The sequence below is a fragment of the Amycolatopsis viridis genome (genome assembly GCF_011758765.1).
GTDB lineage: Bacteria > Actinomycetota > Actinomycetes > Mycobacteriales > Pseudonocardiaceae > Amycolatopsis_E > Amycolatopsis_E viridis.
Window position 1 is genome coordinate 5,280,648 of the sequence record NZ_JAANOU010000001.1, and the last position, 56,282, is coordinate 5,336,929.

At 70.2% G+C, this 56,282-nt stretch carries 53 protein-coding genes, 3 tRNA genes and 2 pseudogenes (2 of these 58 cut by a window edge); 20 read left to right on the top strand and 38 right to left on the bottom strand.

The features are described from left to right. Positions 1-1,151, top strand: partial view of a WXG100 family type VII secretion target gene (locus FHX46_RS26145; RefSeq protein ID WP_167120164.1) — the 3' portion only. The gene continues 160 nt to the left of window position 1, outside the view; 1,151 of the gene's 1,311 nt are visible here — the last part of the coding sequence; the start codon falls outside the window, past its left edge; its stop codon occupies positions 1,149-1,151. Between the two features lie 55 nt (positions 1,152-1,206). Here the strand turns inward: FHX46_RS26145 and FHX46_RS26150 are convergent, their stop codons facing one another. The 17 genes from FHX46_RS26150 to FHX46_RS28670 all read right to left on the bottom strand — a co-directional run bounded on the left by FHX46_RS26150 (position 1,207) and on the right by FHX46_RS28670 (position 22,882). Continuing rightward, the gene (locus FHX46_RS26150; protein WP_167120167.1) at positions 1,207-1,353 is read right to left on the bottom strand and encodes a hypothetical protein; all 147 of its coding nucleotides are present in this window, start codon (positions 1,351-1,353) and stop codon (positions 1,207-1,209) included. Positions 1,354-1,467: 114 nt separating this feature from the next. Continuing rightward, positions 1,468-5,379: a DNA-directed RNA polymerase subunit beta' gene (locus tag FHX46_RS26155; protein WP_167120170.1), complete on the bottom strand. Its 3,912-nt coding sequence runs from the start codon at positions 5,377-5,379 to the stop codon at positions 1,468-1,470. Between the two features lie 84 nt (positions 5,380-5,463). Next, entirely contained in the window at positions 5,464-8,964 is a 3,501-nt protein-coding gene (rpoB, locus tag FHX46_RS26160) for a DNA-directed RNA polymerase subunit beta (protein WP_167120172.1), read from the bottom strand. A gap of 606 nt (positions 8,965-9,570) precedes the next feature. Next, complete coding sequence (locus FHX46_RS26165) at positions 9,571-10,569, bottom strand: hypothetical protein (RefSeq protein ID WP_167120175.1); 999 nt, start codon at positions 10,567-10,569, stop codon at positions 9,571-9,573. A 17-nt stretch (positions 10,570-10,586) separates the two neighbouring features. Further along, entirely contained in the window at positions 10,587-11,180 is a 594-nt protein-coding gene (locus FHX46_RS26170) for a hypothetical protein (RefSeq protein ID WP_167120177.1), read from the bottom strand. 36 nt (positions 11,181-11,216) lie between these two features. Beyond that, on the bottom strand, positions 11,217-12,476 hold the full coding sequence (locus FHX46_RS26175) for an MCE family protein (RefSeq protein ID WP_167120180.1): 1,260 nt from the start codon (positions 12,474-12,476) through the stop codon (positions 11,217-11,219). Next, on the bottom strand, positions 12,476-13,702 hold the full coding sequence (locus tag FHX46_RS26180) for an MCE family protein (RefSeq protein ID WP_167120183.1): 1,227 nt from the start codon (positions 13,700-13,702) through the stop codon (positions 12,476-12,478). Before FHX46_RS26180 ends, FHX46_RS26175 begins: the two co-directional genes overlap by 1 nt. Further along, complete coding sequence (locus FHX46_RS26185; protein WP_167120186.1) at positions 13,699-14,883, bottom strand: MCE family protein; 1,185 nt, start codon at positions 14,881-14,883, stop codon at positions 13,699-13,701. The genes FHX46_RS26180 and FHX46_RS26185 overlap by 4 nt, the downstream gene beginning before the upstream one ends. Beyond that, the gene (locus tag FHX46_RS26190; RefSeq protein WP_167120189.1) at positions 14,880-15,866 is read right to left on the bottom strand and encodes an MCE family protein; all 987 of its coding nucleotides are present in this window, start codon (positions 15,864-15,866) and stop codon (positions 14,880-14,882) included. Before FHX46_RS26190 ends, FHX46_RS26185 begins: the two co-directional genes overlap by 4 nt. Beyond that, the gene (locus FHX46_RS26195) at positions 15,863-16,894 is read right to left on the bottom strand and encodes an MCE family protein (protein ID WP_167120192.1); all 1,032 of its coding nucleotides are present in this window, start codon (positions 16,892-16,894) and stop codon (positions 15,863-15,865) included. Before FHX46_RS26195 ends, FHX46_RS26190 begins: the two co-directional genes overlap by 4 nt. After that, on the bottom strand, positions 16,891-18,225 hold the full coding sequence (locus tag FHX46_RS26200) for an MCE family protein (RefSeq protein WP_167120195.1): 1,335 nt from the start codon (positions 18,223-18,225) through the stop codon (positions 16,891-16,893). Before FHX46_RS26200 ends, FHX46_RS26195 begins: the two co-directional genes overlap by 4 nt. Positions 18,226-18,232: 7 nt before the next feature. Then, the gene (locus tag FHX46_RS26205) at positions 18,233-19,072 is read right to left on the bottom strand and encodes an MlaE family ABC transporter permease (protein ID WP_167120198.1); all 840 of its coding nucleotides are present in this window, start codon (positions 19,070-19,072) and stop codon (positions 18,233-18,235) included. A 2-nt stretch (positions 19,073-19,074) separates the two neighbouring features. Then, positions 19,075-19,869 (bottom strand): MlaE family ABC transporter permease, encoded by a 795-nt coding sequence (locus FHX46_RS26210; protein WP_167120202.1) that lies wholly within the window; start codon positions 19,867-19,869, stop codon positions 19,075-19,077. Further along, a complete protein-coding gene (locus tag FHX46_RS26215) occupies positions 19,866-21,044 on the bottom strand; it encodes an ABC transporter ATP-binding protein (protein ID WP_167120206.1) in 1,179 nt (392 codons plus the stop codon). Before FHX46_RS26215 ends, FHX46_RS26210 begins: the two co-directional genes overlap by 4 nt. 187 nt (positions 21,045-21,231) lie before the next feature. Then, entirely contained in the window at positions 21,232-21,624 is a 393-nt protein-coding gene (gene rplL / locus FHX46_RS26220) for a 50S ribosomal protein L7/L12 (RefSeq protein ID WP_167100567.1), read from the bottom strand. Between the two features lie 45 nt (positions 21,625-21,669). Next, positions 21,670-22,206 (bottom strand): 50S ribosomal protein L10, encoded by a 537-nt coding sequence (gene rplJ / locus FHX46_RS26225; protein WP_094003879.1) that lies wholly within the window; start codon positions 22,204-22,206, stop codon positions 21,670-21,672. Between the two features lie 439 nt (positions 22,207-22,645). Next, complete coding sequence (locus FHX46_RS28670; protein WP_243871341.1) at positions 22,646-22,882, bottom strand: hypothetical protein; 237 nt, start codon at positions 22,880-22,882, stop codon at positions 22,646-22,648. 192 nt (positions 22,883-23,074) lie between these two features. On the opposite strand from FHX46_RS28670, the gene FHX46_RS28675 reads away from it, so the two are divergent. Continuing rightward, on the top strand, positions 23,075-23,599 hold the full coding sequence (locus FHX46_RS28675) for a hypothetical protein (RefSeq protein ID WP_243871342.1): 525 nt from the start codon (positions 23,075-23,077) through the stop codon (positions 23,597-23,599). A 54-nt stretch (positions 23,600-23,653) separates the two neighbouring features. Here FHX46_RS28675 and rplA read toward each other — a convergent pair whose 3' ends face one another. The 6 genes and pseudogenes from rplA to FHX46_RS26255 all read right to left on the bottom strand — a co-directional run bounded on the left by rplA (position 23,654) and on the right by FHX46_RS26255 (position 26,497). Further along, complete coding sequence (gene rplA, locus FHX46_RS26235; RefSeq protein WP_167120209.1) at positions 23,654-24,373, bottom strand: 50S ribosomal protein L1; 720 nt, start codon at positions 24,371-24,373, stop codon at positions 23,654-23,656. Between the two features lie 77 nt (positions 24,374-24,450). Continuing rightward, positions 24,451-24,513: pseudogene (locus FHX46_RS29170) on the bottom strand (hypothetical protein); the annotation flags it as partial. A gap of 39 nt (positions 24,514-24,552) precedes the next feature. After that, complete coding sequence (gene rplK / locus FHX46_RS26240) at positions 24,553-24,984, bottom strand: 50S ribosomal protein L11 (RefSeq protein WP_167100578.1); 432 nt, start codon at positions 24,982-24,984, stop codon at positions 24,553-24,555. A gap of 77 nt (positions 24,985-25,061) precedes the next feature. After that, complete coding sequence (nusG, locus tag FHX46_RS26245; protein WP_167120212.1) at positions 25,062-25,889, bottom strand: transcription termination/antitermination protein NusG; 828 nt, start codon at positions 25,887-25,889, stop codon at positions 25,062-25,064. A 55-nt stretch (positions 25,890-25,944) separates the two neighbouring features. Beyond that, positions 25,945-26,397, bottom strand: a complete 453-nt coding sequence (gene secE, locus FHX46_RS26250) for a preprotein translocase subunit SecE (protein ID WP_167120215.1) — start codon at positions 26,395-26,397, stop codon at positions 25,945-25,947. Between the two features lie 27 nt (positions 26,398-26,424). Further along, positions 26,425-26,497, bottom strand: a tRNA-Trp gene (locus tag FHX46_RS26255). Positions 26,498-26,676: 179 nt separating this feature from the next. On the opposite strand from FHX46_RS26255, the gene FHX46_RS26260 reads away from it, so the two are divergent. After that, positions 26,677-27,903: a pyridoxal phosphate-dependent aminotransferase gene (locus tag FHX46_RS26260; protein WP_167120218.1), complete on the top strand. Its 1,227-nt coding sequence runs from the start codon at positions 26,677-26,679 to the stop codon at positions 27,901-27,903. A gap of 76 nt (positions 27,904-27,979) precedes the next feature. Beyond that, on the top strand, positions 27,980-28,891 hold the full coding sequence (locus FHX46_RS26265; protein WP_167120221.1) for an SGNH/GDSL hydrolase family protein: 912 nt from the start codon (positions 27,980-27,982) through the stop codon (positions 28,889-28,891). A gap of 22 nt (positions 28,892-28,913) precedes the next feature. Here FHX46_RS26265 and FHX46_RS26270 read toward each other — a convergent pair whose 3' ends face one another. Genes FHX46_RS26270 through FHX46_RS26280 form a run of 3 tightly spaced genes read right to left on the bottom strand, consistent with a single transcriptional unit; the run spans position 28,914 to position 29,957 of the window. Then, the gene (locus FHX46_RS26270; protein ID WP_167120224.1) at positions 28,914-29,309 is read right to left on the bottom strand and encodes a MaoC family dehydratase; all 396 of its coding nucleotides are present in this window, start codon (positions 29,307-29,309) and stop codon (positions 28,914-28,916) included. Beyond that, positions 29,309-29,758, bottom strand: coding sequence for a MaoC family dehydratase N-terminal domain-containing protein (locus FHX46_RS26275; RefSeq protein WP_167120227.1), 450 nt, complete (start codon positions 29,756-29,758; stop codon positions 29,309-29,311). The genes FHX46_RS26270 and FHX46_RS26275 overlap by 1 nt, the downstream gene beginning before the upstream one ends. 13 nt (positions 29,759-29,771) lie before the next feature. Continuing rightward, positions 29,772-29,957: a hypothetical protein gene (locus FHX46_RS26280; protein ID WP_243871343.1), complete on the bottom strand. Its 186-nt coding sequence runs from the start codon at positions 29,955-29,957 to the stop codon at positions 29,772-29,774. A gap of 80 nt (positions 29,958-30,037) precedes the next feature. On the opposite strand from FHX46_RS26280, the gene FHX46_RS26285 reads away from it, so the two are divergent. Beyond that, positions 30,038-30,322 (top strand): hypothetical protein, encoded by a 285-nt coding sequence (locus FHX46_RS26285; RefSeq protein WP_167120230.1) that lies wholly within the window; start codon positions 30,038-30,040, stop codon positions 30,320-30,322. A 12-nt stretch (positions 30,323-30,334) separates the two neighbouring features. Here FHX46_RS26285 and rpmG read toward each other — a convergent pair whose 3' ends face one another. The 4 genes from rpmG to FHX46_RS26305 form a co-directional block, all read right to left on the bottom strand. Beyond that, positions 30,335-30,499, bottom strand: a complete 165-nt coding sequence (rpmG, locus tag FHX46_RS26290; RefSeq protein WP_005453176.1) for a 50S ribosomal protein L33 — start codon at positions 30,497-30,499, stop codon at positions 30,335-30,337. Positions 30,500-30,675: 176 nt separating this feature from the next. Beyond that, positions 30,676-30,748 (bottom strand) — tRNA-Met (locus tag FHX46_RS26295). Between the two features lie 54 nt (positions 30,749-30,802). Next, positions 30,803-30,875, bottom strand: a tRNA-Thr gene (locus FHX46_RS26300). A gap of 76 nt (positions 30,876-30,951) precedes the next feature. Further along, positions 30,952-33,576 (bottom strand): putative bifunctional diguanylate cyclase/phosphodiesterase, encoded by a 2,625-nt coding sequence (locus tag FHX46_RS26305; protein WP_167120233.1) that lies wholly within the window; start codon positions 33,574-33,576, stop codon positions 30,952-30,954. A 448-nt stretch (positions 33,577-34,024) separates the two neighbouring features. Here FHX46_RS26305 and lon point away from each other — a divergent pair, with 448 nt between their 5' ends. Beyond that, a complete protein-coding gene (gene lon / locus FHX46_RS26310; RefSeq protein WP_167120236.1) occupies positions 34,025-36,436 on the top strand; it encodes an endopeptidase La in 2,412 nt (803 codons plus the stop codon). A gap of 48 nt (positions 36,437-36,484) precedes the next feature. Here the strand turns inward: lon and FHX46_RS26315 are convergent, their stop codons facing one another. Then, the gene (locus FHX46_RS26315) at positions 36,485-37,051 is read right to left on the bottom strand and encodes a DedA family protein (RefSeq protein ID WP_167120239.1); all 567 of its coding nucleotides are present in this window, start codon (positions 37,049-37,051) and stop codon (positions 36,485-36,487) included. A gap of 108 nt (positions 37,052-37,159) precedes the next feature. Between FHX46_RS26315 and FHX46_RS26320 the strand changes: the two genes are divergently transcribed. The 3 genes and pseudogenes from FHX46_RS26320 (at position 37,160) to FHX46_RS26330 (ending at position 40,031) form a co-directional block, all read left to right on the top strand. Further along, a complete protein-coding gene (locus FHX46_RS26320) occupies positions 37,160-38,308 on the top strand; it encodes a sensor histidine kinase (protein ID WP_167120242.1) in 1,149 nt (382 codons plus the stop codon). After that, positions 38,299-38,942 (top strand): annotated as a pseudogene (locus tag FHX46_RS26325) (response regulator transcription factor). Before FHX46_RS26320 ends, FHX46_RS26325 begins: the two are co-directional and overlap by 10 nt. A gap of 129 nt (positions 38,943-39,071) precedes the next feature. After that, positions 39,072-40,031 (top strand): sporulation protein, encoded by a 960-nt coding sequence (locus tag FHX46_RS26330; protein WP_167120245.1) that lies wholly within the window; start codon positions 39,072-39,074, stop codon positions 40,029-40,031. A gap of 361 nt (positions 40,032-40,392) precedes the next feature. Here FHX46_RS26330 and FHX46_RS26335 read toward each other — a convergent pair whose 3' ends face one another. Continuing rightward, on the bottom strand, positions 40,393-41,031 hold the full coding sequence (locus tag FHX46_RS26335; RefSeq protein ID WP_167120248.1) for a TetR/AcrR family transcriptional regulator: 639 nt from the start codon (positions 41,029-41,031) through the stop codon (positions 40,393-40,395). Positions 41,032-41,084: 53 nt separating this feature from the next. On the opposite strand from FHX46_RS26335, the gene FHX46_RS26340 reads away from it, so the two are divergent. The 4 genes from FHX46_RS26340 (at position 41,085) to FHX46_RS26355 (ending at position 46,643) form a co-directional block, all read left to right on the top strand. Beyond that, the gene (locus tag FHX46_RS26340; RefSeq protein ID WP_167120251.1) at positions 41,085-42,425 is read left to right on the top strand and encodes an MFS transporter; all 1,341 of its coding nucleotides are present in this window, start codon (positions 41,085-41,087) and stop codon (positions 42,423-42,425) included. Positions 42,426-42,586: 161 nt separating this feature from the next. After that, positions 42,587-43,750 (top strand): glycosyltransferase family 4 protein, encoded by a 1,164-nt coding sequence (locus FHX46_RS26345; RefSeq protein WP_167120254.1) that lies wholly within the window; start codon positions 42,587-42,589, stop codon positions 43,748-43,750. Continuing rightward, the gene (locus tag FHX46_RS26350; RefSeq protein ID WP_167120257.1) at positions 43,747-45,867 is read left to right on the top strand and encodes an amylo-alpha-1,6-glucosidase; all 2,121 of its coding nucleotides are present in this window, start codon (positions 43,747-43,749) and stop codon (positions 45,865-45,867) included. Before FHX46_RS26345 ends, FHX46_RS26350 begins: the two co-directional genes overlap by 4 nt. Before the next feature lie 212 nt (positions 45,868-46,079). Beyond that, the gene (locus tag FHX46_RS26355) at positions 46,080-46,643 is read left to right on the top strand and encodes a GNAT family N-acetyltransferase (RefSeq protein WP_243871344.1); all 564 of its coding nucleotides are present in this window, start codon (positions 46,080-46,082) and stop codon (positions 46,641-46,643) included. Positions 46,644-46,650: 7 nt separating this feature from the next. Here the strand turns inward: FHX46_RS26355 and FHX46_RS26360 are convergent, their stop codons facing one another. From FHX46_RS26360 to FHX46_RS26370, 3 genes are all read right to left on the bottom strand, one after another. Next, positions 46,651-46,836, bottom strand: coding sequence for a hypothetical protein (locus tag FHX46_RS26360; protein WP_167120262.1), 186 nt, complete (start codon positions 46,834-46,836; stop codon positions 46,651-46,653). 189 nt (positions 46,837-47,025) lie between these two features. Beyond that, positions 47,026-48,021, bottom strand: coding sequence for a non-homologous end-joining DNA ligase (ligD, locus tag FHX46_RS26365; protein ID WP_167120265.1), 996 nt, complete (start codon positions 48,019-48,021; stop codon positions 47,026-47,028). After that, a complete protein-coding gene (locus FHX46_RS26370) occupies positions 48,018-49,091 on the bottom strand; it encodes an ATP-dependent DNA ligase (protein WP_313886252.1) in 1,074 nt (357 codons plus the stop codon). The genes ligD and FHX46_RS26370 overlap by 4 nt, the downstream gene beginning before the upstream one ends. A 105-nt stretch (positions 49,092-49,196) precedes the next feature. On the opposite strand from FHX46_RS26370, the gene FHX46_RS26375 reads away from it, so the two are divergent. From FHX46_RS26375 to FHX46_RS26385, 3 genes are read left to right on the top strand one after another with little or no spacing between them, the layout of a single operon-like run. Then, on the top strand, positions 49,197-49,547 hold the full coding sequence (locus FHX46_RS26375) for a YciI family protein (protein WP_167120268.1): 351 nt from the start codon (positions 49,197-49,199) through the stop codon (positions 49,545-49,547). Continuing rightward, positions 49,544-50,764 carry an RNA polymerase sigma factor gene (locus FHX46_RS26380; RefSeq protein WP_167120270.1) on the top strand — a complete coding sequence of 407 codons (1,221 nt, stop codon included), beginning with the start codon at positions 49,544-49,546 and terminating at the stop codon, positions 50,762-50,764. The genes FHX46_RS26375 and FHX46_RS26380 overlap by 4 nt, the downstream gene beginning before the upstream one ends. A gap of 29 nt (positions 50,765-50,793) precedes the next feature. Continuing rightward, the gene (locus FHX46_RS26385) at positions 50,794-51,735 is read left to right on the top strand and encodes a pyridoxal-phosphate dependent enzyme (RefSeq protein ID WP_167120273.1); all 942 of its coding nucleotides are present in this window, start codon (positions 50,794-50,796) and stop codon (positions 51,733-51,735) included. A gap of 9 nt (positions 51,736-51,744) precedes the next feature. On the opposite strand, the gene FHX46_RS26390 is transcribed toward FHX46_RS26385, so the two are convergent. The 3 genes from FHX46_RS26390 to FHX46_RS28680 all read right to left on the bottom strand — a co-directional run bounded on the left by FHX46_RS26390 (position 51,745) and on the right by FHX46_RS28680 (position 54,005). Beyond that, entirely contained in the window at positions 51,745-52,884 is a 1,140-nt protein-coding gene (locus FHX46_RS26390; protein ID WP_167120276.1) for an MFS transporter, read from the bottom strand. Positions 52,885-52,968: 84 nt separating this feature from the next. Continuing rightward, entirely contained in the window at positions 52,969-53,532 is a 564-nt protein-coding gene (locus FHX46_RS26395) for a hypothetical protein (protein WP_167120279.1), read from the bottom strand. Between the two features lie 116 nt (positions 53,533-53,648). After that, entirely contained in the window at positions 53,649-54,005 is a 357-nt protein-coding gene (locus tag FHX46_RS28680; RefSeq protein WP_243871345.1) for a hypothetical protein, read from the bottom strand. A gap of 24 nt (positions 54,006-54,029) precedes the next feature. Between FHX46_RS28680 and FHX46_RS28685 the strand changes: the two genes are divergently transcribed. The 4 genes from FHX46_RS28685 to FHX46_RS26415 form a co-directional block, all read left to right on the top strand. Further along, positions 54,030-54,458, top strand: coding sequence for a hypothetical protein (locus FHX46_RS28685; RefSeq protein WP_243871346.1), 429 nt, complete (start codon positions 54,030-54,032; stop codon positions 54,456-54,458). Continuing rightward, on the top strand, positions 54,455-54,868 hold the full coding sequence (locus FHX46_RS26405) for a phage holin family protein (protein ID WP_167120282.1): 414 nt from the start codon (positions 54,455-54,457) through the stop codon (positions 54,866-54,868). The genes FHX46_RS28685 and FHX46_RS26405 overlap by 4 nt, the downstream gene beginning before the upstream one ends. Next, positions 54,865-55,443 carry a DUF3618 domain-containing protein gene (locus FHX46_RS26410; RefSeq protein ID WP_167120285.1) on the top strand — a complete coding sequence of 193 codons (579 nt, stop codon included), beginning with the start codon at positions 54,865-54,867 and terminating at the stop codon, positions 55,441-55,443. The genes FHX46_RS26405 and FHX46_RS26410 overlap by 4 nt, the downstream gene beginning before the upstream one ends. A 302-nt stretch (positions 55,444-55,745) precedes the next feature. Continuing rightward, positions 55,746-56,282: the 5' portion of a TetR/AcrR family transcriptional regulator gene (locus FHX46_RS26415; RefSeq protein WP_167120288.1), read on the top strand. Its footprint extends 90 nt past the window's final position; the window shows 537 of its 627 coding nt (coding positions 1-537); it begins with the start codon at positions 55,746-55,748; the stop codon falls past the right edge of the window.

The window sequence follows — 56,282 nt, forward strand, 5'->3', positions numbered from 1 at the left end:
GCGACGTCCAGGCGCTGGTCTCGGACGCCGGGGACGCGTTCAGCACGGCCACCTCCTTCGTCGACGAGGCCACCGACACCATCGGCGGCATCGTGTCCGACCCGCTGGGCTGGCTCATCTCCAACGGCGTCGGCTTCCTGGTCAGCTGGATCAAACCGCTCGAGGACGCGCTCGAACTCGTCACCGGCGACCCCGACGCCCTGGAGGCCGGTGCGACCGCGTTCAACGAGCTCGGCGCGCAGATCGAGGCGCTGCGCCAGGAGACCGAAGAGCTGCTCACCACCGGTCTCGCCGACTGGCAGGGCGACGGCGCCGACACCGCGAGCAAGCGGCTGAGCGACTTCCGGGACGGTCTGTCCGGCACCGCCGGCGCGACGACGGAACTGGCGACGCTGCTGGCGGTGAGCTCGGCGGTGATGAGCATCGCGAAGGACGTCGTCCTGAGCATCATCAGTGACTTCGTCGAATGGCTGATCGTCACCTGGCTCGCCGCGCTGGCCGCCACGTTCATCACCTTCGGCGGCTCCGAAGCGGCGGCCGCCGCGGCCACCGCCGTCCGCGCCGGGACGGAAACCACGAAGGTGAGCCGCTGGGTGCAGAGGCTCACCACGGTTCTCGACAAGATCAAGAGCCTGATCGACAAGATCAAGGCGTTCCTCGACAGGATCCCGGGGTTCAGAAAGATCGTCGATTCGGTGGGCAAGGCCGCGGACGGGCTGGACACCAAGAAACTCACCGACAAGGTCGGCCGGCAACTGACCGACGGCGTGCTGGCGGACAACCTCGGCGAGGAGGCGGCGACCGCGATCCGGGACCGCGCGAAGGACGCGGCCGGCCACGCGATCGGCCGCGGGCACACGCCCAGTCTGACCAGGGACCTCCGCCAGGCGATCAGCGACACCATCGGCGACCAGGCCGGTGGCAAGCTCACGGACTTCGCCGTCGACGCGGTGAAGGACAAGGTCTACTCGACGAGGGAAACCGGCAGCGACGAGCTCCCGGGCGGCAAGCGAGAGATCCCGGACGTCTCCGGCACGATCGAGAAGACCCAGGACACCGTGGACGAGTTCACCGAAGCCATCGAGCAGGTCGAGTCCCACGGCGACAGCGAGATGCCGGATCGCGACATCAGCGGCAAGCTCGGCTTCTGACCGGAACGCGAACGGGGCCCCAGGCGCATGCCTGGGGCCCCGTCACGTGTGCGAGCTATTCGTCCTCGTCCGGCTTCGCGTGGTCCGGCTTGCCCGGATTGGGGTCGCGGGACAGGTCGATCGCCGGGTGGCGCGGGGCGCCCTCCGGTGCCGCGTGGCGGCCGGTGGCCGGCGCCTCCTGCGGCGTGTGCTCAGCGTTCACAACGCCCTCCTCGTGTCGCTTCGGTGTGAACCCGGGCTCACGCTACCGCTGCGCCCCGGCCCGGACACGACGAAGCCCCCGGCTCCGGTAGCGGAGCCGGGGGCTTCCCGGTTGTCAGCGGAAGTCGCGACCGAAGTCGTAGTCGTCCAGCGGAACGGCCGCACCCGTGCCGGTGCCGAAGACATCCGGGGTGTAGTAGCCGTCGTCGTAGGACGGGATGGCGTACGCCGCCACCCGCGCCTCCTCGGTCGGCTGCACCTGGATGTTGCGGTACCGGTTGATGCCGGTGCCGGCCGGGATCAGCTTACCGATGATCACGTTCTCCTTGAGGCCCACGAGCTTGTCGCTACGGCCGTTGATCGCCGCATCGGTCAGGACCCGCGTGGTCTCCTGGAACGATGCCGCCGACAGCCACGAGTCCGTGGTCAGCGACGCCTTCGTGATACCCATCAGCACCGGACGGCCCGAGGCCGGCTCGCCGCCCTCGGCCACGACCGACCGGTTCGTGCTCTCGAACTTGGTCCGCTCGGGCAGCTCACCCGGCAGGAAGTCCGTCGAACCGGAGTCGATGATCGTCACCCGGCGCAGCATCTGCCGGACGATGACCTCGATGTGCTTGTCGTGGATCGACACACCCTGGGCCCGGTACACCTTCTGGACCTCTTCGACGAGGTGCATCTGCGCCTCGCGCGGGCCCATGACCCGCAGCACCTCGTGCGGGTCCGGGGTGCCCTCGAGCAGCAGCTGGCCGACCGACACGTGGTCACCGTCGTGCAGCGGCCCGGTCGGCGTGTTGGCCAGACGCTGGCGCTTCGACAGCTTGTCGAAGACGATCTCCTCGCCACCGTCGTCCGGGATGAGCGTGATCTTCCAGAACCGCTCGCTCTCCTCGATGCGCACCCGGCCGTCGACGTCCGCGATCGGCGCCTTGCCCTTCGGGACCCGGGCCTCGAACAGCTCGGTGACACGGGGCAGACCGGTCGTGATGTCGTCACCGGCGACACCACCCTGGTGGAAGGTACGCATCGTCAGCTGGGTACCGGGCTCACCGATCGACTGGGCGGCGACGATACCGACGGCCTCACCCACATCGACCAGCTTGCCGGTCGCCATCGAGCGGCCGTAGCACATCGCGCAGACCCCGACGGCCGACTCGCAGGTCAGCACCGAGCGGACCTTGACCTTGGTGATGCCGAACGAGATCAGCTTCTCCATGGCCGGGTCGGACAGGTCGTCGCCCGCGTTGAGCACGACGTTGCCCTGCTCGTCGGTGACGTCCGAGGCGAGCGTCCGGGCGTACACGCTGGTCTCCACGTGCGCGCCGCGCAGCACGGTGCCGTCCGGCTGCTTCTCGCCGATCACCCGGGTCACGCCGCGGCTGGTGCCGCAGTCGGTCTCCCGGACGATGACGTCCTGCGACACGTCCACCAGACGACGGGTCAGGTAACCCGAGTCGGCGGTCCGCAGCGCGGTGTCGGCCAGACCCTTCCGCGCACCGTGGGTGGCGATGAAGTACTCCGCCACCGACAGGCCCTCGCGGAAGTTCGACTTGATCGGGCGCGGGATGTACTCACCCTTCGGGTTCGACACCAGACCACGCATGCCGGCCAGCGACCGCACCTGGGTCATGTTGCCCGCCGCCCCGGACTTCACGATCATCGAGATCGGGTTGTCCTCGGGGAAGGCGTCCTCCATGATCTCCGCGACCTCGTCGGTCGCCTGGGTCCACACCTTGACGAGCTCGTTGTTGCGCTCGGCGTGCGAGAGCTGACCACGCTGGTAGCGCTTCTCCACCTGCGCGGCCTTGGCCTCGTACCGGTCGAGGATCTCCTTCTTCTCCGGCGGCACGATGACGTCGAACATCGACACCGTGACGCCCGAGCGGGTGGCCCAGTAGAAGCCGGCGTCCTTGAGCCGGTCCAGGACCTGCGCGACCTGCGTCATCGAGTACCGCTCGGCGAGATCGTTCACGATCGCCGCCTGGCGCTTCTTCGGCAGCGGCTCGTTGATGAACGGGTAGTCCGCCGGCAGCAGGTCGTTGAACAGCACCCGGCCGAGGGTGGTCTCGGCCAGCCACGGCTGACCGGGCTCCCAGCCCTTCTCCGACAGCTGCGCGAGCTGCTCCTTGTTGGGCTGACGGTCCTTGATGCGGATCTTGATCGGCGCGTGCAGGCCCAGCGTCTTGCGGTCGAAGGCCATGATGGCCTCGGCCGGCGAGCTGAACGCCTGGCCGGCCCCGACCGCGCTCTCGTCGAGACGGGTCAGGTGGAACAGACCGGTGACCATGTCCAGACGCGGCATGGCCAGCGGGCGGCCGGACGCCGGCGACAGGATGTTGTTCGCCGACAGCATCAGGATCCGGGCCTCGGCCTGCGCCTCGGCCGACAGCGGCAGGTGCACCGCCATCTGGTCACCGTCGAAGTCCGCGTTGAACGCCTCGCAGACCAGCGGGTGCAGCTGGATGGCCTTGCCCTCGACCAGCTGCGGCTCGAACGCCTGGATGCCGAGCCGGTGCAGGGTCGGCGCCCGGTTGAGCAGCACCGGGTGACCGGTGATGACCTCTTCCAGCACGTCCCACACCTGCGGACGGGCCCGCTCCACCATCCGCTTCGCGGACTTGATGTTCTGCGCGTGGTTCAGATCGACCAGCCGCTTCATGACGAACGGCTTGAACAGCTCCAGCGCCATGTCCTTGGGCAGACCGCACTGGTGCAGCTTCAGCTGCGGACCGACGATGATGACCGACCGGCCGGAGTAGTCGACGCGCTTGCCGAGCAGGTTCTGGCGGAACCGGCCCTGCTTGCCCTTGAGCAGGTCGGACAGCGACTTCAGCGGGCGGTTGCCCGGGCCGGTGACCGGACGGCCACGGCGGCCGTTGTCGAACAGCGCGTCGACGGCCTCCTGCAGCATCCGCTTCTCGTTGTTGACGATGATCTCGGGCGCGCCGAGGTCGATCAGCCGCTTGAGGCGGTTGTTCCGGTTGATGACCCGGCGGTACAGGTCGTTGAGGTCCGAGGTGGCGAAACGGCCACCGTCGAGCTGCACCATCGGGCGCAGGTCCGGCGGGATCACCGGGACCGCGTCGAGGACCATGCCGCGCGGGTCGTTGCCGGTGGCCTGGAAGGCCGCGACGACCTTGAGCCGCTTCAGCGCGCGGAGCTTCTTCTGCCCCTTGCCGTTGCGGATGGTGTCGCGCAGCTTGTCGGCCTCGGCGTTCACGTCGAACTCGGTGGCCAGCTTCTGGATGGCCTCCGCGCCCATGCCGCCGGTGAAGTACTCGCCGTAGCGGTCGTACAGCTCGCGGTACAGCGTCTCGTCCGCGATCAGCTGCCGCGGCTCGAGCTTGGTGAAGGTCGTCCAGACCTCCTCGAGCCGGTCCAGCTCACGCTGGGCGCGGTCGCGGAGCTGCTTCATCTCGCGCTCGCCGCCCTCCTTGACCTTCCGGCGCACGTCGGACTTGGCGCCTTCGGCCTCAAGCTGGGCGAGGTCGGTCTCGAGCTTCTGCGCGCGCGCCTCGATGTCGGCGTCGCGCTTGGCCTCGATGTTCTTCCGCTCGACGCTGATCTCGTTCTCCAGCGTCGGCAGGTCGTTGTGCCGCAGCTCCGTGTTCACGCCGGTGATCACGTAGGCCGCGAAGTAGATGATCTTCTCGAGGTCCTTGGGCGCCAGGTCGAGCAGGTAGCCCAGGCGCGACGGGACACCCTTGAAGTACCAGATGTGCGTGACCGGGGCGGCCAGCTCGATGTGGCCCATCCGCTCACGGCGCACCTTGGCGCGAGTCACCTCGACACCACAGCGCTCGCAGATGATGCCCTTGAAGCGGACCCGCTTGTACTTGCCGCAGTAGCACTCCCAGTCGCGGGTGGGACCGAAGATCTTCTCGCAGAAGAGCCCGTCCTTCTCCGGCTTCAGGGTGCGGTAGTTGATGGTCTCCGGCTTCTTGACCTCGCCGAAGGACCACTGGCGAATGTCGTCGGCGGTCGCCAGGCCGATCCGGAGCTCATCGAAGAAGTTGACGTCCAGCACGTGGGTGCATCCCCTTTGGGGTTGATTCGGCTAGAGGAAGCGGGGACCCGGGCGGGGCGGTGCGGCCCCGCCCGGGTTCCTACGTCATTGCACGACGTCGTCCACCGAGGGCGACTCGTTGCGGGACAGGTTGATGCCGAGGTTGGCGGCGGCGCGCTCCAGGTCCTCGTCGTCGGAGTCGCGCATCTCGATCGCGGCACCGTCACTGGAGAGGACCTCCACGTTCAGGCACAGCGACTGCAGCTCCTTGAGGAGAACCTTGAACGACTCGGGGATGCCCGGGTCGGGGATGTTCTCGCCCTTGACGATCGCCTCGTACACCTTCACGCGTCCGACCACGTCGTCCGACTTGATCGTCAGCAGCTCCTGCAGCGTGTAGGCCGCGCCGTAGGCCTGCATCGCCCAGCACTCCATCTCACCGAAGCGCTGGCCACCGAACTGCGCCTTACCACCCAGCGGCTGCTGGGTGATCATCGAGTACGGGCCGGTGGAGCGGGCGTGGATCTTGTCGTCCACCAGGTGGTGCAGCTTGAGGATGTACATGTAGCCGACCGCCACCGGGTACGGGAACGGCTCACCGGAGCGGCCGTCGAGCAGCGTCGCCTTGCCGTTCTCCTTGACCATGCGCTCGCCGTCCCGGTTGGGCCGGGTCGACGCGAGCAAGCCGGTGAGCTCCTCTTCCTTGGCGCCGTCGAACACCGGGGTGGCGGTGTTCGTCCCGGGCTCGACGTCGTAGAGCTCCTCGGAGAGGTTGCGCGCCCACTCCGGGTTGCCCTCGATCTTCCAGCCCTGCGAGGCGAGCCAGCCCAGGTGCAGCTCGAGGATCTGGCCGATGTTCATCCGTCGCGGCACACCGTGCGTGTTCAGGATGATGTCGACCGGGGTGCCGTCCTCCATGAACGGCATGTCCTCGACCGGCAGGATCTTGCCGATGACACCCTTGTTGCCGTGCCGGCCGGCGAGCTTGTCGCCCGGCTGGATCTTCCGCTTCTGCGCCACGTACACGCGAACCAGCTCGTTCACGCCCGGGGGCAGCTCGTCGTCCTCCTCGCGGGAGAACACGCGGACACCGATGACCTTGCCGGTCTCGCCGTGCGGCACCTTCAGGGAGGTGTCGCGGACCTCGCGGGCCTTCTCGCCGAAGATCGCGCGGAGCAGGCGCTCCTCCGGGGTCAGCTCGGTCTCGCCCTTCGGCGTGACCTTGCCGACCAGGATGTCGCCGTCGCGGACCTCGGCACCGATGCGCACGATGCCGCGCTCGTCGAGGTCGGCCAGGACCTCCTCGGAGACGTTCGGGATGTCCCGGGTGATCTCCTCGGCGCCGAGCTTGGTGTCGCGGGCGTCGATCTCGTGCTCCTCGATGTGGATCGAGGTGAGCACGTCGTCCTGCACCAGGCGCTCGGAGAGGATGATCGCGTCCTCGTAGTTGTGGCCCTCCCACGGCATGACCGCCACGAGCAGGTTCTTGCCGAGCGCCATCTCGCCCTCGTCCGTGGACGGGCCGTCGGCGATGACCTGACCGGCCTCGACGCGGTCGCCCTCGGACACGATCGGACGGTGGTTGAAGCAGGTGCCGGCGTTGGTGCGGCGGAACTTGTGCAGCCCGTAGCTCTTCCGGGTGCCGTCGTCGTGCATGATCGTCACGAGGTCGGCGGAGAGCTCCTCGACCACACCGGCCTGCTCGGCGACGAGCACGTCACCGGCGTCGACCGCGGCACGCAGCTCCATGCCGGTGCCGACCAGCGGCGACTCGGCGCGCAGCAGCGGCACCGCCTGGCGCTGCATGTTGGCACCCATCAGCGCGCGGTTGGCGTCGTCGTGCTCGAGGAACGGGATCATCGCGGTGGCGACCGACACCATCTGACGCGGCGACACGTCCATGTAGTCGATCTCCAGCGGGTCGAGCAGCTCGACCTCGCCACCCTTCCGGCGGCCCAGCACCTTGTCCTCGGCGAAGTGACCGTCGTCGGTCAGCGGCGCGTTGGCCTGCGCCTTGACGTACCGGTCCTCCTCGTCCGCGGTCAGGTAGTCGACCTGGTCGGTGACCCGGCCCTCGACGACCTTCCGGTACGGGGTCTCGATGAAGCCGAACGGGTTGACCCGCGCGTAGGAGCACAGCGACCCGATCAGGCCGATGTTCGGGCCTTCCGGCGTCTCGATCGGGCACATGCGGCCGTAGTGCGACGGGTGGACGTCACGGACCTCCATGCCGGCGCGCTCACGGGACAGACCGCCCGGGCCCAGCGCGTTCAGGCGGCGCTTGTGGGTCAGGCCCGACAGCGGGTTGTTCTGGTCCATGAACTGCGACAGCTGCGAGGTGCCGAAGAACTCCTTGATCGCCGCCACGACCGGGCGGATGTTGATCAGGGTCTGCGGCGTGATCGCCTCGACGTCCTGCGTGGTCATCCGCTCGCGGACGACGCGCTCCATCCGGGACAGGCCGACCCGGATCTGGTTCTGGATCAGCTCACCGACCGTGCGGATGCGGCGGTTGCCGAAGTGGTCGATGTCGTCGACCTCGACCGGGACCTCGTTCTCACCCTCGCCCATGGTGGTCTCACCCGCGTGCAGGCGGACCAGGTACTCGATGGTGGAGACGATGTCCTCTTCGGTCAGCGTGCCGGTCTCGTACGGCAGGTTCAGGCCCAGCTTCTTGTTGAGCTTGTAGCGGCCCACCTTGGCCAGGTCGTAGCGCTTCTCCTTGAAGAACAGGTTCTCCAGGAGCGTCTGGGCGCTCTCCTTGGTCGGCGGCTCGCCCGGGCGCAGCTTGCGGTAGATGTCGAGCAGCGCCTCGTCGGTGCCGGCGGTGTGGTCCTTCTCGAGCGTGGCGAGCAGGGTCTCCGAGAAGTGGAACCGCTCGCGGATCTGCTCGGTGGTCCACCCGAGGGCCTTCAGCAGCACCGTGACGGGCTGGCGGCGCTTGCGGTCGATGCGGACGCCGACGGTGTCGCGCTTGTCCACGTCGAACTCGAGCCACGCGCCGCGGCTCGGGATGATCTTGACGCTGTAGACGTCCTTGTCGGTCGTCTTGTCGACGCTGGTGTCGAAGTACACGCCGGGCGACCGGACCAGCTGGGACACCACGACACGCTCGGTGCCGTTGATGATGAAGGTGCCCTTTTCGGTCATCACGGGGAAGTCGCCCATGAAGACCGTCTGGCTCTTGATCTCGCCGGTCTCGTTGTTGATGAACTCCGCGGTCACGAAGAGCGGGGCCGCGTAGGTCATGTCCTTGTCCTTGCACTCCTCGACCGAGGCCTTGACCTCGTCGAAGCGCGGGTCGGAGAAGGACAGCGACAACTTGCCGGCGTAGTCCTCGATCGGGGAGATCTCGTTGAGGACCTCTTCGAGGCCGCCGACGGGGTTCTCCTCCCCCTCGTTCACGCGGCGTTCGAACCACTTCTCGTCACCGGTGAACCACTGGAAGGACTGGATCTGCACGTCCAGCAGATTGGGGGTGGGGAGGGGCTCGCGAATCTTCGCGAACGAGACCCGCTTGGGGGCTCCGGGAATTCCCGTCGGGTTCGGCTCCGTGACAGCCGAGGTGGTCGCAGCAGTGGCCTGGTTCGCGGGAGAGACTGCCAAGATGCGTCCTTCCGGGGACAATGAGCGGTGCGCAGCCGCGATAGCAACAGCTATAGCGACTGTCAAGGGTGCCGTGTGCCCACTATCCTAGCTTCCGTCTTCGGGCAGCCTGAAAGAGGGCAGCGCAAAGAAGCAGTCTAGCCCGAACGACGCGTTCTGTCGAGGGGGCCGCTCGATGGGGCCCGCACCTCGATCACGACGTCCTCAGGCATCGCCTCCCGGCAGTCCCTCCCGCAGGGTGCTGCCGTTGGCGATAAGCGTGAACCCCCGACGCCGAAGAGTCAAGATGCCACGCGGCGAACCCGCCGGTTGGCGCAACGGGACAGCCCCCCGGCGACTGCCTCGACCTGCGGTTTTCCTCCGTCCGGACCGCACGGCGAGGGATCCGATCACGACGGGTTGCGGCCGGGGTCACGGCGGTTCAAGATCGTTCCGGGCGCCGGTTGCCGGGCCCCGCGGAGCGGTGCGCGGGGCGTCGCGAGCCGGCCGTGGATCACGGCGTGGAGTGGTGCGCTTCACCGGCCGGCGAGGGGCGGGAACGACCCGGGTACGACGACGGCCCGCCGGGCGGGCCCGGCGGGCCGTCGGTGCGCGGTACCGGCGTCCTCAGCGGGACGGCGCCGGGGACGCCGGCGGCGCGGGGCTGGACGGCGCCGGGGTCGCGGCGGCGGGCGGCTGCTCGGCCTGGTAGGTGTTCAGCGCCGAGACCTTCCACTTGCCGTCCACGTACTGCATGTTCAGCCACAGCTGGGCGCTGCCGCTGGCGGTCTGGTTCTGGTCGGTCCGCGTCGAGGTCTGGTCGACGAACACCATCACCTTCGCGCGGTCGTCCTGCAGCGTCACCACCGCGTTGCGGGTGGCCTTCACCGTGACCACGATCTTCTGCTGCGGGGCCAGCCGCTCGACGTCACCGAAGATCGCGTTGTACGTGTTGCGGACGTCGTCGTTGAGCAGCAGGTCCTTGGCCGCGTTCTGCGTCTTGGCGATGTTGTTGTAGTCGTAGGAGAACAACGACTCGACGGCACCGGACGCGGCCTTGCCCACCTCGACCGTGCGGGCGGTGTCCAGCAGGGCGGTGTTCGAGGTCAGGGCCTCGACGCGGTTGTCCTCGATCTTGAACCACACCGCGAACCCGGCCAGCACGAGCGCCAGGCCGAACAACGCGCCGGCCAGGACGTACGGGCTCGGCTTCCGCCGGGGCGCGGCCTCATCCGGCTCGCCGGCCTCCGCGGGCTCCGCCGCGGCGGCTTCGGCCTCGGCGTAGCTGTCGGGCCTCGGCTCGCCCGCGTCGCGTGTTTTCGGCCGGGGGCTCGGTCGGCGCGGCGCGGCCTCCTGCAGAGCATCGGCCTCCTCCGGCGCCTCGGCGGCCGCCGGGGCATCGGCAGGCGCAGCCGCGGGTGCGGCGTTCCCGTCGGGGGCCTCCCCGGCGACGGCAGTATCAACGGTGTCGGCGCTGTCGGTGATGTCGGTGGTGTCAGCGATATCGGCGGTGTTCGGATGGTCCTCGTCGCGGGGCCGCGGGCTCGGCGAGGGCCGCCGGATCCCGGCACCGGCGATCTTGGGACGGCGGCGCACCGGCGGCGTCTGCCGGCGAGACGGTGGCATGACTGGTCCTCTCCTCGTTACTGCCCGCTCACGAGCGGCACCGACCCGATCCCGGACACCTTCCAGTCGTCACCGACCCGGGTCATCTGGACCTCGAGCCGCAGCGACTTGGCGGCGGGCTGCGCGCCCTCCTTGGTGATCGTCGTGCTGATCGCGGCCAGCACGCTCGCCTTGCCCTCGTGCAGGTTCAGCTCCTCCACGCCGACGTCCTGCACTGTGGTGGTCACCTTGGTCCTGGCGTCGGCCATCGCCTGGCGGTAGTTCTGCTCGGTGGCGCTGATCTGGTCGGCCAGCTCCTGCGTGGACACCGCCTTCTGCTGGGCGAAGTAGGCGTCCGGGTTGGTGTAGTCCAGCTCGGTGTACGCCTTGACCGCCGTGGTGCCGGCCTTGGTCACGTCGTCGCGGGCCTGGGCCAGCGCCAGGTTGTCGTCGGCGGAGGCGACCCACCACTGGATGCCGAAGATCGCCGCGACGACCAGGGCCGCGGCGGCCAGCGCGGCGCTGCCCAGCACCAGGTAGCGGCTCCGAGTCGCCTCGGCTGCGGGGTCCTCGGCCGGCGGGCCCGGGACGCCGGTCTCGCCGGTTTCCTCGCGCGGCTCGTCGGAACTCATAATTCTCCAGACTAGGTCGGCCGGGTGCGGGCGGCGTCAGCCGGGCAGGCCCAGCAGTGCGGTCAGGCTGGTGATCGTGACGCCGGGCGAGCCGACGACGCCGGGGGTGCCCCGCATGTACGCCAGCTGCTGCTCGTCGCGGTCGGCATTCTGCTGCACGTCGTGCGGCGTCGGCGCGACCGGCACCCCGTTGTACGGCGCGTTCTGCGCACCGCGCACGTCGATCGGGCTGCCCTTGGGCTCGGCGCAGTAGGAGTTGAAGTTCGGGTCCCGCGGCGTGGTCTCGTTGCCGGGCCGGTACTGCTCGGGGCTCATGTAGCCCTTCGTGCACACCGGCGGGTCGAACAGGTTGAGCGCCAGCCCGAGGTGCGCCGTGCCGTCCCCGGACACCACGCTGCGCGCGCCCACCGCCAGCACCGGGTAGCTGACCAGGACCTGCTGCACGCCGTCCTGCCGGGTCAGCAGCAAGTTGGAGGTCGTCAGCAGGTTCGCGGTGAGCTCGCCGAGACCGGGCCCGAGGTCGGTGACGAACTGGTTGAGCGTCTGCGCGGCACCGGGAGCGACCTCGATCAGCCGCCGGATGTCGGCGTCGGAACCCTTCAGCGTCGCCGACAGCTGGTTGAGGTTGCGGCTGAACTCGGTCAGGTTGCCCGCCTCGGCGTTCTGCGTGGCGAGCACCTTCTTGCCCGAGTCGAGCAGCTGCACGGTCTGCGGCAGGTACTGCTGGGCCGTGGCGGTGAAGTCGCGCGCGGTGTCCAGCAGCTGCTGCAAGCCCGGGCCGGTGCCGTTGAACGCGTCGTAGGACTCGTCGACGACGGTTCGCAGCGCGTCCTTCGGCACCGACGCGGCCAGGTTGTCCAGGTCGCTGATGATCTGGTCGGTGCCGATCGGAGTCTTCGTCTTCGCGGCGGGAATGACCTCGCCACCCCGCAGGTACGGCCCGCCGTCGGCGACCGGCCGCAGGTCCACGAACTGCTCGCCGACCGCCGACCGGTTGGCGATCACGGCCTGCAGGTTCGCCGGCACCTGCGGCGTGCCGGGCGAGATCTGCAGCTCGGCCTCCAGGCCCTGCGCGGTGAGCCGCAGCTGGCCGACCTTGCCGATGTTGAAGCCGCGGTAGGTCACCTCGGCGCCGGTGAAGATGCCGCCGGACTGGGTCAGCTCCAGCTTCACGCTGTAGCCGTGCTGGCCGAACACCTGGCCGAGCCCGGCGAACCGGATCAGCGCGTACACCACGGCGACCACGGAGATGACCAGGAAGGCCACCAGTTGGATCTTCGTCCTGCGAACCAGCATCACGCACCTCCCGCGAGCAGCCCGAAGATGCCCGCCACCCCGGTCTGTTGCGGTTGCGCCCCGGTCCCGCCCGCGGCACCGCTGGTGGCCGCGCTCTTGGCCGCGGCGCCCAGCGGCAGCGGTAGCGGTAGCGGGGGCGGCTGGTTGGCCTGCTCGCCGACGACCCCGCCGGTCAGCCCGTCCAGCGCGGGCGGCAGCAGCCCGCCCAGCGGGTTCTGCCTGCTGCGGCTGAGGTTCTGCAGCACGTTCTGCAGGTTCAGGTCGACCTTGGCGTAGAGGTTGAAGTAGTCGCCCTTCACGCCGTCGACCGCCGCGTCGGTGAACGGGTAGGTCAGCAGGATCTCCAGCGACTTGGGCAGGTCGGCGCCGGCCTCGCCGAGCTTCTGCAGCGTCGGCAGCAGCGCCCGCAGGTCGGCGACCAGGTTCTCCTGGCTCCGGTGCAGCGTGTCGACGGTGACACCGGACAGGTTCCGCAGCGCCTGGAGCATGGTGACCAGCTGCGAACGCTGCTGCTCCAGCACGCCCAAGCCCGGCCCGAGGTGGTCGATCGCGTTCACGATCTGGTCCTTCTGCCCGGCCAGCGTGCTGGACAGCCGGTTGAGGCCGTCCAGGGCGCGGGTGATGTCCGCCGACTGGGCGTCCAAGGTGGACACCAGCTGGTCGGCGTTGTCCAGCAACCGGCGGATGTCCGGTTCACGGCCCTCGGTGGCGGCGTTGAGCTCCTTCGTGATGGTGTTCAGCTGCTCCACCCCGCCGCCGTTGAGCAGCATGGACAGGGCCCCGAGCACCTCCTCCACCTCGACGCTGCGGTTGGTGCGGGCCAGCGGGATCTCCGCGCCGTCGCTCAGCGTGCCCTGCGCCAGGTCCGCACCCGGCGAGGTCAGCTCGACGTACTTCTCGCCGAGCAGGCTGGACTGGCGGATGTTGGCCAGCGCGTTGGCCGGCAGCTTCACACCGCCGTTGAGCCGGACGGTGACCTCGGCGTGCCACCCGTCCGGGGTCAGCCCGATCTCCTCGACCCGGCCCACCGGCACCTCGTCGACCTTGACACCGGCCTGCGGCACGAGGTCCAGCACGTCGGCGAACTGGACCTTCACCGTGTACGGGTGGTCACCGAGGTCGGCGCCGCCGGGCAGCGGCACGTCGTAGATGCCGCCGAACGCGCAGCCGGACAACGTGAGCGCCCCGGCCACGCCGGCGGCGACGAACGCGAGCGCCTTCCTCACCGGCCCGCCCCCGTTCCGTAGACGGTCTGGGCCAGCGGGAGCGGCAGCGGAGGCAGCTCGCCCTTCTGCAACGCGTGCACGGTCTGCGCGACCGACGGCAGCGGCACCGCGCCGTCCAGCAGGGGCGCGACCGAGCTGCACAGGTTGCCCAGGGCGTCCAGCGCCTTCGGGGTCTGCTTGAGCAGGTTGCAGATCATCACGATCGGCGGCTGGGTGAGCTCGTTGAGGTTGGGCCGGGCATCCAGCGTGCCCGACGAGCCGTTGTAGGCGTTGATCACGTTGTTCAGCCCGACCGGGGCGACGTCGAGGATCTCGGCGAGCGCGCTGCGCTGGTCCACCAGCACCCTGGTCACGCTGGCCAGCCTGTCCACATTGGACTTGAGCCGGTCGCGGTGGTTGTCGATGAACTGCTGCACCGTGGCGAGCGTGGTGCCCAGCTGCCGCACGGTGGCGGCCAGGTTGTCCTTCTCGCCCGCCAGGTACCCGGACACGTCGGCCAGCCGCTGCTCGAACTGCCGGACCTGGCCGTCGCTCTGCGCCAGCGTGGTGGTGAAGTCGGCCAGGTTGCTGATCGTGGCGAACAGGTCGTCCTTGTTGCCGGCGAGCGTCCGCGACGCCTGGCTCAGCTTGGTGATCGTGTCGTGCAGCGCCTCGCCGTTGCCGTCCAGGTTCTGCGCCAGCGTGGTGAGCAGGTCCGACAGCGAGCCGTTGGAGTTGACCCCGTTCGGGCCGAGCGACTGGCTGATCTTGTCCAGGCTCGCGTAGAGCTGGTCGACCTCGATCGGCACCGCCGTCTTCTCCAACGGGATGACCGCGCCCTCGCTGATCACCCGGCCACCGGTGTAGGCCGGCGCGAGCTGCACGTACCGGTCGCTGACCAGCGACGGCGCGACGATCGCGGCCTGCGCGTCGGCCGGCACCCGGACCGCCCGGTCGTACTCCATCTCGACCTTGACCCGGTCACCCATCGGCTGCACCGCGGTCACCTTGCCCATGTCCACGCCGAGCACGCGCACGCTGTTGCCGACGTAGAGGCCGGTCGCGTTGGTGAAGTACGCGGTCACGTGCTTGCGGTCGGCGTCCTTGAGCGTCCACCACAGCACGCCGGCCACGACGAGACCGAGCACGCACGCGGCGGCGACGCCCCGCGCGAGGGACCGTCCGAAGCGGGTTTCCGTCATTTCTGATTGCACCCCTCTTCGTTCAAGGGGCCGACCGACGGCAGGATCAGGCCGCAGATGTAGTTGTCGAACCAGTGCCCGTTGCCGACGGTGTTGGTGAACACCCGGATGTAAGGCGCGAAACGGGCGATGCCCTGGGCCAGGTTGTCCTGGTTGCGCTGGAGCATCGAGGTGAGCTGGTCCAGCGACGTCAGCACGGGGCCGAGCTGGGCGTCGTTGTCGCTGATCAGCCCCTGCAACTGCCGGGACAGCTCCTGCGAACCGGTCAGCAGCGTGGAGATCGCCTGCTCACGGGCCGCGACCTCCTGCAGCACCAGGTTGCCGTCGGACAGCAACCGGGTCAGCTGCTGGTCCCGGTCGGCCAGCGTCCGCGAGATCTGGTTGGTGTTCTGCAACAGCTCCGACAGCTGGGTGTCCCGCTTGGCGATCGTGTCCGACAGCTGCGACAGGCCGTTGAGCGCGCCGCGGACGTTCTGCGGAGTGCCGGACAACGTCTGCGACAGCACGTCGAACGAGCGCGCCAGCTGGTTGGTGTCGATGTCGTTCACCGTGGTGGACAGGTCCCGGAACGCGTCCAGCACGTCGTAGGGCGCGAGCGTCCGTTCCCGCGGGATCGGGCTGCCCGGGTCCAGGGTCTTGTCGCCGACCGGGTCCAGCGCCAGGTACTTCTGGCCGAGCAAGGTCTTGATCTTGATCGCGGCCGCGGTCTTGTCGCCGAGCCAGGCGTCCTTGACCTTGAACGTGACCTTCACCGAGGCGCCGTCCAGGGCCACGTCGGTGACCTTGCCGACCTTCACACCGGCGACCCGCACCTCGTCGTCGGGCTTGAGCCCGGCCGCCTCGCTGAACTCCGCCTGGTAGCTGGTCCCGGCGCCGATGATCGGCAGGTTGTCGGCGTTCAGCGCCGCGACGAGGCCCAGCACCATCAGCACGAGGCCGACGACCGCGATGGGCACCGGGTTGCGTGACTGGAAGCTCCTCATGATCCGCACCGGTCCCTGGTCTGCGGCAGGATCGGGATGTTGATCTCCTGGTTGATCAGTGGCGGCAGCGACACGCTCCCGGAGGCCGAGCAGAGGTAGAAGTTGAACCAGGAACCGTAGTCGGCCGTGCGCGTGAGCGTGGTGACCTTCTGCGGCAGGAACTGGATGAAGTGCTCCACCAGCGGCTCGCTGTCGTCGAGGTTCTGGGCGAGCCCGCCCAGCGCCGAGATGTCGTTCTTCAGCGGGTCCCGCGCCTGCTGCACGAAGCCCGACGTGGTGTTCGCCAGCCCGCCCAGCGCGTCGATCGCGTCACCGATCGCACCGCGGTCCTGCGCCAGACCGGTGGTCAGCCGCTGCAGCTTGTCGATCAGGTCGGTCAGCTGCGGCGTGTGCGCGTTGACCGCGTCGAGCACCGTGTTCAGGTTGGTCACCACCTGGCCGATCACCTGGTCCTTCTGGGCGATCGTGGTGGTCAGCGACGCGGTGTGGGCGAGCAGGCTGTCGATCGTGCCGCCCTCGCCCTGCAGGACCTGGATGAGCTCGTAGGACAGCTTGTTGACGTCCTCCGGGTTCAGTGCGCGGAAGAGCGGCTTGAACCCGTTGAACAGCTCGTCGAGGTCCAGCGCCGGGCGGGTGTGCTCGAGCGGGATGGTGCTGCCCGGCTTGAGCGTGCCCTTGTCGGTACCGGTGCCCTGCGCGAGCGAGAGGTACCGCTGGCCCACCAGGTTGCGGTACTTGATCTGCACGGTGACCCCGGCGGGCAGGGTGCGGCCCGAGTCGACCTGGAAGTCGATCTGAGCCTGCCGGCGGTCGACGATCTTGACGTCGGTGACCTGGCCGACCTTCACCCCGGCGATGCGCACGTCGTCGCCGGGCAGCACGAGGGTCGCGTCGGTGAAACGCGCGCTGTAGCCGGTGGTGTTCTGGGTGTTGATGTTGGCGATGCTGATGCCGAGGATCGCCGTGAACAACACCGTGATCACGATGAAGATCGTCAGCTTGATCAGCGGCGCGAGCAGTCCCCTCACTTGACCGTCACCTCCGCGCCCCGGTAGAGCGGCCCGACGAGCAGGCTGGACCACCCGGGCATGTCCGCGGGGTCGACGCCGACCTGCGGGCCGACGAGCTGGGACAGGAAGTCCAGTTCCGCGCGGCTGTTGGCCGGGTTGCCGCCCGCCGCGCCGCCACCGTTGTAGCCACCGGCGTTCGCGATCGTGTTGGCCGGCACGAGACCGTCACTGGCGGCGCGCGAGCCGGGCGTCGGCTGGGCCCCGTCCTTGATCGGCCCCTCCGGCGGGTACTGCGGGAACGGCTGCGGGAAATCCTTGACGTCGTAGCAGCGCGGACCGCGCTTGTCCGCGAAGCGCGGCTCGTCGCGGCCCGGCTGGTACGGCCCGCGGTTGGTGACGATCTCGATGGTCGCGTGCAGGCCGGGCTGGCTGGTGCCCTTGCCGAGCGCCTGGTCCACCAGCGGCACCAGCTGGGCCATCGACCCGAACAGGCACGGGTACTCCGGCGCGTACCGGGCCAGCAGCTCGGCGGTCGGGCGCGAGTTCTCGGCCAGGCTGATCAGGTTGCTCGCGTTGGCGCGCACGAACGATTCCAGGGTCTGCGACGCGGCCGTCACGTTGCCGTAGAGGGCCTGCAGGTTCTGCTGCTCGTCGAACACCGTCCGGGTCGTGGTGGACAGGTTGTCCAGCGTCTGCACCAGGTCCGGGGCGGCGGTGCTGAGGTTGTCGGAGAACTTCGCCAGCTCGCGCAGGTTCTGCTGCAACTGCGGCAGGTGCGGGTTCAGGTCACCCAGGTAGGTGCCCAGCTCCGACAGGGTCTGCCCGAGCGTCTCGCCGCGGCCCTGCAGCGCGGTGGAGATCGCGGTCAGGGTGGTGGACAGCTTCTCCGGCTGCACGGCCTGCAGGACCGGCAGCAGGTCGTCCAGCGCCTTCGCCAGCTGGACCGCGTCCTGGGTGCGGTCCTCCGGGATCACGTCGCCGGGAGCCAGCGTCCTGGCCGACGGCCGGTCCGGGATCTCCAGCGACACGTACCGCTCGCCGAACAGCGTCTTCGGCAGGAAGCGGGCGCTGACGTTCTCCGGGATCAGCTTCGCCGACTCCGGGTCCAGCGCGAGAGTCAGCGTGGCGCCCTCGGTGCCCGCCTCGATCGACTTCACCGAGCCCACGATGAGCCCGCGCACCTTGACGTCGGACTGCGGCAGCAGCTGGTTACCGACCTCGCCGGCCTGCAGCTTCACCTCGACCGTCGGCGTGAAGGCGTTGTCGTACATCGCGATGGACAGGGTCACCCCGCCCACCAGCACGGCGATCAGGAGCAGGCCCAGCAGCCTGCGGCGCAAGGTCACCATGGTGTCCTCACCCTGCGATCCGGACCGTCACCGAGGTCCCCCAGAGGGCGAACCCGATGAAGAAGTTGATGATGGCGACCGTGACGATGCTCAGCCGCACCGCGCGGCCCACCGCCACACCCACGCCGGCCGGGCCGCCCGAGGCGCGGTACCCGAAGTAGCAGTGGGTCAGGATGATCACGACGCTGAATATCAGCACCTTGACGAACGAGTAGAAGACGTCCTGCGGTGGCAGGAACAGGTTGAAGTAGTGGTCGTAGGTCCCGGCCGACTGCCCGTAGATGTAGACGACCACCAGCCGCGACGCCAGGTACGACGACAGCAGCCCGATCACGTACAGCGGGATGACCGCGACGAACCCGGCGATGATCCGCGTGGTCACCAGGTAGGGCAGGCTCGGCACGCCCATCACCTCGAGCGCGTCGATCTCCTCGGAGATCCGCATCGCGCCCAGCTGGGCGGTGAACCCGGCACCGACGGTCGCCGACAGCGCGAGCCCCGCGACCAGCGGCGCGATCTCCCGGGTGTTGAAGAAGGCGGTGAGGAACCCGGTGAACGCCGAGGTGCCGATCGAGTTCAGGGCCGAGTAGCCCTGCAGGCCGACCAGCACACCGGTGAACAGGGTCAGGCCGATCATCACGCCGACCGTGCCGCCGATGACCGCCAGCGAACCGGAGCCGAAGCTCACCTCCGCCAGCAGCCGCAGCACCTCCTTGGTGTAGCGGCGGATCGTGCGTGGTGTCCACGCCAACGCCCGGATGTAGAACGACATCTGGTCGCCCAGGGTGTCCAGGAACTCCAGCGGACGGTGGACGATCCGCTTCGCCGTCTGACCGATGCTCGCCATGATCAGCTCAGCTTTCCGGGGACGATCTGCAGGTAGATGAGCGTGATCACGAAGTTCACGACGAACAGCATGAGGAACGTGATGACGACGGACTGGTTCACCGCGTCACCCACGCCCTTCGGGCCGCCGGCGGGGTTCAGCCCGCGGTAGGCGGCGACCACGGCGGCGATGAAGCCGAAGATCAGTGCCTTGATCTCGCCGACCCACAGGTCGGGCAGCTGCGCCAGCGCTGAGAAGCTCGCCAGGTAGGCACCCGGAGTGCCGCCCTGGAGCACGACGTTGAAGAAGTAGCCGCCGAGCACGCCGATGACGCTGACCATGCCGTTGAGCAGCAGCGCGACGAGCATCGAGGCGAGCACGCGCGGCACGATCAGCCGCTGCACCGCGGAGACGCCGAGCACCTCCATCGCGTCGATCTCCTCGCGGATCGTGCGCGCGCCGATGTCCGCGCAGATCGCGCTGCCGCCGGCGCCCGCGACGAGCAGCGCCGTCACCAGCGGCGCAGCCTGCTGCACGGTGGCGAGCACGCTGCCGGCGCCGGTGTAGGACTGCGCGCCGAGCTGGCGCGCGAGCGAACCGAACTGCAGCGAGATGACCGCGCCGAACGGGATCGCGACCAAGGCCGTCGGCAGGATCGTGACGCTCGCGATGAACCACGACTGCTGGATGAACTCCCGCACCTGGAACGGCCGCTGGAAGAACCCGCGGATGATGTCCAGCCCGAGGGCGAACAGCTTCCCGGTTTCACGCAGCATCCCGAGCCCGGGAACCTTGGCCGAGTTGGCCGTCGAGCTCATGCCTCACCGGCCCCCGGGCCGCGCGACCCGTCGGTGCTCTCGGATCTGCCGGGCCACGCCGACTGCGGCAGGCGGGCGATGTCGTCCTCCGGCAGCTGCCCCTGGTGGTGCGCCGGCATCGGCTGGGTGACCGCCGCCGCGTGCCGGCTGCCGGTGGGCACCGCGCGGCGCGGGCTGACGCCGTAGTGGCGCTGCTCTTCGGGCGTGAGGGACTCGATGATGCCCTCCTGCGCGGCGGGCGGCAGCGTGTGCAGGATCTTCATGACCCGGTCCTTGCGGCGGATCGCGCCCTGCCGGGTCGGCACGCCCGGGGTGGGCTGCATCTGGGCCGGGATACCGGTGACGTCCTCGACGCCGCCGGCGTGGTGACCGGCCTCGAACATGGCGCGCTCGGCGGCCATCTGGGCGGTGTCCTTCTCCTCGGACATGCCGATCGGCCCGTCCATGCGGCCGTTGAGGAACTGCTTGACGACCGGCTCCTCGCTGGTCAGCAGCACCTCGCGGGGCCCGAACATGACCAGCTCCTTGCGGAACAGCATCCCCAGGTTGTCCGGCACCGTGCGGGCCAGGTTGATGTTGTGCGTGACGATCAGGAACGTCGCGTCGATCTGGGCGTTGACGTCGATGAACAGCTGGGAGATGTAGGTGGTGCGGACCGGGTCCAGGCCGGAGTCCGGCTCGTCGACCAGGATGATCTCCGGATCCAGGACGAGCGCGCGGGCCAGCCCGGCGCGCTTGCGCATACCGCCGGAGATCTCGCCCGGCAGCTTCTTCTCGGCACCGGCCAGACCGGTCATCTCGAGCTTTTCCAGCACGATCCGGCGGATCTCGGTCTCGGATTTCCTGGTGTGCTCGCGCAGCGGGAAGGCGACGTTGTCGTAGAGGTTCATCGAACCGAACAGCGCGCCGTCCTGGAACAGCACCCCGAAAAGTTTTCGCGTCTCGTAGAGCTTGTGCTCGCTGCACCGCACGATGTCGACGCCGTTGATGACGCACTTGCCCCGGTCGGGCTTGAGCAGCCCGATCATGGACTTGAGGAACACCGACTTGCCGGTGCCCGACGGGCCCAGCATCACCGACACCTCGCCCGGGGGCAGCGTCAGGGTCACGTCCCGCCAAATGGTCTGTCGCCCGAAGGACTTTGTCAGACCTTCGATGACCACCTCGGCACCCATCGAACCTCCCGCAGCTCCGACGCCGTGGATCAACACCCTGGCACACGCCTGCCCGGCGTCAACAGGGTGCAACGAGTCAAGTCCCGAGCAGGTTACTCACCGGTTTTTCAAGCCACAATCCAGGTGAACGGAAAAAGCGAACCATCCGCTCGGGATGGTCCGCTTTTTCGAGATGCGAAATGCGTGACTACTTGACGCTGACCTTGGCGCCGGCAGCCTCGAGCTTCTCCTTGGCCGCGTTGGCGGCGTCCTTGTCGACCTTCTCCAGGAGCGGCTTCGGGGCGCCCTCGACGAGCTCCTTGGCCTCCTTCAGGCCCAGACCGGAGACGACCTCGCGGACGACCTTGATGACCTGGATCTTCTTGTCGCCGGCACCCTCGAGGATGACGTCGAACTCGTCCTTCTCCTCCTCGGCCGGGGCGCCCGCGGCACCCGCACCCGGGGCGGCCGCGACGGCGGCGACGGGGGCGGCAGCGGTGACGTCGAAGGTCTCCTCGAACTTCTTCACGAAGTCCGAGAGCTCCAGCAGGGTCAGCTCCTTGAACGCGTCGAGCAGTTCGTCGGTGCTCAGCTTCGCCATGATGGCGTTCCTTTCCTAGCGGGTGGTACGGGGTGGGTGGGTACTTCAGCTCTCGGCGGGTGCCTCGTCGCCCTGCTGCTTGTCGGCCAGGGCCTGCGCGAGGCGGGCGACCTGGGACGCCGGGGCCTGGAACAGCGCCGCGGCCTGGGACAGCTTGGCCTTGAACGCGCCGGCCGCCTTAGCGAGGAGAACCTCGCGGCTGTCGAGGTCGGCGATCTGGTTGACCTCGTCGACGGACAGCGGGCGGCCGTCCATGTAGCCACCCTTGATGACCAGGGCGGCGTTGTCCTTGGCGAAGTTCTTCAGGGCCTTGGCGGCGTCGACCGGCTCACCCTGCACGAAGGCGATCGCGGTCGGGCCGACGAAGAGGTCCTGAAGACCCTCGATGCCGGCCTCTTCCGCGGCCCGCTGCACGAGGGTGTTCTTCGCGACCCGGTACTTGGCACTGGTGCCGAGAGCGCGGCGCAGCTGGGACAGCTGGGACACGGAGAGGCCGTTGTACTGCGTGACGACGGTGGCCGAGCTGTTGCGGAAGTGGTCCGCGATCTCGGCGACGGCCGCCACCTTGTCCGGCTTCGCCATGGGTCGCCTCCTCTCTTTGGCTGGGTCGACCGCCTGTGAGGAGTCCCTGGGAAGAAGAAAACGCCCACGCGCAGCAAGCACGGGGCGTCATGGGCACACCAGTGGTGCGCCTGCCTCGTTCCTCCTGCGCGGGCCGCCCCTCTTCGTTCGGGGCACTTCGCTTCACGCCTGAGCGGCGCGAAGAACCAGCGGTCTTCGGTAGAACCGTCGTCCATCGTACCTGCCGGTTTCGGCAGCGTGCCGGTACCCCCGCTTTTCGCGGTCCGTGCTGACCCGGGCACGCGGGGGCAGGCATCATGGGCGCGTGGTGGAGCAGCGACCAGCCCGACGACCCGACGAGCCCTCCCCCGACGACGGCGACCAGCCGGCTCCAGCCGATGGGGGGCCGGCGGCGACCGGCGGCGGACCGAACCCCGGCGGCCAACCGGGCGCGAGCGGCTCAGCGGTGGATCCCGCTCAGCCGCAGCTGGATCCGGAACAGCTTCGCCAGTTCCAGCAGTTCCAGCAGTTCCAGGACTTCCTCCGCTACACCGAGGCCCAGCGTCAGGTCGGCAGCCGGCCTGCCGCTGGGCAGGACGCGCCGATCCAGAGCGCCCCCGGGTACGGCCCGCAGCCGGGCGGTGACACCCCGGGCCAACTCGGCCCAGCTCAGCCCGGCCACCTGACGCCATGGCAACCCGGCACCGCTCAGCCCAGCCACCTGGCGCCGACCCAGAGCGGCCACCTGACGCCGGCTCACCACGGCGGCCCCCCAGCCCCACCACCACCGCACGGTCAGCTCCAGCCGGCCCCGCTCCCCCAGCCGGGACCGAAGATCAAAGCCCCCCGATGGGCGAAGCGCCTCGCCGGCAAACTGCTGTCCGCCCTGTTGTTCCTGCTGGTCCTGATCATCGCCGGCAAGCTGGCCTACGACCACTTCTTCCCCAGCGACGACCCCGACCTCCCCGCCTCCCAAACCGGGGGCGGCACCTACCACACGAACAAGATCTTCTCGACGTCACCCTACGAATCGGTCCGGATGGTCTACGCGCAGATCGCGCAGAACCGGCCGGACCTCGCCTGCGGTTCGTTCGACATCCCCGTACAGCAGAAGTTCGCGGAAGACCTCGGCTACCCCGACTGCCGTCACGCAGTTTTGGCGGTGAAGGCACAAGTCACTGACGTCAACGGCTATGCCGAGTCGATTCCAAGCTCGGTCTCGGAGCCGCCGGCGAGTGACACCGTAACGATCGATTCCTGCCGTTTCGTGGTGCGCGGCGGACCGGCGCTGGGAGTGTTCACGGCACAGCGCGTGGAGAAGGGCCAGTGGCTCATCACTGCGCACCAGCCAGGCCCCCGCACCTGTCCACTTCCGAGTACCCCGGCCAGCCCGACCACGTCGAGCAGCCGGTAGAACGGCAGAAGGGCCCCGGCGCGGTCAGCGCCGGGGCCCTTCTCAACGGTCAGCTCAGACGGTCGCGTCCTCGGCGAGGAGGTTGCGCGTCCGGGACGGGTCGACCGGGATGCCGCGCCCCATGGTGGTCGAGACGACGACCTTCTTGAGGTAGCGGCCCTTCGCGGCGGACGGCTTCGCCCGGAGGATCTCGTCCAGGGCGGCCGCGTAGTTCTCCACCAGCTTCTCGGCGTCGAACGAGGCCTTGCCGATCACCAGGTGCAGGTTGGCCTGCTTGTCGACCCGGAAGTCGATCTTGCCGCCCTTGATCTCGGTGACCGCCTTCGCCACGTCGGGCGTCACGGTGCCGCTCTTCGGGTTCGGCATCAGGCCACGCGGGCCCAGGATGCGGGCGATGCGCCCGACCTTCGCCATCTGGTCCGGCGTCGCGACAGCGGCGTCGAAGTCGAGCCAGCCACCCTGGATTCGCTCGATCAGGTCGTCGCTGCCGACGGCGTCCGCACCGGCGGCCTCGGCCTGCGCGGCCTTGTCGCCGACCGCGAACGCGATGACGCGGACAGTCTTACCGGTACCGTGCGGCAGGTTCACGGTGCCGCGGACCATCTGGTCGGCCTTGCGGGGGTCGACGCCGAGCCGCATCGCGACCTCGACCGTCTCGTCCATCTTGGACTTGGAGAGCTCCTTCGCCAGCTTGACGGCCTCCAGCGGCCCGTACAGCCGCGTGCGGTCGACCTGGTCAGCGGTCTGGCGGTAAGCCTTGCTGCGCTTTGCCATGTCTGTCCTTAACTAGAGAGTGGATCAGTTGTGGTGACGAGCCAGCGCCTGGCTCTCCCACGCCCGGAGACCGGGACTTACTCGACCGTGATGCCCATCGACCGGGCGGTGCCGGCGATCATGCTTGTGATCGGCACTGTGCGGCCTGCTCGATGTCGTTGGCGTTCACGGCCTGCTACCTACTCGACCGTGATACCCATCGACCGGGCGGTGCCGGCGATGATCTTGGCTGCCTGGTCGATGTCGTTGGCGTTGAGGTCCGACTTCTTGGTCTCGGCGATCTCCCGCACCTGGTCCCAGGTCACCTTCGCGACCTTGGTCTTGTGCGGCTCCGCCGAGCCCTTGTCGATGCCCGCGGCCTTCAGCAGCAGCCTCGCGGCCGGCGGCGTCTTCAGCTTGAAGTCGAACGACCGGTCTTCGTACACGGAGATCTCGACGGGCACCACGTTGCCGCGCTGCGACTCGGTCGCGGCGTTGTAGGCCTTGCAGAACTCCATGATGTTGACGCCGTGCTGACCCAGCGCGGGGCCGACCGGCGGAGCCGGGTTCGCGGCACCCGCCTGAATCTGCAGCTTGATGATCGCTGCAAGCTTCTTCTTCTTGGGTGGCATTCCTAGTTCCTATTCAGTACCGAGTACCCCGCGCACCTGCCTGCGCGCGAGGGCCAACGATCCAGTGTACTGGGTCGTCAGATCTTGGAGACCTGGTTGAACGACAGCTCGACCGGCGTCTCGCGGCCGAAGATCGACACCAGGACCTTCAACTTCTGCGCGTCCGCGTTGACCTCGCTGATCGTCGCGGGCAACGTCTCGAACGGGCCGTCCATGACGGTGACCGACTCGCCGACCTCGAAGTCGACCTCGACCGCGGGCGCGCCCAGAGCGGCCGCGTCCGACGCGGCTTCACCCTTGGCCTTCGCCGGGGCGGGCTTCTCGACCTCGGGGGCGAGGAACTTCACCACTTCTTCGACGGTCAGCGGCGAGGGCTTCGAGGTCGCACCCACGAAACCGGTGACACCGGGCGTGTTGCGGACCGCGCTCCAGGAGGCGTCGTTGAGCTCCATCCGGACCAGGATGTAACCCGGCAGCACCTTCTCCTGGACGATCTTGCGCTGACCGTTCTTGATCTGGGTGACCTCTTTGGTGGGCACCTCGATCTGGAAGATGTAGTCCTCGACGTCCAGCGTCTGGGTGCGGGTCTCGAGGTTGTTCTTGACCTTGTTCTCGTACCCGGCGTAGGAGTGCACGACGTACCAGTCGCCCGGCAGCGAGCGCAGCTCCTTGCGGAGCTTCTCGACCGGGTCCAGGTCGTCGTCCTCGGCCGGAGCGGCCTCGGCGGCGGACTCGTCCTCACCGGCGGCCTCGGCCGGCTCGGCGTCGAGTTCGGCGACCGCGCCGTCGGCGTCCTGGTCGGACCGCGCGACGTCAGACTGGGCGGCCTCGTCCTCGGCCACGGTGGCCGCCTCGACCGGCTCGTCGTACTCGTCGCCGGCTGCGACGCCGTTCTCGGAGGTCACGTTCCGTCCTCTCGTTTGATCGCTTGTCGTGTCGGTGCCGGCCCCGCAGACGCGCTCAGCCGAACAGCCAGAACACGCCCTTGCGGAACACGAAGTCCAGCAACGAGACCAGCGCGACCATGAAGGCCACGAAGACCAGCACCACGGTGGTGTAGGTGATCATCTGCTTGCGCGTCGGCCAGATGACCTTGCGCAGCTCGGCCCACACCTCGCGGATGAACCGCACCAGCCTGGCGAACAGGGACGGCTTCTTCTCCGTGCGGGTCCGCTTCGGGGTCGCCCGGCCCTTCTTGGCCTCGCCGGCCTTGGCCGCGCCGTCGGCGGGCGCGGCGGCGCTGACCGAGGCCTTGCCCGACGGGCGCGCCTTCTCGCCGTCCTTGGCGGCCTTGCCGGCAGGGCGCGCGGAGGCACGGCGTTCGCGCCGCGCCGCGGCCGTGACCGGACGCGCAGCCCGCTTGGGCTCCTGCTCCTGGCCCTTGCCGCCGGCGTCGTTGTCGCTCACGACCACTCCTCCGCTAAGGCACCTACATCGACGCAGGGGTGACAGGACTTGAACCTGCAACCTGCGGTTTTGGAGACCGCTGCTCTGCCAATTGAGCTACACCCCTTCGAGCAATCCAGCCGCTCGCTGGACGCCCTTGACCCTCCCCGCATGCGCTGCGGGGTCAGGCGCCGGACGTTCCAAGTTCGGAAGTCTACGGCAAGCCCCGGACAGCCCCGCAACCGAGGGGCGCGGAACGGGCTCCCGCATGCTTCTCGACACACGCGACGTGCGAACATGAAGGCCATGAGCGCACCAGCAACCGTCACTGCCAGCTCCCGCATCTCCGCCCGCATCGCCGGCATCACGCCGTCGGCCACCCTCGCCGTGGACGCGAAGGCGAAGGAGCTGAAGGCGCAGGGCCGGCCGGTGATCGGCTTCGGTGCGGGGCAGCCGGACTTCCCCACCCCCGACTACGTCGTCGAGGCGGCCGCGAAGGCCGTCCACGACCGGTCCAACCACGGTTACACCGCGGCCGGCGGCCTGCCGGAGCTCAAGGAGGCCATCGCGGCGAAGACCCTGCGTGACTCCGGCTTCGCGATCGAGCCGAGCCAGGTCCTGGTCACCAACGGTGGCAAGCAGGCCGTCTATTCCGCGTTCGCGACGCTGTGCGACCCCGGCGACGAGGTTCTGCTGCTCGCGCCGTACTGGACGACCTACCCGGAGTCGATCAAGCTCGCGGGCGGGGTGCCGGTGCAGGTCACGGCCGACGAGTCGACCGGCTACCGGGTCACCGTCGAGCAGCTCGAGGCGGCGCGCACCGACCGCACGAAGGTGCTGCTGTTCAACTCGCCGTCCAACCCGACCGGCGCGGTCTACACCCGGGAGCAGATCGAGGCCATCGGCAAGTGGGCCTACGAGCACGGCATCTGGGTGATCACCGACGAGATCTACGAGCACCTGGTCTACGACGGTGCCGAGAACCACTCGATGCCGGTCGTGGTGCCCGAGCTGGCCGACCAGACGCTGATCCTCAACGGGGTCGCCAAGACCTACTCGATGACCGGCTGGCGGGTCGGCTGGATCGCCGGCCCGAAGGACGTGATCAAGGCGGCGACGAGCTACCAGTCGCACCTGTGCGGCAACGTCTCGAACGTCGCGCAGCGGGCCGCGCTGGCCGCCGTCGCGGGACCGCTGGACGTGGTCGCCGAGATGCGCGCCGCGTTCGACGCGCGCCGCAAGAAGATCGTCTCGCTGCTGTCCGCCATCCCCGGCGTGACCTGCCCGACGCCGGAGGGCGCGTTCTACGCGTACCCGTCGTTCAAGGACCTCCTGGGCAAGGAGATCCGCGGTGAGAAGCCGTCCGACACGCTGGAGCTGGCCGACCTGATCTTGCGGGAGGCGGACGTGGCCGCGGTGCCCGGCGAGGCGTTCGGGACCCCGGGCTACTTCCGGTTCTCCTACGCGCTGGCCGAGTCCGACCTCGTCGAGGGCGTGCAGCGGCTCGGTGCCCTGCTGTCCGAGGTCAACTAACCCGATCCGGGTGTTCGAAGCGCCACTTCCACTCCGCGGAAGTGGCGCTTCGGCGTTTTCGGGGTAGCCCCGGTGCGTGGGGAAGACCAAGGTGCTGATCGGGGTAGTGGTGGTGGCCGCGCTGGTGGGTGCGGCCACCGCCGGTGTCATCTACTGGCGCGGCGACCGCGGCGAGTCGGCCGCGCCGCCCAAGCCGGCCGGCTCGGAGATCGGCCCGGGCACGGGCCGGTACGTCGCGCTCGGTGACTCGTACACATCGGCGCCGCGGACCGGTGCGCCCGCGGGGGACCCACCTGGGTGCGCGCGATCGGACAACAATTACCCGCACCTGGTCGCGGCGGAGCTGCGACCGGCGTCGTTCGCCGACGTGAGCTGCGGTGGGGCGACGACCCAGCAGCTCACCGAGCCGCAGACCACGCCGAACGGCACCAACCCGCCGCAGCTGGATGTGGTTACCCCGGACACGACACTGGTCACGCTCGGCATCGGCGGTAACGACGTGGGGCTGGTTGGCCTGGCGCGGGAATGCCTGAGCACGAACCGCGCGGTGTCGCTGTGCCGGCCGCGGCTGACGGCCGGTGGGCGGGACCTGCTGGCGGAGCGGATCGCGGAGACGGCACCGAAGATCAGGGACGCGCTCACCCAGATCCACCAGCGTGCGCCCCGGGCGCAGGTGATCGTCGTGGGCTACCCGACCGCACTGCCGGACGGCACCGGATGCTGGCCGTTCCTCCCGATCGGACCGGACGACGTGGCGTACCTGCGGTCGTCGCTGGCGAAGCTGAACACGATGCTCGCCACCGAGGCGAAGGCCAACCAGGCCGGGTACGCGGACACGGCGACGCCGAGCAAGGGGAAGGACATGTGCGCCAAGGCGAAGGTCAAGTGGGTCGAAGACGTGGTGCCCTCCTCACCGGCGATGGAGCTGCATCCCAATGCCGTCGGCGAGCGCGGGATGGCGGACGTGGTGCTGCGGCTGGTGGAATGACCCCTCGGCGAGCCGTCCGGCGTCAGCGGACGACGGCCTGCGCCTTCCCCAGCACGGTTTTCCCCTCGAACTTCGCCGTGATGTCCACGCGCGCCGTGCCGTCCTCGCGGATCTCCGCGACCTTGCCGGTGAACTCGACGTCCGCACCGTCGGGTGAGACCACCACGGGACGGGTGAACCGCACGCTGTACTCGACCAGCTTCCCCGGGTCGCCCAGCCACTCGGTGACCAGCCGGCCGCCGAGGGCCATGGTCAGCATGCCGTGCGCGATCACGTCCGGGAGGCCGACCTCCTTGGCGAACCGCTCGTTCCAGTGAATCGGGTTGAAGTCGAGCGACGCGCCCGCGTAGCGGACCAGCTGGTCGCGCGTGACGTGCACCGTCAGCGGGGGCAGTTCGGTGCCCTTCTCGTACGCCATCAGGCTCCCTCTCCCCGCACCACGAGCTGCGCCCGCGTCGTGCACACCAGTTGACCGTCGGCGTCGACGACCTCGCCGCGCACGGTCAGGAAGTCGTTGCCGGCGCGGGCCATGATGTCCTCGACCGTCGTCGTGATGCGCAGCTGGTCGCCCGCGTGCACCGGACGCGTGTAGCGGAAGCTCTGGTCGCCGTGCACCATCCGGCTGTAGTCCAGGCCCAGCTCCGGGTCCTCGGCGATGGCGTTGATCGCGTCGAGGTTGATCACCGTGAGGAAGGTGGGCGGCGCGATCACGTCCGGGTAGCCGGCGGCGCGGGCCGCCTCCGGGTCCGTGTAGAGCGGGCTGGCGTCACCGATCGCCGCGGCGAATTCGCGGATCTTCTCGCGGCCGACTTCGTACGTGGCGTCCGGCGGATACGTCCGCCCGACGAACGAGGGGTCCAAAGGCACCCGAGCAGCCTACCTAGCGGGCGAGCGCGCACAGCGCCTGTCCGGTGGCTTGGTCAAGCGGGTGGCACAGCTCGATCGCGAGCTCGGACAGCGTGACGTCCGCGGGGGCTCCGAACGTCGCCATCGTGCTGAACAACGCGAGCTCGCCGTGCGAGGTCCGGATCCGCAGCGGCACCTCGATCGGGCTCCGGAGGGTCACCGGTTCCTCCGCATCCCCCTCGGGTGGGGCTCGCCGTCGCCGGTGACCTGCACCTCGCGGCGGCGAGGCGGAGCCCTGCGTTGCCCCGCACGGTTCTCCGAACCGACGGCTGGGGCACCGCCGTCTTCGGTGTCCTCATGCTGACCGGCGGGGCGTGGCTGGCGAAACCGCTCGGTCTGCCGTCGTCGTGGTTCGCGCCGATCGGCGTCGTGATGGTCGCGGGTGGCGCGGCGCTCGGCTCCCTCGCGGAACGACCCGTGATCCGGGCGTGGGTGACCGCCTTCGCGGTGCTGGAGCACCGCGGCTCGCGCCGGGAACGCACGAAGGCCGCTCCGGCGATCCGGAACGGCCTTCGTGAAAACTGAGGGATGCTGGCGTCAGCGGGTTTCCTTGTGGACCCGGTGCGTACCGCAGTTCGGGCAGAACTTCTTCATCTCCAGGCGATCCGGGTCGTTGCGCCGGTTCTTCTTGGTGATGTAGTTGCGGTGCTTGCAGACCTCGCACGCCAGCGTGATCTTCGGTCGCACGTCGGTGGCAGCCACAGCAAAGCCTTTCTCTACACAACGAACCCCCCACAGACGACTGTAACCTCATCAGCCGCCCCGCGTGGGGGTCCAGGGGGCTCGCCCCCTGGCGGGGGCCCGGGGGTCCGGCCCCCGAGGAAATGGCGAAGCGGATCAGGCTCACGCAGTCCGTGAGCATAGTCCGCTCATCCGCGTAGCGGTGGCCGGACTTGAACCGGCGACACAGCGATTATGAGCCGCTTGCTCTACCGACTGAGCTACACCGCCTTGACCCGGCCGTCAGGCTCTCCCACCGGAGCGGAAGCGTCCTGCTGACCACCGAGCCCCAATACGGAATCGAACCGTAGACCTTCTCCTTACCATGGAGACGCTCTGCCGACTGAGCTATTGGGGCGAGTCCAACGCCTGAACGTTGAAGCCTCGAAAAGATTACATGGCCCGGTCGGAGGCTCCCGCAGGGGGGTCCCCTTTCACGTGAGCAGGGTCAGGACGGTCTCCATCTTCCGTCCCACTGACCGGGCCGTCCGGGCCTGCAGCCAGGCTTCCAGCCGGTCCTCGGCCAGTGGGCGGGAGATGAGGTAGCCCTGGGCCACGTCACACCCCATCGCCTCCAGCTGGTCCCGCGCGACGTCCTCCTCGACGCCCTCCGCGACCACCGCGAGGCCCAGCGAGTGACCCAGCTCGACGATCGAGCGCACGACCGCCAGGTCGCCCAGATCCGTGCCCATGCCGAGGACGAAGCTCTTGTCGATCTTGACCTCGTCCACCGGCAGCTGCCGCAGGTACGCCAGCGACGAATAGCCGGTGCCGAAGTCGTCGACCGCGAGCACGATGCCGAGGCCGTGCAGCTCACGCAGGATCGGCAGCGCCTTCTGCGGATCGGCCATGACACCGGACTCGGTCAGCTCGAACGTGAGCAGCTCCGGCGGCACGTCGAACCTGCGCAGCGCCTGCACGACCTTGGCCGGGAACTCCTCGTCGGCCAGGTTGCGCACGGACAGGTTGACCGCCACCGAGATCCGCAGCCCCTCGTCCATCCATTTGCGCACCCGGATCAGCGACTGCTCCAAGACGAAACCGGTCAGCACGCCGACCAGCCCGGCCGCCTCGACGGCGGGCACGAACTCGTCCGGGTCGAGCCGGCCGAACTCGGGGTGCTGCCAGCGCACCAGCGCCTCCACGCCGAGGACCTGCTTGCTCGGCAGCGACACCTTCGGCTGGTAGTGGACGCTGACCTGACCCTCCTCGATGGCCTGCCGGAACTGGGTGACCATCTGGAACCGGCGCAGGAAGATCTGTCCCATGCTGGGCACGTACCCGCGGACCTCCTCGCCGCCGCGGGTGGCGCGGACGGCGACGTCGGCCCGCTGGAGCAGGGCGTCCACGTCGCCAGGATCGACGGTGTCGTCGTCCGCGATGGCCGCGTAGCCGACCATCGCGTTCGCCTCGACGGTGAGCCGGTCGACCGGGTAGGGCACGGACAGCTGGGCGCGCAGCCGGCCGGCCGCGTCGTGCACGGCCTGCCCGCGCACGCCGGTGAGCAGCGCGGCGAAGGACGCGCCCTCCAGCCGGGCCAGCGGCACGTCCGGGCCGAGGGCGCCCCGCAGGCGGCGTCCGGCGGCCATCACCATGCGGTCGGCCCAGGCGTAGCCGAGGGCGTCGCTGACCGCGGAGAACACGTCCAGGTCGATGCGCAGCACCGCGGCGTCGGCGGAGCCGGCGTGCTCGGCCAGCGGTTCGCGGGCGACCTGCCGGAAACCGGGCCGGTTGAGCAGCCCGGTGAGCGGGTCGTGGTAGGCGTCGTGGCGCAGGGTGGCGAGCAGGCGGCGGTTGTCCAGCGCGGTCGCCAGGTGGCTGGCCATGGTGCCGAGCAGCTGGATGTCGTACTTGCCGAAGCCCCGCCAGCGGGACAGGCGGTCGTGCGCCTCGACCACGCCGAGCAGCTGGTTCGCGGTGCGCAGGGGCACCACCAGCGCTTCCTGCGCACCGCGGGCGATCAGCCCGCCGGCGATGTCGCCGTTCGCCTCGGTGACGCGGAAGTGCCGCACGTGCGACCCGGGCAACCGCAGCATCGGGTCGTCGGCGGGTGGCTCAACCGAGGGCATCGGCTCCCCCGCGACGACGGTCCGCATGTCCGCGGTCGGTTCGAGCCGCAACCGCAGCACCACGCGGCCGGCGGAGAGCTGGTCCTTGATGCGTTCGGCGATGGTCTGCCACTCGCTGACGTTGACGCCCGCCGCTAGGTCGTCGGCGCCGCTGGCCGGGCGGGCGGCGGCCTGCTGGCCGGACCGGGCGACCATCAGGCTCACGTCGGAGAGCGCTTCCATGTCCCGCTGCTCGCGAAGCAGGTCGGAGTAGGCCCAGTAGAGCGCGGACAGCCCCGCGAACACGGCGAGCACCAGCGGCCAGGCGTTGGCGGTGCCTTCGATCACCAGGTAGCCGCTCAGGCCGACCGAGGCGTTGACGAACCCGACGACCAGGATGCGGCCGGTGAGCCGCAGCGCCGTACCGATCCGCATGCGGCGGCGCAGCACCCGGACGGCGGCCAGCGCCAGCAGGGTGCTGGTCAGCGGCGCGGTCAGGGTGCCGGCGAGCGCCGCCGGCCAGCTCATCCCGGTGGTGCCCGCGATCAGCTGGACCAGGCCGGCCACGGCGAACGCGCTGGTGATCTCCAGCAGGAACGCGCCGGCGTTGTAGAGCACGCGCCCGGAGACCCGGCGGACCACGAGCGTGCTGATGCCCGCCACCAGGTGCGCGGCGAGCACGACCTCGAACGGCGCCACGAAGAAGCCGATGACCAGCGGGATCTCGGTGAAGGAAATGGTCCAGGAGATGCCCGACCGGACGTCGACGTTGATGCCCAGTTGCTCGGCGAGCAGGAAGGACAGGGCCAGCACCGGACCGATCCACCACAGTTCTGCCGAGCCGTGGAACGGCAGCCACAGTGCGACGGCCGCCGCGGCGAGCACACCGACGGAGAAGACGGTCAACGTGTAAATCCGGAAGCGGCGCTCGTCCGCCCGCGCCTCGGCACCACCAGAATTGGCGGCTGCCGCCGGGATGGGGCCGTCCGGCCTGCCATCGGAGTCCGGCATGCAACCTCCTTCCACCCACTCGCCCCAGTGCGCCCGCCGGTACCCATCGCACCCGGGACCGGGATCCCGGTGCGAATGAGGGGATCACTGTACCCCGGAGGGCTTACTCGAGCCTCTTTCCGGCCACGATGAGATCAGCTCATGGTTAACAGCGTGCCAACGGCGGTGACCAGCGGAGACTTCCGGGTGACGGCAGCATTTCGCCGGTCGCTCCGGGTAGCCACCGGGCCGCTCTATTCGCCCTCATGATGACGGTGCGTAATTGCCCGAGCCGCATCGAGAAAACGTTCGCGCAATGCGACGAGACTCTCACCCATCGGAACCAGGACGGCCACCACCGCCCCGGTTTATTCCCGATTGCCGTCCGCTGCAAGCGAACTACCTGCGGAAACAAACCAGCCCCCGAAAAAGTTGAGCTAGTCAGACTCAACCAGGTAGGGAGCAAACGATGACCGAAACCAGGCTCCTCCCCGTGCTGCCCCTCGACGGCGACGTGGTGCTGCCCGGCATGATCGTCCCGCTCGAGCTGGACGGCGACTCCGGCGCCGAGACCCGCGCGGCGGTCGACTCCGCACAGGCGAAGACACCGGGCACATCGTCGTTCCCGGGCATCCGCTCGCTCCCGGCCGCGCAGGCCGAGGTCCTGATCGTCCCGCGGGTCGACGGGGAGTACGCCGAGCTGGGCGCCGTCGCGACCATCGAGCGCGTCGGCCGCGTCCCCGGCGGCAAGGCCGCCGTCCTGCTGCGCGCCACGCGGCGTGCCCAGGTCGGCGAGACCGGCGACGGCCCCGGTGCCGCGCGCTGGGTGTACGCCGAGCCGGTGACCGAGCTCGCCGGCGAGCGCGCCCACGCACTGGCGGCCGAGTACAAGACCGTCGTGATCTCGATCCTCCAGCAACGCGGCGGCTGGCAGATGATCGACGCCGTGCAGCAGCTCGAGGACCCGTCGGCGATCGCCGACCTCGCCGGGAACTCGCCGTTCCTGAGCACCGGGCAGAAGCTGGAGCTGCTGAGCACGCTGGACGTCGCGGCGCGGCTGGCGAAAGCACTGGAGTGGAGCCGGGAGTACCTGGCCGAGCTCGAGGTCACCGACACCATCCGCAAGGACGTCGCCGAAGGCATGGAGAAGCAGCAGAAGGAGTTCCTGCTGCGCCGTCAGCTGGAAGCGATCCGCAAGGAACTGGGCGAGCTGGACGGCACCGCCGACTCCGACGACTACCGCGCCCGCGTGGAGAAGGCCGACCTGCCGGAGCACGTCCGCACGGCCGCGCTCGCCGAGGTGGACAAGCTGGAGCGCACCTCCGACGCCTCGCCGGAAGGCGGCTGGATCCGCACCTGGCTCGACACGGTGCTCGAACTGCCGTGGCAGACCCGCACCGCCGACGTGCACGACATCGCGGCGGCACGGGCCGTGCTCGACGCCGACCACGCCGGCCTGGACGATGTGAAGGAACGCATCATCGAATACCTGGCCGTGCGGGCCCGCCGCGCGGACGCGGGCAAGGGCCAGGTCGGCGGACGCCACTCCGGCGCGGTGCTGGCGCTGGTCGGCCCGCCGGGTGTGGGCAAGACCTCGCTCGGCGAATCGGTCGCGAAGGCGATGGGGCGCAGGTTCGTCCGCGTCGCGCTCGGCGGTGTCCGGGACGAGGCGGAGATCCGCGGTCACCGGCGCACCTACGTCGGCGCCCTGCCCGGCCGCATCGTCCGGGCGATCAAGGAGGCCGGCTCGATGAACCCGGTGGTCCTGCTCGACGAGGTGGACAAGGTGGGCGCCGACTACCGCGGCGACCCGACCGCGGCGCTGCTGGAGGTGCTCGACCCCGAGCAGAACCACACGTTCCGCGACCACTACCTCGAGGTCGAGCTGGACCTGTCCGACGTGGTGTTCCTCGCCACCGCCAACGCCCTGGAGACCATCCCCGGCCCGCTGCTGGACCGGATGGAACTGGTCACGCTGGACGGCTACACCGAGCACGAGAAGGTCGTCATCGGCCGCGACCACCTGCTGCCGCGGGAGCTGGAGCGGGCCGGGCTGGGCCGCGACGACGTGCGGTTCACCGACGCGGCACTGGGCCGGATCGCCGCCGAGTACACCCGCGAAGCCGGCGTGCGTGACGCGAACCGGACGATCGCGAAGGTACTGCGCAAGATCGCCACCCGCGTCGCGCTCGACGAGGCGGCGCTGCCGGTGACGGTCGACGCGACGGACCTGGAGAGCTACCTCGGCCGCCCGCGGCACCTGCCGGAGTCGGCGCTGCCCGCGTCGACCCAGCGGACCGCGATCCCCGGCGTCGCCACCGGCCTGGCCGTGACCGGTGCAGGCGGTGACGTCCTCTACATCGAGGCGTCGCTGGCCGATCCCGAATCGGGCAGCTCCGGGCTCACCCTCACCGGTCAGCTGGGTGAGGTGATGAAGGAGTCGGTGCAGATCGCGCTGTCCTACCTGCGCTCGCACGGCGCCGAGCTGGAACTGCCGGTCGCCGATCTGAAGGACCGGGGCGTGCACGTCCACGTCCCGGCGGGCGCGGTGCCCAAGGACGGCCCGTCCGCCGGCATCACGATGACCACCGCGCTGGCGTCGCTGCTGTCCGGCCGGGTAGTGCGGGCCGACGTGGCGATGACCGGTGAGGTGTCGCTGACCGGCCGCGTGCTGCCGATCGGCGGGGTCAAGCAGAAGCTGCTCGCCGCCCACCGGGCCGGGATGAAGACGGTGATCATCCCGCAGCGCAACGAGCCGGACCTGGACGACGTCCCCGCGGACGTGCTGGCCCAGCTCGACGTGCACCCGGTGTCCAACGTCCGCGAGGTGCTCGACCTGGCGCTGGCGCCGGCCACCACCCCGGTGGCCCAGGCCGCCTGACGCCCTGCGAAGGGGCCGCCCTCCATCCCCCGGGAGGGCGGCCTCTGGTCACGCGCGGGCGCGTTCGCGCAGGCGCGTGATGACGAACACCGCGAGCGCGATCGCGACAGCGCCGAGCACCAGGTACTGGAAGATCTCCGCGTAGTCGTTGACGACCTGCCATTTCACGCCGAGCAGGTAACCGGCGGCGACGAAGACCGTGTTCCAGATCAGGCTGCTGAAGATCGGCACGATCCGGCCGAAGAACACGGCCTTGGTGCCGTGCCGGGCGAACCACGCCTCGGTCCGGTCGAAGTCGGCCGCCTTGACCAGCGGGATGCGCACCATCAGCGCGCGCGTGCGGTCCCGGCCGAGCAGGGCACCGACCCAGTACACGATGACGGCACCGGCGACGGAGCCGAGCGTGGTCCAGGCCAGCGCCGCCGGCAGGCTGAAGGTGCCCTGGCTCGCGGAGAACCCGGCGAGCGGCAGCACGAGCTCGCTGGGAATGGGCGGGAACAGGTTGTCCAGGCCGACGATGACGGCGGCTCCGGGGCCGCCGAGGGAGTCCATGAGACCGACGGCCCAGCCGGCGAGTCCCCCGAGCGGTTCGGTCTGTGCGAGGGTGAGATCCATGCCGCCGACGCTAGGAATCCGCGGCCGTGGGGACCATGCGGTGCAGCGCCCGATCATCCTGTGGAAAACCGCAGTTCCCCCGCCGCGGACCGCCGCTAGCCTCGACTCATGACCACAGTGGACCTGCGTCGCCCGCTGCGCGTCACCGCGGGACTGGCGCTCGGCGGGCTGAGCGCGTTCGCCGAGGTGGTCTTCGTCGTGGCCGCCACACTCGCGCTCGCGATACCCCCGGCACGTCCGGCGGTGTTCGCCGCCGCGCGGTGGTTCGCCGAGCGGGAGCGGTCCCGGCTGTGGCGTCACCTGGGCCAGGCGACCCCGGACGACTACCGGGCCGGCCGGGCGCTGCGGTACCTGGCGGCCCGCAGTGTCGTCGGCGGGCTCGGCGCGGGCATCTTCGTGCTGATCGCGCTGGGGCTGGTGACCGCCGCGATCATGGGATGGCAGCAGGTCACCGGGCAGCCGCTGGGTGGCGGCGACCCGATTGGCCGGGACCGCGACTGGTACGACGCCCCCGGCCTGCTGCTCATCGGCGTGCTACTGCTGTTCCTCGCCGTGCAGGGACTCATCGGCGTCGCCGCGCTGGAGCGCAGGCTGGCACGCCACTTTTTCGGCCCCACCAAACAGGAACGGCTGCAGCGCCGCGTCGACGCGCTGACGCACAGCCGGGCCGAAGTCGTTGAAGCGGTCAACGACGAGCGGCGCCGGATCGAACGCGACCTGCACGACGGGGTGCAGCAACGCATCGTGTCGCTGGGCGTGCTGCTCGGTCGCGCGCGGCGGGCGAGCTCGCCGGAACAGGCGGCGGCGTTGTTGCGGCAGGCGCACGAGGAAACCCAGCTCACCCTGCAGGAACTGCGGGACGTCGCGTGGCGGGTGTACCCGGTCGCGCTCGACGACGGCGGTCTGGGTGCTGCGCTGGAAGCACTGGCGGAGCGGTCGAGCGTGCCGGTCGGACTGTCGTACGCGCTGGAGGAGCGGGTGGATCCGGCGACCGAGACGGTCGCCTACTTCGTGGCCTCGGAGGCGGTGACGAACGCTATCAAGCATTCGGCCGCGAGCCGGATCGAGATCGCGGTGGCTCGGTCGGGCAGGATGCTGACGATGACCATCACCGACGACGGCGTGGGTGGCGCCCGCGCGGCCGGGAACGGCCTGTCCGGTTTGGCCCGGCGGGTCGGCGCGGCCGACGGCGCGTTTACAGTGGACAGTCCGCCGGGCGGGCCGACCGTGGTGCGCGCGGAGCTGCCATGCGGGTGATCCTGGCCGAGGACTCGACCCTGCTGCGCGAGGGACTGATCCGCCTGCTCGCCGAGGAGGGGCACGAGGTGCTCGCCGCGGTCGGCGACGCGGCGGCGTTGCTGGCGGAAGTTTCCCGGGTTCGGCCGGACGTGGTGGTGACCGACGTCCGGATGCCGCCGAACCACACGGACGAGGGCCTGCGGGCGGCGCTGGAGATCCGGCGGCGGTGGCCCGGAGTGGGTGTGCTGGTGCTGTCCCAGTACGTCGAGAAGCGGTTCGCGACCGAACTGATCACGGGCGACGGCGGCCGGGTGGGCTACCTGCTCAAGGACCGGGTCATGCAGGTCGGCGAGTTCCTCGACGCGTTGGAGCGGGTCGGATCGGGCGGGGCCGCGTTCGACCCGGAGGTCGTCCGCCGGCTGCTGGCCCGCACCACGCACGCCGACCCGCTCGCCACGCTGACCCCGCGGGAGGGCGAGGTGCTCGCGAAGATGGCCGAGGGGCACACGAACGCCGGCATCGCGGCCAAGTTGTACGTGTCGCAGTCCGCGGTGGAGAAGCACGTGAACGCGATCTTCGACAAGCTGGGTTGAGCCACACGACCGGCTACAGCCGGCGCGTGCTGGCGGTGCTGCGTTACCTGGGCTCCTGACCTGACCGGGTTTCCGCCACGCCGCGAGTTCCCCATCCAGGTCCGGCGCGCGGGGGCGGTGGGGGCTTCGTGAGCGGTAGTCTTGATCTTGAGTCTGATATGTCCGGATCCCCCAGGAGGACCCTGCCCATGTTCAAGCGGATGCTCAGCGCGTTCGGCGTCGGTGGACCGTCCGTCGACACGGTGCTCGACGAACCGCACGCGGTGCCCGGCCAACGGCTCACCGGCCAGGTCCGCATCCAGGGCGGGAGCGCCGACGCAACCATCGACCAGGTCGTCCTGTCCCTGGTCACGCGCGTCGAGATCGAGCACGGCGGGCGGGAGTCCGCGGCCACCGGGGAGTTCCACCGCCAGCTCGTCCAGCAGGGCGTGGGCGTCCCGGCGAACCAGCTGGTCACCGTCCCGTTCGAGCTGCGCCTGCCGTGGGAGACCCCGATCACCGCGGTCGGCGACACGCTCCTGCACGGCATGGCCGTCGGCGTGCGGACCGAGCTGGTGATCGCCGGTGCGCCGGACAAGGGCGACCTCGACCCGGTCCACGTGCACCCGCTCCCCTCGCAGGACCGGGTCCTGGACGCCTTCGGGCAGCTGGGCTTCCGGTTCCGCAACGCCGACGTCGAGGCGGGCCGCCTCTACGGCGTGCCGCAGGAGCTGGGCTTCTACCAGGAGATCGAGTTCTTCCCACCGGCTGGGTTCGCCGGCCGGATCAACGAGGTCGAGCTGACGTTCGTCGCCGGGCCGCACGACCTCGCCGTCGTCCTCGAGGCCGACCGCCGCGGCCGCTTCATGCAGGCCGGTGGTGACTCGTTCGGCCGCTTCCAGATGCCGCACCAGGACGCGGAGACCGCCGACTGGGCCGGGCTGATCAACCAGTGGCTCGGCGAGGCCGCGCAGCGTGGCGGGCACTCCGCCTTCGGCAACCCGGCCTTCGGCGGACACCACGGGGGCTACCCCGGCCAACCCGGTCAGCACGGCCACGGCATGGGCATCGGTGGCATGGTCGCCGGTGCCGCAGCGGGCGTCGTGGGCGGCATGATCATGGGCGAGCTGATCGAGGAGGCCTTCGACTTCGACGGTGGCGAAGAGTAGTTCCTCACACCACGAAGTTCACCATCACCACATCCGCTGCACGCGGCGTGTTGCCACCCCGCACCTGGAACGGCGCCAGGTGAGGACGGCGACTGGTCCACCGGCGCCCACTGTCCGAACTGGACTCCAGAGTGGCCCAGCTGGTGCACCTCGCCTCCGGAACGGACAGCGGGGATGTTCACCGGAGCGGCTTTCGCGGCGTCGTCGGGAAATTGGGGGCCGCGGGCGGATGCGTTGGTACGTGCGGAGTTTCGTTCGCAGGCAGCGCGCCGGCTTCGCGAGCGTCCCGGGCCGGCTCCCCGAGCATGGTCGCTTTTCGCCGGCGCCGACCGTGCACGGGGTCCGGCCCGGCCGATCTTCGTCATGATCCGGATCGCGCGCCGGCCTCGGCCTCGGCGCGCGGGTGGCACCGGCGCCATTCCACGGTCGCCACTCCACCGAGCACCACGTCCACCACCCGCTCCGCCAGCTCGTCGGTGACCGGGAGGTGTCCGAACAGGACGCGGTAGTAGATGGTGGACGCGAGCATGTCCAGCGCCAGATCGAGGTCGAGCTCCGGGTCGAGGTCACCGCGCTCGATGCCGCGCCGCAGCGCCGCCGCCGTGGACGCCCGTCGCTTGTGGAAGTACTCACGCAGGAACAGCTCGGCCAGTTCCGGGTCGTCGGCCAGGTCGGCCACCAGCGCGGGCAGCACCCGGCGCCCGATCCTGGTGGTGAACGCCTCCGTCAGCGAGTGGATGCCCGCGATCAGATCGCAGTGCGTGCAGCCGGTGTCGGGCGTGGGCGTGGCGCCGACCGTGGTCACCAGGGCGTCGACGACCAGGTGCTGACGGCCGCGCCAGCGCCGCCGCAGCGCGGGCTTGCTGGTGCCGGCCCGTGCGGCCACCGCTTCCAGGGTGAGCCCCGCGTAGCCCACCTCGTTCAGCACGTCGACGGCCGCATCGCGCACGGCGACGTCGATGCGGTGGTCGCGCGGCCTGCCGGCGCGGGTGTTCGTCACGGCGTCCAGTCTACCACTTGCGTTACGTTCCGGAACGGAACATAATTGTCCCCGTGTCCATCACCTCGACATCAGAAGGCGTGTTCTCGCCCCGCTACCGCGCCCGCACGGCCGGCATCGTGCTCACCGTGGGACTCGTCGCGCTCGAATCCCTCGGCGTGGCGACCATCCTGCCGGACATCGCGCGCGGGCTCGGTGGCCTCGGCTCCTACGGCTGGGGCCTGGCTGCGTTGATGCTGGCGAACATCGTCGGCACCGTGCTGGCCGGGCACGCCGCCGACCGCGGCGGTCCGGCCCGGCCGCTGGCACTGGGCCTGGTGTCGTTCGCCGCCGGCAGCGTGGTGGCCGGGCTCGCCCCGACGTGGCCGCTGTTCCTGGTCGGCCGGTTCGTGCAGGGGCTCGGCGTGGGCGCGGTGATGGCGATGGCCTACACGCTGATCGGCCTGGTCTACCCCGAACGGCTGCGCGCCCGGATGTTCGCGCTGTTGTCCTCGGCGTGGACCATTCCGTCCCTGGTCGGCCCGGTGGTCGCCGCGACGGTCGCGAGCACGATCGGCTGGCGGTGGGTTTTCCTGTTCATGATCCCGCTGGCCGCGCTGGCCGCCTGGGGCATGCTGCCCGGTCTCGAGCGGCGGGAGCCCGGCCCCGCGGTCACGTCCCGGTGGCGACCGCTGATCGGCAGCATCGCGCTCACCGCCGGCACCGGCCTGCTCCTGGCCGCGCTGGAGCTGCGCACTATCGCCCTGCTGGCGCCGCTCGCCGTGGCCGGGCTGGCGGTCGCCGTGGTCGCGCTGCGGCAGGTCACCCCGGCCGGGACCCTCGCCGTGCGACGGGGCGTACCCGCCGGGGTGGTCGTCCGGTTCCTGCTGTGCGCGGTGTACTTCGGCACCGAGGCGTTCCTCCCACTGGGGCTGACCCAGCTCCGGCACCTCGACGCGTTCGAGGCGGGACTGGGCCTCTCGGCGGGTGCGCTCACCTGGGTGGCCGGGTCCGCGCTGCAGGCCAAGTGGGATCGCCACCGGCGGGTCACCGTGGCGCTGGGGTTCGCGGTTCTGGTCGCCGGCGTCGCGGTGCTGGCGTTCGGTGTGCTCGTGGGCCCGGGACTGCTCGCTGTGCTCGGGTGGGCGATCGGCGGGGTGGGCATGGGGGCTGCGTTCAACGCCGCCACCACCGAGACGCTCGGCCGCACGCCGGAGGAGCAGCAGGGGTCGGTCAGCGCGTCGCTCCAGCTGGCCCAGACACTCGCGACGGCCGTCGCGAGTGGACTCGGCGGTGCGCTGATCGCCCACCAGGGCCCGGTGCCCGGCGCGTTCCTGGTGGTCTTCCTCGGCACCGCGATCCTCGGGCTCGCCGGGGTCGTCGTGGCCCGGCGACTCAGCGGAGCGGACGTGTGATGTAAATCTCCCTCGTTCGCCGCTTGCCGCGAAGATCCCTCCTGGGTTAGCACTCTTAGCAGGAGAGTGCTAACTGAAGAGAGGCCTTGACGGTCCGAGGAGGCAGCTTGAGCAGCGCGCATCGTCCTGCGTGGAAAGCCCGATCTGTTTCGCACCCCGCCGTGCACCGGGACAGCCATGACCGCCCGCTCCGGGTGGCGATGATCGTCCCGCCCTACTTCGACGTTCCGCCGAAGGCGTACGGCGGAGTCGAAGCCGTGGTCGCCGATCTCGCCGACGCCCTCGTCGACCGCGGGCACCGGGTCACCCTCATCGGCGCGGGCCGTCCCGGCACGAAGGCCGGGTTCGTCCCGGTGTGGGAGCGCACCGTTCCCGAACTGCTCGGCCAGCCGTACCCGGAAGTCATGCACGCGATCGCCGCGCGCCGGGCCGTGCAACGCCTCGCCACGAGCGAGGGGGTCGACGTGGTGCACGACCACTCCCTGGCCGGACCGCTCAACGCACCCGCCTACGGGGTGCCGACGGTGGTCACCGTGCACGGGCCGGTGGGCGAGGACATGGCGCGCTACTACTCGGAACTGGGCGACGACGTGCACCTGGTGGCGATCAGCGACCGGCAGCGGGAGCTCGCGCCGGAGCTCAACTGGATCGGCACCGTCCACAACGCACTGCGACTGGCGGACTGGCCCTACGAGTCCGAAAAGGACGACTACGCCCTGTTCCTCGGCCGCTTCCACCCGGACAAGGCGCCGCACCTCGCGCTCGAGGCCGCGCACCGCGCCGGGCTGCGGCTGGTGCTGGCCGGCAAGTGCGCCGAGCCGATCGAAAAGGAGTACTTCGAGCGGGAGGTCCGGCCGCGCCTGACGGACAACGACCACGTGTTCGGCGTCGCCGACGCGACCGCGAAACGGGACCTGCTCGCCAAGGCCCGCTGCCTGCTCTTCCCGATCCAGTGGGAGGAACCGTTCGGCATGGTCATGATCGAGGCGATGGCGTGCGGCACCCCGGTTGTCGCGCTGCGGTCCGGTGCGGTGCCGGAGGTCGTCGTGGACGGCGTCACCGGCCTGGTACGCGACGATCCGGCCGACCTGGTGCAGGCTCTGCACGACGTCCGCCACCTCGACCCGGCCAAGTGCCGCGCGCACGTCGCGGAGCACTTCGACGTCGCCGGGCTCGGAGCCGGCTACGAGACGGCGTACCGGCGGGCCGTCGAGGTCAGCAGCCTCCGCCGCGACTACGCCGCGCTGGACTCGGCGCTCGACCGCGCCTACGACCAGATGGACAACGGCGGCCCGGCGTTGCAGCCGTCCGGAGGGCGATCATGACCCCGGAAGCGTTCAACGCGGGCGAGCCGGTGCCGGTGACCAGCGCGGGCGGCACGGTCACCCTCGTCGAGGGCAGCACGTTCTGCCTGTCCGGGCCGGGCGGCGACATCCAGCCGGGCACCTCGCACGGCCTGTTCTTCCGGGACGCGCGGCTGATCTCGCGGTGGGAGCTGCGGCTGGACGGGCAGCCGCCGCATCCGCTGTCGGTCATCTCGGCGGAGGCGTTCGCGGCGCAGTTCGTGCTGCGCCGCAACCCGAAACCGGGGCAAGCGGACAGCACGCTGCTGCTGGTGCGCGAACGCCTCGTCGGCGACGGTCTCCGGGAAACGATCACCCTGCGGAACCTGGGCCGGGAGAACACCGTCGCGAACCTGACGCTGCACGTCGACGCGGACTTCTCGGACCTGTTCGCGGTCAAGGAGGGCCGGCCCGCGCACGGCGGGGCGGACGCCACGGTCGCTGGTTCGGAACTGCTGCTGCGGGACCGGTCCGACGGCTCCCGCGGCCTGTCGGTCAGTGCCACCGCCGATCCGCTGGCCGCGCCCGGCGTGCTGAACTGGCGCGTCGTCGTGCCCGCGCGCGGCGAGTGGTCGACCGAGATCGTGGTCCAGCCCACCGTCGGGAACCGGCGGGTGCGTCCGCAGTTCGACCGCGGCGAGGAGGTCGAGGCGAGCGGCCCGGCACGCAAGATCCGGGCGTGGCGGGACGTGAGCACGATGATCGCGGCCGACGACCCGGTGCTCACCCAGGTGCTGCAGCGCACCGAGAGCGACCTCGGCGCGCTGCAGATCCACGACACCAGCCAGGACGGCCGTCCGTTCGTCGCCGCCGGCGCCCCCTGGTTCATGACCCTGTTCGGCCGGGACAGCCTGCTCACCGCGTGGATGGCGCTGCCGCTGGACGTCGGCCTCGCGCTCGGCACCCTGGAGACCCTCGCCGAGTTGCAGGGCAAGCGGGTCGACCCGCTGACCGAGGAGGAGCCCGGCCGGATCCTGCACGAGCTGCGGCTCGGCCCGGACAGCGACCAGGTGCTCGGCGGCAGCCACTACTACGGCACGGTCGACGCCTCGCCGCTGTTCGTCATGCTGCTGGCCGAATGCTGGCGCTGGGGCGCGGGCGAGACCGCGGTGCGCGCTCTGCTCCCGGCCGCGGACGCGGCGCTGGACTGGCTGGAGCGCTACGGCGACCGCGACGGCGACGGGTTCGTCGAGTACCGGCGCGCAACCGACCGCGGCCTGCTCAACCAGGGGTGGAAGGACAGCTTCGACGGGATCAACGACGCGGCCGGGCGGCTGGCCACCACGCCGATCGCGCTGTGCGAGGTCCAGGGGTACGCCTACGCGGCCTGGCTGGCGCGCGCCGAACTGGCCGACGCGTTCAACGACCCGGCCACCGCCGCCCGCTGCCGGGAACGGGCCGAGCGGTTGCGCGAGCGGTTCGCGGAGAAGTTCTGGCTGCCCGAGCAGGGCTGGTACGCCGTGGCACTGGACGGGCGCAAGCAGCCGCTGGACGCGTTGACCAGCAACACCACGCACTGCCTGTGGTCGGGCATCGCCACCGACGAGCACGCCGCCGTGCTGATCGAGCGGCTCAGCCGGCCGGAGATGGACAGCGGGTTCGGGTTGCGCACGCTGTCCACGGCGATGGGCGCCTACAACCCGATGAGCTACCACAACGGCTCGGTGTGGCCGCACGACACGGCCATCGCCGTGGCCGGCTTGCTGCGCTATGCGCACCTACCGGGCGCGGTGGAGCTGGCGCAACGCCTCGCGACGGGACTGCTGGACGCGGCGGCCGCGTTCGGCGGGCGGCTGCCCGAGCTGTTCTGCGGTTTCGCCCGGTCGGAGTTCAGTCCCCCGATCCCCTATCCGACGTCGTGTTCGCCGCAGGCGTGGGCGAGTGCGGCGCCGCTGCTGCTCGTACGGTCGTTCCTGGGGCTCGAACCGCACGTCCCGCAGCGGCGGTTGACGGTTCGCCCGCACCTGCCCGAGCGGTGGGGCCGGCTGCGCCTGTCGGATCTGCGGCTGGGCGAGCTGACCGTGCACGTCGAGGCGGACCACGACGTGGCGAAGGTGCGGGGGCTGCCGGAAGGGTGGGACCTGCGGATGACCGGGTGATCCGCATCCCCATGGGCTCGCCGCCGCCATCACGAGCGGGAACTGCCTGGTCGTCGACATGGAGACGATCTCGGCGCTGCGGGCTCCGAGAGCACCGGACATCCCGTAGGTGCTGGCGACGCTGGAGCGGGGCCTGGCCAAGCTCGGACCGCGATCGGGAAAAGCCTTCCCCGTTCCGGCGGGGAGGGCTCTTTACTGTGTGCATGCTGTCGATGCCGGATCCCCTGCCCGAGTTCGGTGACGTGCGGTTGCGCCCGTTCGACGAGGGGGACGTCGACATGCTGATCGACATGTCGGCGGATCCGTACGTGCCGTTGACCGGGACCCTGCCCGCCAACGCGACGCGGGACGAGGCGCTGGCCTACATCCGGCGGCAGCACGGCCGGTTGCGGACGGGGTACGGCTACTCGTTCTGCATCGCCGACCGGCGCAGTGGCGAGCCGTGGGGCCAGATCGGGCTGTGGCTGGCCGGGCTGGACCAGGGGCGGGCATCGGCCGGATACTGCGTCGCACCACGCAGCCGGGGGCGCGGGCTCGCCGGCCAAGCCCTGCGCGCGCTGACGCGGTTCGCCTGGACGATCGACGAGGTGCACCGGGTGGAGCTGTTCATCGAGCCGTGGAACGCGGCATCCGTGCGCACGGCGGAGGCCGCCGGGTACGAGCGGGAGGGGTATCTGCGCAGTTACCGCGAGATCGGCGGACAACGCGTGGACATGCTGTTGTACGCGGCGGTGCGCGGGCGGCACGCGGGCACCCGGCGGCAGGCGCCCGCGTAGCCGGGCGTCACAGCCGCGCGCTGATGTCCTCCTCGGACAGCGCGTCCACCTCCGGGTCGATCTCCGCCACCTGCTCCAGTCGCCCGGCACGGCAACACGACGCCCGGCACGGCAACACGACGCCCGGAGCGGCAAACACGGCGGCCGGGACGGCAAACACGACGCCCGGGACGGCAAACACGACGCCCGGCACGGCAACACGACGCCCGGAGCGGCAAACACGGCGGCCGGGACGGCAAACACGACGCCCGGGACGGCAAACACGACGCCCGGGACGGCAAACACGGCGGCCGGAGCGGCAGACACGGTGCCCGAAACGGCAAACACGGCGGCCGGAACGGCAGACACGGCGGCCGGAGCGGCGAACACGGCGCGCTGTGGGCTAGTCCTTCTTCGCGCGGCTGGGGGCGACGCGGGGCGGCTCGTTCGGCTGTTTCGGGTAGACGGGTGGCCAGGGCGCGTCCATCAGGCCCGCCGCCATGTCCCGTTCGGACATCTCCAGCAGCGGCTCGATGGACTGCGGCCGCGTGTACATCGCGGCCCACGGGTCGCCGCGCCGGGACACCAGCTCCGGTACCGTCGTCAGGGTCAGTTCCGCCGGCTCCACAGTGGACAGCTCGTCCCAGCCGATGGGTGTCGACACCTGCCCACCCGGCCGCGGCCGCACGCACCACGCGCCGAACACCGTCTTGTGCGGTGCGTTCTGGTTGAAGTCCACGAAGACCCGCGCCCCGCGTTCCTCCTTCCACCACTGCGCGGTGATCAGCTCCGGGTGCCGCCGCTCCAGCTCCCGCGCGAGCGCGACGGCGGCGGCACGTACCTGGTACGAGTCCCACCGGGGCTCCAGCGCCACGTACACGTGCAGCCCACGCGAGCCGGTCGTTTTGAGGAACGACGCGATGCCCAGCGAGTCGAGCAGGTCCCTGGCCAGCACCGCCGCCTCCCGGACCTGCGCGAAGCTCACCCCCGGCGACGGGTCGAGGTCGATCCGCAACTCGTCGGTGTACGAGGGCTCCGACGCGCGGTAGGGCCACACGTGGAACCCGATGCACCCGAGGTTCACCGCCCACAGAATGTGTGCCAGGTCGGCCGCCACCAGCGCGTCGGAGGTCGTGCCGTTCGGCGTCGACACGACCGTCGTCCGCACCCAGGACGGCGTGGACTTCGGCACCCGCTTCTGGAACCACGACTTGCCGCTCGCACCGTCCGGGTACCGCTCCAGCAGCAGCGGCCGGTCCCGCAGTGTGTTCATCAGCGGGCCCTCGACCGCCTGGTAGTACCGCACCAGGTCGAGTTTGGTTTCGCCGCGTTCGGCGAAGTACACCTTGTCCGGCGACGAGATGCTGACCTCGGTGCCCTCGATGGGAACGGCGCTCACGCTTTCACCTCGCTGAACAGGGCGGTCAACTCCGCCGGTGGCACCTCTTCCAGCTGGTCGTACCGGCACGACCCGGGTGTCCGGTCGGGCCGGAACCGCACCAGCCGGGTGGCGTGCCGGAACCGGGCGGCCTGCAGGTGGTCGTAGCGGACCTCGGCGACCAGCTCGATCCGCACCGGCTCCCAGGACAGGTCCTTACCGGCGTTCCACCGGCTCTGCGCGCCCGGCATCCGGCGCCCGTCGGGGACGAACGACGCCCATTCGCGCCACGGGTGCTGCTCCATCGCACCCTCGCGCAGCGGTGCCAGCTCGCCGGCCAGTTCACGGCGCCGGGCGGCGGTGAAGCTGCTGGCGACGCCCACGTGGTGCAGCCGGCCGCCGTCGTCGTAGAGGCCGAGCAGCAGCGACCCGACTCCGTTGCCGTCCTTGTGCCACCGGAACCCGGCGACCACGCAGTCGGCGGTGCGCTCGTGCTTGACCTTCCACATCACCCGCTTGTCCTGCTCGTACGGCAGGTCGCCGGGTTTGGCCATCACCCCGTCGAAACCGGCTCCCTCGAAGCGGGTGAACCAGTCCTGCGCCACGTCCGGGTCCAGCGTCATCGGGGTCAGGTGCACCCGGGCGAGGGTGTCGTCGAGAACTCCGTCGAGGACGTGCCGGCGGTCGCGGAACGGCTCGCCGGTGAGGTCGTCGTGGTCGAGGGCGAGGATGTCGAAGGCGACGAAGCTGGCGGGTGTCTCCCCCGCGAGCTTGCGCACCCGGGACGCGGCCGGGTGCAGGCGCAGCTGGAGGCTGTCGAAGTCGAGGCCGTCGCGGGTGACGATGACGATCTCGCCGTCGACCACGCAGCGCGGCGGCAAGGCCGCCTTGAGCAGATCGACCAGCTCGGGGAAGTACCTGGTCAGGGGCCGATCGTTGCGCGAGCCCAGCTCGACCTCATCCCCGTCGCGGAACACCACGCAGCGGAACCCGTCCCACTTCGGCTCGTAGTGCAGGCCGGGTTCGCGGGGCATCTCGTGCACGGCCTTCGCCAGCATCGGCTTGACGGGCGGCATCACGGGCAGGTCCACACGCAAGACTCTAGGCCGGAAAAATTCCGCGCGCGCCATGTCGAAAACGGCGGGCCCGCTCCGGACCTCCTTCCGAGACCGGCCCGACCAGGAAGGATGGCCCCCATGAAGTACATGGCGATTCTCTACGGCAACCAGGAGTTGTGGGACTCGATCACGCCCGCGCAGTGGCAGGAGGCCATCGCCGCGCAGGACGAGTTCAACCGGAAGTACTTCGCGACCGGCGAGTTGCTCGGCGCCTACGGGCTCGGGGACGCGCCGAAGGTGGTCCGGGTGCGTGATGGGCAGCCGGCCGTGACCGATGGGCCGTACCTGGAGACCAAGGAGTACCTGGGCAGCGTGGCGATGCTGGAGGTGGACAGCGAGGAGCGGGCGCTGGAGATCGCGGCGGACAACCCGTTCGCCGCGTTCCGGCAGGTGGAGGTGTGGCCGGTGCTGCACGGTGGCGAAAAGTGATCGAGGACCTGCTGCGCGAGCTGGCGCCGCAGGTCCTCGCCATCCTCATGCGCCGCTACGGCGGGCTCGACACGTGTGAGGACGCGGTGCAGGAGGCGCTGCTCGCGGCCGCGACGCAGTGGGCCGGGAGCGGGGTGCCGGACAACCCGCGCGGCTGGCTGCTGACGGTCGCGACGCGGCGCCTCACCGACTGGATGCGCAGCGACAGCGCCCGGCGCCGCCGGGAGGACGAGGACCTGATGGCCACGCCGGCGGCGCTGCTCGTTGCACCGGGCGCGGACGAGCGCGGCCCCGGTGATGTGGACGACACGCTGACGCTGCTGTTCCTGTGCTGTCATCCGGCGCTGTCGGCGCCGTCGCAGATCGCGTTGACGCTGCGGGCTGTCGGCGGCCTGACGACGGCGGAGATCGCGAAGGCGTTCTTCGTGCCGGAGGCGACGATGGCGCAGCGGATCAGCCGGGCCAAGCAGAAGGTGAAGGGCGCCCGGTTCGCACCGCCACCTCCGGAGGAGCGGGACGAGCGGCTGGCCGCGGTCCTGCACGTGCTGTACCTGATGTTCAACGAGGGGTACACGGCCACGGCCGGGCCGGAGTTGCAGCGCGAGGACCTGGCGGCCGAGGCGATCCGGCTGACGCGCCTGGTGCGGCGGCTGTTGCCGTCGGACTGGGAGGTCGCGGGCCTGCTGGCGCTGATGCTGCTGACCCACGCGCGGCGCGCGGCCCGCACCGCCGCCGGCGAGCTCGTCCCGTTGTCCGAACAGGACCGCCGGTTGTGGGACCGGGCACTGATCGAGGAGGGGGTCGCGCTGGTGAGCGAGGCGCTGGCGCGGACCCGCCGGCTCGGCGCCTACCAGCTGCAGGCAGCGATCGCCGCGGTGCACGACGAGGCGGCGAGCGACGAGGAGACGGACTGGCCGCAGGTGCTGGCGCTGTACACGGTGCTGGAGCGGGTGGCACCGAACCCGATGGTGACGCTGAACAAGGCGGTGGCGGTGGCGATGACGTCCGGACCGCTGGCCGGGCTGGAGCTGGTGGACGCGCTCGCGGCGGACGACCGGCTGGCCAGGCACCACCGGTTGCACGCGGTGCGCGCGCACCTGCTCGACCGCGCCGGGCAGCTCGCGGCGGCACGGGAGGAGTACCTGCTGGCCGCGAAGTACACGACGAGCCTCCCGGAGCAGCGGTACCTCCACCGACGGGCGAGACGAACCGTCTAAGTAATGGACATCCCGTATAAACTGGCGCCATGCTCGATCTCGAAGCCATCAGGAGCGCCGCCAAGCGGATCGACGGCGTGGCCCATCGGACGCCGGTGCTGACCTCCACCACCCTCGACCACCGCAGCGGCACGACCGCGTTCCTCAAGGCCGAGAACTTCCAGCGCATCGGCGCCTTCAAGTTCCGCGGCGCCTACAACGCGATCTCCCAGCTGACCCCAGAACAGCTCGGCAAGGGCGTTGCGGCGTACTCGTCCGGCAACCACGCCCAGGCGGTCGCATTGGCGGCCCGGCTGACGGGGACGACCGCGGTCATCCTGATGCCGGAGGACGCCCCGGCGTCGAAACTCCAGGCCACCCGCGAGTACGGCGCCGAGGTGGTCACCTACGACCGCTACAGCGGTGACCGCGAGGCGATCGGAGCCGAGCTCGCGCGGGAGCGTGGCCTGACCCTCATCCCGCCCTACGAGCACCCGCACATCATGGCCGGTCAGGGCACCGTCGCGCTCGAACTGCTCGAGGAGACCGGTCCGCTGGACACCCTGGTCGTGCCGATCGGCGGCGGCGGGCTGATGGCCGGGTGTGCGACCGCGGCCAAGGGTCTGCAGCCGGGTATCCGGGTGATCGGCGTGGAACCCGAACAGGCCGACGACACCCGGCGGTCCCTCGCGGCCGGTGACCGGGTGCGCATCCCGGTTGCCCGCACCATCGCCGACGGGCTGGCCGCCGACATCCCGGGCGAACTGACGTTCTCCGTCAACCGGCGGCTCGTCGACGACGTCCTCGTGGTCGGCGACGACGAGATCCGCCAGGCGATGCGGTTCGCGTTCGAGCGGCTGAAGATCGTGCTCGAACCGAGCGGGGCAACCTCGCTCGCCGCGCTGCTCCAGGGCACCCTGTCCGGCCGTGTCGGGGTGGTGCTCTCCGGCGGCAACATCGGGGTCGAGCGGTTCCGCGAGCTGCTGGCCTGATCCGCGGCGCTACCGCCGGTCCCGCAGCGCCGCCGCCGGCCCCGCCACCGCGGCGGTCACCAGCACGGCCGACAGCAGCGCCCAGCGCAGCCCTACCCACCCGGCCAGCGCCCCGATGATCGCCGGCTCGATCAGGAACCCGGCGTACCCGCAGGCCGCCACGGCCGCGACGGCCCGGCCGGGTGCGTCGGACTGCGCGCGTCCGGCCGCGCTCCAGGCGACCGGCACGATCCCCGCCACCCCGATGCCGACCACGGCGAACCCGAGCAGCCCGGCGACCGGCACCGGCACCCCGATCACGATCACGAACCCGCACACCGCGACCGCGGACGCCAGCCGCAGGAAACGCACCGGCCCGACCCGGGCGACGACCCGGTCGGTCGCCAGCCGCACCACGATCATCGTCAGCGAGAACGTGAAGTAGCCGAGTGACGCGACGGCGGGGCCGGCCGCCGCGACGTCGGTCAGGTACACCGCGCCCCAGCTGTTGACCGCGCCCTCGGCCACGAAGCCGCAGAACGCCACCACCCCGAGCGGCACCAGCGCCCGGCCGGGCCACGCGAACGCGGGCCCGCCCTGACCGCGGTCGGGTCCGCGGAGGAACCCGGTGCGCACCGCCCACAACGCGACCGCCAGCAGAACCGCCCCCGCCACCGGGAAGTGCGTGGTCACCGGCACGTGCCAGGTCTCCATGAGGGCGTCGGCCCCGGATCCGGCGAGACCGCCGATGTTCCAGAACGCGTGGAACCCGGCGAAGATCGGCCGCCCGTAGCCGTCCTCGACACGCGCGGCGTGGGCGTTCATCGCGACGTCGAGGGTGCTGTTGCCGATCCCGAGCACCACCAGCGCGGCGACGAACACCGGCACGCTCGGCGCGAACGCCACCAGAGGCAGCCCGCCGCACAGCACGACCGCGCCGAGCAGGGTCGCCGCCCGGCTGCCCGTGCGGGTGATGAGCGCGCCCGCCACGAGCAACGCCACCACCGACCCGGCGGCGAGGCCGAACAGCCCGGCGGCGAGCTGCCCGGTGCTGAGCCCGAGCCGCTCCTGGACGGCCGGCACCCGCGCGAGCCAGGTCCCGAACGCCGCGCCGCAGACCGCGAACACCACCGACACCGCCCGGCGGGCGCGCCCGAGTTCCCCGTTCATGATCAGAACGGTAGTGCGCCAGCCGGAATTCGTTGTCTTGCCTGATGACGGCGCCGGAAAACGAGTGGGTCCTGACCGAAGAGATCATAATGCAGATGGAGTTCTGGCCTCCAGGATCGAGGCGCTCCGCTTCGCCAGCTTTCTGATACTCCTGCTGGGATCCCTCTTGGCCATGGCCCTGAGCAGTTCAGCGAAGCGTGGCCAACCCGCGTGCATGATCGCCTCGATCCCGGCAGCTCGTACCTCCTCCGAGTGATGCTCGACGGCAGCGAAGAAGGCAGCTACCCACGGCTCCGCGATCTCCCCCGGGGCGCCGAGGCCGGCCCGGATCAGAGCGGTTGCGTGCTCGCCCGGGTCTGACGCGGCGGACACGGCGCCGATCAGCTCCTCATCGGTCCACACGTCAAGCCCAGAGAACTCCAGGCTCACACGTGGCAATTCCAAGAAGTGAACAGCGGCTTCCCGGCCGAGCATGCTCCACACGGCCAGGTATGCGAGCTGGCGCTCGGGGAATTGGTACAGGGCGACGAACACGCCCGCGGCGAGCTGCCACGCCGACCGCCACGGCGTGCCCGTCGAGGGCTCGGCGGGCAGTTCTGCAGCGAAGGACCAACCCACCTCGGCGGCATTCGCGGCGAACTGCTCCACGCAGTCGTACTCCTTCAGGACCAGCCGGCGAGACCGGTACCACCTCATACCCAACTCCTCGCTCACCGCCTGGGCAGACAGGGCAGTGATCTTCGGAGATCCTCGGTGGTCCGCAGTTACCGCCTCTTCGCCGGTCCACAACCGAGAATGATCAGCGGCCGGAGATCTATTTTTGCCCCGAACGTCGAGAAGGGGATTTCTTTTCCTCGTTTGCCGGGAATTGTCGCGGGTAGCCGCGCGAAATCGGATTTGGAGGAGGATCGATGAGCCAGCAAACCAGCAGTTCGCCGCCGCAGGCGGTGCGTGATCAGGCCACGGAGTCCGGCAGCCACGTTGCCGGAACCGCGGCGGATCAGGCGAAAGAGGTCGCGTCCGAGGCGCAGCGGCAGGCGCGGAATCTGACCGAACAGGGCGCTGATCAATTGCGCGAACAGGCGCGGAAAAGCCAGCAGAAAGCGGCGGGAAATCTGCATTCGATCGCGGATCAGCTGGGTCAGATGTCGGACCGTTCGGAGTCCGGGATCGCCCAGGACGTCGTCCGCGAGGTCGCCCAGCGGGCGAAGAAGGTGGCGTCGTGGCTCGACTCGCGCGAGCCGGGCGATCTGGCCGACGAGGTGCGTGACTTCGCGCGGCGCAAGCCCGGCCTGTTCCTCGCCGGCGCGGCCGTCGCGGGTCTGCTCGCGGGCCGGCTGACCAGAGGCGTCGCGGCGGCGGTGAGCGACCAGGGCGGCAGCGCACCCCAGCCTCGCTCGCCCGCGGACACCTCGGCGACCACCGGTACGCCGACCCAGGCCGCCACACCCCCAGCAGCCACACCCACACCGACCACAGCGACCACGCCGGCCACCGGCTACCCGGCGGAAGGGGCGTACGCCCCTCCGGCGACCGGTGAGTACAGCGGACAACACCGGGCGGAGCCCTCATGACCTACTCACAACCACCCGGGCAGGGCCCGGACGTCGGCGACGTGTCGGTCGGCCGCCTGATGAGCAACATTTCCCAGGACCTGTCCACGCTGGTGCGCCAGGAGCTGGAGCTGGCGAAGGCCGAGGTGAAGGCCGAAGCCAAGCAGGCGGGGAAGGGCGCGGGCATGCTCGGCGGCGCGGGTTTCGGCGGCTACATGGTGCTGCTGTTCCTGTCGATCGCGTTGTGGTGGGGCTTGTCGAACGCGATGGACCAGAGCTGGGCGGCGCTCATCGTCGCCGCGGTGTGGGCCGTGATCGCCGGTGTGCTGTACGCCCTGGGCCGCAACCGGATGCGCCGCGTGGACCCGGTTCCGGAGCGGACCGTGGACAGCCTGAAGCAAATGCCGGACCAGTTGAGGAGGACGACGTGAGCACCGATCCGGATCGCCTTCGGCAGGAAATCGAAGGCACCCAACAGAATCTCGGCCGGGACGTGGACGCGCTGGCCGAGAAGGTCACGCCGAGCCGCGTCGTGCAGCGGCGGGTGCACCACGCCCGCGGTCTGGCGCAGAACCTGAAGGAGCGGGTGATGGGCAGCACTTCCAGCGGCGTGCAAGCGGCCACCGACCGGATGCACCAGGCGGCGGACACCGCGACGTCCTCGGTTTCGGAGGGAATCCAGGAGGCACCGCAGACCGTGCGGCGCCAGACCGAGGGCAACCCGCTGGCGGCGGGGCTGATCGCGTTCGGCGCGGGGTGGCTCGTGTCGTCGTTGTTCCCGGCCAGCCGCCCGGAGCGGGAGCTGGGCGGGCAGGTCAAGGACACGGCGCAGGGCATGGCGGGGCCGCTCGGTTCCGCGGCGCAGGACATGAAGGAGAACCTGCGCGGCCCGGCGCAGCAGGCGGTCGAGTCGGTGAAGTCCACCGCCGGTGACGCGGCCTCGACCGTGGCGGACGAGACCAAGTCCGCCGCGCAGGACGTGAAGGAGACGGCGCAGAACCGTTAGGGCGGCTGCGCGCACGGTGCCTGGTGGGCGGGGGCCACCAGGCACCGTGGTGTCCGGACGACGTCGGTCACCCGGCGCGTCGTCCCGCCACGAGGCAGGTCCGGCAGATGGTCGTCGTCGAAATGCCCGACCGGACATGCCTCCCCGCTGCCCCGGCCGGGTCAACGAGGACACCCCGACGGGCGTCGTGACCGCCGCCGGTTCGACCCTCCGCAAAACCGCTCCACACCGATCGGTCAGTCCTTGGTACCTCAGGTACTCAATCAGGCAACGAACGTTCATTTGCGCAGTACGCTCGGCTCATGGGGACCTCCACAGCGCGCACCACCGCGGCCGACCGCGTCCGTGCGGCGGCGGTCGACCTGTTCTTCGAGCAGGGCTACGGCCGCACCAGCGTCCGGCACATCACGGCGGCGCTGCGGCTCACCTCGGGCGCGCTCTACAACCACTACCGCTCGAAGGAAGAACTGCTCTACTCCATCGTGTCGCGCACCCACGCCGATGCCGAGCGCGTCACCGCCGACGCGATCCTGCGCGCGGGGGACGACCCGGCCCGTCAGCTCGCGGAAGTGGCCCGGGCGCTGACCACGTTCTCGGCCACCTACCGCAAGGAAACCTCGATCAGCCACGCGGAGTGGCGCAACCTGCCCGAGCCGCAGGCAGCCGAGATGCGGGGCAGCCGCCTGCGGCTCGGTCACCTCGTCGAGCGGCTGCTGGAACGCGGGATCCGCACCGGCGTGTTCCAGGGCACGGCCGACAACGGCCTGCTCGCGAAGATGCTGCTGAGCACGTGGACCGAGGTGGGCCGCTGGTACCACCCCGGCGGCCACCTCAGCGTC

Coding starts and splice junctions, on each gene's coding strand:
- FHX46_RS26175 (WP_167120180.1), bottom strand. CDS start 12,476: ATGCTGGTTCGCAGGACGAAGATCCAACTGGTGGCCTTCCTGGTCATC.
- rplL (WP_167100567.1), bottom strand. CDS start 21,624: ATGGCGAAGCTGAGCACCGACGAACTGCTCGACGCGTTCAAGGAGCTG.
- FHX46_RS28680 (WP_243871345.1), bottom strand. CDS start 54,005: ATGCAGATTTCCCGCCGCTTTCTGCTGGCTTTTCCGCGCCTGTTCGCG.
- FHX46_RS26190 (WP_167120189.1), bottom strand. CDS start 15,866: ATGAGGAGCTTCCAGTCACGCAACCCGGTGCCCATCGCGGTCGTCGGC.
- FHX46_RS26215 (WP_167120206.1), bottom strand. CDS start 21,044: ATGGGTGCCGAGGTGGTCATCGAAGGTCTGACAAAGTCCTTCGGGCGA.
- FHX46_RS26355 (WP_243871344.1), top strand. CDS start 46,080: ATGCCGGATCCCCTGCCCGAGTTCGGTGACGTGCGGTTGCGCCCGTTC.
- FHX46_RS26350 (WP_167120257.1), top strand. CDS start 43,747: ATGACCCCGGAAGCGTTCAACGCGGGCGAGCCGGTGCCGGTGACCAGC.
- FHX46_RS28685 (WP_243871346.1), top strand. CDS start 54,030: ATGTCGGACCGTTCGGAGTCCGGGATCGCCCAGGACGTCGTCCGCGAG.
- FHX46_RS26330 (WP_167120245.1), top strand. CDS start 39,072: ATGTTCAAGCGGATGCTCAGCGCGTTCGGCGTCGGTGGACCGTCCGTC.
- FHX46_RS26170 (WP_167120177.1), bottom strand. CDS start 11,180: ATGAGTTCCGACGAGCCGCGCGAGGAAACCGGCGAGACCGGCGTCCCG.
- FHX46_RS26260 (WP_167120218.1), top strand. CDS start 26,677: ATGAGCGCACCAGCAACCGTCACTGCCAGCTCCCGCATCTCCGCCCGC.
- FHX46_RS26390 (WP_167120276.1), bottom strand. CDS start 52,884: ATGAACGGGGAACTCGGGCGCGCCCGCCGGGCGGTGTCGGTGGTGTTC.
- rplK (WP_167100578.1), bottom strand. CDS start 24,984: ATGCCACCCAAGAAGAAGAAGCTTGCAGCGATCATCAAGCTGCAGATT.
- FHX46_RS26205 (WP_167120198.1), bottom strand. CDS start 19,072: ATGGCGAGCATCGGTCAGACGGCGAAGCGGATCGTCCACCGTCCGCTG.
- FHX46_RS26165 (WP_167120175.1), bottom strand. CDS start 10,569: ATGCCACCGTCTCGCCGGCAGACGCCGCCGGTGCGCCGCCGTCCCAAG.
- FHX46_RS26385 (WP_167120273.1), top strand. CDS start 50,794: ATGCTCGATCTCGAAGCCATCAGGAGCGCCGCCAAGCGGATCGACGGC.
- FHX46_RS26185 (WP_167120186.1), bottom strand. CDS start 14,883: ATGACGGAAACCCGCTTCGGACGGTCCCTCGCGCGGGGCGTCGCCGCC.
- rplA (WP_167120209.1), bottom strand. CDS start 24,373: ATGGCAAAGCGCAGCAAGGCTTACCGCCAGACCGCTGACCAGGTCGAC.
- FHX46_RS26305 (WP_167120233.1), bottom strand. CDS start 33,576: ATGCCGGACTCCGATGGCAGGCCGGACGGCCCCATCCCGGCGGCAGCC.
- FHX46_RS26200 (WP_167120195.1), bottom strand. CDS start 18,225: ATGGTGACCTTGCGCCGCAGGCTGCTGGGCCTGCTCCTGATCGCCGTG.
- FHX46_RS26405 (WP_167120282.1), top strand. CDS start 54,455: ATGACCTACTCACAACCACCCGGGCAGGGCCCGGACGTCGGCGACGTG.
- FHX46_RS26375 (WP_167120268.1), top strand. CDS start 49,197: ATGAAGTACATGGCGATTCTCTACGGCAACCAGGAGTTGTGGGACTCG.
- rplJ (WP_094003879.1), bottom strand. CDS start 22,206: ATGGCGAAGCCGGACAAGGTGGCGGCCGTCGCCGAGATCGCGGACCAC.
- FHX46_RS26270 (WP_167120224.1), bottom strand. CDS start 29,309: ATGGCGTACGAGAAGGGCACCGAACTGCCCCCGCTGACGGTGCACGTC.
- FHX46_RS26210 (WP_167120202.1), bottom strand. CDS start 19,869: ATGAGCTCGACGGCCAACTCGGCCAAGGTTCCCGGGCTCGGGATGCTG.
- lon (WP_167120236.1), top strand. CDS start 34,025: ATGACCGAAACCAGGCTCCTCCCCGTGCTGCCCCTCGACGGCGACGTG.
- FHX46_RS26320 (WP_167120242.1), top strand. CDS start 37,160: ATGACCACAGTGGACCTGCGTCGCCCGCTGCGCGTCACCGCGGGACTG.
- FHX46_RS26315 (WP_167120239.1), bottom strand. CDS start 37,051: ATGGATCTCACCCTCGCACAGACCGAACCGCTCGGGGGACTCGCCGGC.